Raw genomic sequence first — 45,114 nt, forward strand, 5'->3', positions numbered from 1 at the left:
TTCGCCGCGTCCTACGTCGGCCTGCGCTGGACCGGCGACCGTGACGGCGCCGGCATCCGCCTCGCGGACGGCGACTGGCAGCAGACCGGCACCGGCTGCGCCACCGTGGACGACGGCGGTACGGCCCTGGTCGCGGCCGACGAGGCCACCAGCTACGAGGTGAAGACACCGGCAGGCGCGACGGACGTACACACGGTCGCGATCGACTGCACCCGCGGCCCCGACCGCACCTTCCACGTGCCCTCCGAGGCGACCCGCGTCCGTGGCGTCCGCTACCTCTCGCGCCCGGCCTGGGGCGCCGACGAGTCGAAGCGCTACAAGGACGGCAAGGTCAACACGCCTGAGGCGTACTACCCGTTGCAGTCGATCACGGTCCACCACACGGACACTCCGAACGCCGACCCTGACCCGGCCGCGACCGTCCGCGGGATCTACGAGTACCACGCGGTCACCCTCGACTGGGGCGACATCGGCTACCACTTCCTCATCGACGAGGCGGGCGTTGTCTACGAGGGCCGCTACTCCGGCGACGACCTGATCCCCGCCTTCGACAAGGACGGCAACCTGGTCACCGCCTTCCACACGGCGGGCTTCAACTCCGGCAACCTCGGCATCGCCCTCATCGGCAACCTGGTGTCCCAGGCCCCGACGGAAGCGGCGAAGGCCTCGTTGATCCGCCTGATCAAGGTCATCACCCGCTTCAAGGGCCTCGACCCCCAGGCGAAGATCACCTACACCAACCCGGTGAACGGCGTGAAGAAGGACAACGAGACGATCAGCGGCCACCGGGACTGGCTCCAGACGGACTGCCCCGGCCAGACGATGTACGACCTGCTGAGCGACGTACGGGCAGCGGCGGCCCGCTGAACTGCGCGGGGGCGTCACGCGGCATGAGAGCGACGGGAGTTGGCCCCGACGACCAACACCCGCAGCCGCTCAATACACTCCCATCGTGAACAACATACGGTGCACCCAATGCGGTGCGGTGGGGCTGGAGCCGGGCTTCGTCGAGGACTCCGGACAAGGCGCCCGCGGGTTCGCGCGGTGGATAGCGGGCCCCCTTCAGCGAGGCCCGCTCGGCAATGCCAAGAGGATGGGCCGACCGCACTGGCAGATCGACGCCTATCGCTGCCCCACCTGCGCACACCTGGAACTGTTCGCCGCCCAGCAGGACTAGGGCCTGTCCACGGCGATCTGCTGGGCGAGCAGCAGCGCCAAGGGGCCGCCCTGGAGCAGGAAACGTCCCTGGGCGGCAGCCTGGATCGCATCGTCCATCGGCCACCACATCAGCTTGAAGTCCGCTTCACTCGGCATGAGTTGCTGCGGTCCCAAGGTGAGGCCTTCGGCCAGGAACAGGTGGATGCGGGCGGTGGAGTTCAGGGTGATGGCGTACGAGCCGAGGGGGCGCCAGGTTTCGGCGGCGACTCCGGCTTCCTCGTGCAGCTCGCGTCGCGCGCACTCCTCCGGTGTCTCGTCACCTTCCCGGCGTCCCCCGGGCAGGAACACGTACTCGCCGCCGTGCTCGGGGAATTCGGCGGTCAGAACGGCGACCATGCCGTCCTCGTCCCGGGCCACGATGACGGAGGCGTCGCGCATCGCCCTCCGCTGGGATGAGTCGCTCATGGCCCGGGAGCGTAGCTTCTACGGGGCGAGCACAGCGGCGAACGGCACGTTCAGCACGGTGGGGTGAGCGATGCCACGGCCGTGGTAGCCATCCTCGCCGAAGGCGTCGCCGTGGTCGGCGCACATGATGATCAGCCACCTTTTCTCGCTGGTGAGTCTCTCGACCAGGCGACCGAGGTGTTCGTCCGCGTACGCGAGCGCGGCGGCCTGAGAGCGCCAGGAGTCGCCGCTCTCGCCGGTGTAGTGGCCGTGAGGGACGTGGGTGGCGGAGACGTTGACGAACAGGAACAGCGGACGGTCGGCGTACTGCTCGGCGACGGTCAGAGCGTGGTCGACCTGGTGGCGTGTGGAGTCGGGCTCCGGGGAGCGGAACTCCGGCCGCCAGTGGTCCTCGTGGAACATGTCGGGCAGCACCGACCCGAGCGGTGTCTCCCGCGAGAAGTACGTCACGCCACCGATGCACACGGTGCGATAGCCGTGCCGGGCGAGACCGGTGAGGAGATTCGGCGCCTCGAAGACGAACGTGCCCGTATCGACGGTCTTGAAGGCGGGCGGACGGCACTCCCACAGCCTGGGCGGCTGTACAGGCTGGGGCAACTTGGGCAGGAAGCCGGAGAAGAAGGCGATGTGCGCGGGGAGGGTGAAGGTGCCGGGGGTGCGGCGTTCCTCCCACTGGCCGCCCGGCAGGATCCTCGCCAGTCGCGGTGTCCGACCGGCGTGCAGGGCGGCGCGGGCGACGTCGTAGCGCAGGGAATCGAGGGTGACGAACAGGATGCTGGTCTCGCTGCGGATGACCTCGGCCGCGTCGATCACAGTGCCTCCACCAGATCGCGGCGCTCGGTGATGCTGCCCCTGGCCTGGTCGTTGACCGGGATGGGAATGCGGTCGGAGGCGATCATCTCCCGCACTTTGGCCAGGCCGGTGCCTTCGGCGACCGACTGGCCGTCCGCGTCGTAGAGGCGGATGGTGACGGTCTGCCGCCCGCCGTCGTCGGTCGTGGACAGCCACGCTCCGGGGACGGAGCCGAGTGCCTTCATCGCGTGCAGGAGCTGGGCTTCGTCGGCCGTGCCGAGGCTGGCCACCTGGCAGCCGAAGTGCTGGGCGTTGATGGCCCCGCGGCAGAACCGCTGGTGGAACTCGGCCGTGATGGGGTGCCCGTCGTGTGCCACGGCCAGCTGCCGGGCCCGGCTCACCACGACGAAGCAGGCGGCGACCCACCAGGCCACGCCCTCGTGGATATCGTCCGGAAATGCGCCGGTGACACGGCCGTCGCGGATGACGGTTTCGGCGTCGATGGGGTCAGGCACGCCTGTCCTCCAGGTGCTTGATGATCAGCTCGGTGAGGTCGTCCGGGCTGTGGCCGTCGGTGGGGAGCGTGATGGCGCTGGGGTCCTCGTCGGCCACTGCCCGGAAGTTCTCGCGGAGCCGGGCAAGGCGGCCGGGGACGCTGAACAGGTCGGTGTCGTCCTGCTTCACGTCCGTCTTGGTCCCCATCCGCTCCTTCAGCGAGAGATCGGAGCCGATGAGGTAGAAGGTGGCGTCCGGCGCCACGAGGTACGGCCGGAACGGGGCGATCAGCTCCTTCACCTGGTCCAGGCCGACGCCGTTGACGGCGGCGTGGCAGGCCGCGACCGAGGAGGCGTACCGGTCTGCGACCACCGCCCCCGTGCCTAGGTGCTGTCGTATGGCATCGGAGGCGTGCAGGAGACCGGAGAGGTAGAAGGCGAACTGCGGCAACGGCCGGATCTCCCGGTTGGCCATGTCGGACCAGCCGGTGTGAGGATCGGTGAGGGTGTGGACCTCCGCGGCGCCGAGCCGCTTGGCCAGCAGGCGGCTCAGCGTCGACTTGCCGACCCCTGAGACTCCTTCCAGAACCACGAAAGGCCCCTGGCGTCCTTCGTCCGTCCTGGGTGTGTACGGATCGCGCAGGGGGTTCACAGAGTGCCCTCGGTGAAGGCGGAGACGTGTCGGGCCACGGCTGAGGAGACTTGCTCCGGCTGGTCCAGCAGCGACCGGATGTCCATGCGCAGGTCTTCGCGTAAAAGGCAGGGCTGGACTCCGCCGGCATGGTCCAGACGCAGGGCCCAGAAGCCCTCCACGCACTTGGCCTTCACTGGGCAGGTGCCGCACTGGCCGACATGGTGGCGGCCCAGTTCACGGTGGATGATGTCGATCTCGATGCCGTCGATGCGGAAGATCCGCCGTCCCTGACCGACGCCGGAGACCTCTACTTCCTCCTCGCTGGTCAGTGTCCGCAGGTGGTTGATGAGGCCCTGGGCGCCTATGGCCGAGGACTTCCGGCCGGTGTTGAAGTCGGTGTCGACCAGCTCGATGAACTGCACTGGCAGCCTGCGGTCGAGGGCGAAGGCGAGGATGTCGCGCAGTTCGTGTTCGTTCTCGCGCTGGATGAGCGTGTTCAGCTCCACCCGCTCGAACATCTCGCGGGCGGCCTCGATGCCGTCCAGGACGGCCGCGACGCTGTAGCGGGTCTGGGCGATGGCCCGGAACGACTCGTCGGAGAAGTAGTGCAGGGAGACCTTCACCTTGTCCAGGCCGGTCGTGGCGAGCCAGTCCTGATGCGTGCGTACCAGCAGCCCGTTCGTGACCAGTGTGTAGGACACGTCCGGACCGCGAACGGGGAGCTGGGTGAGGACCGGTTGCGCCAGCTTCGATGCCAGCGGTTCGCCGCCGGTGAAGTACACCCGCCTCAATCCGGCGCCGATCAGCTCGCGCAGGACGTTCACGTAGTCGTCGGCGGTCAGTTTGCGGGCGCGGGGCTTGGCGTCCCGGTGCAGGTGCATGAAGGGCGGCGGGACGTCGCCCTCGTTGTGGCAGAACCAGCACTTCACGTTGCAGATGGGCGTCAGCGAGACCCTGAGCTGTCCGCGCAGTGCGGCGAAGTTCCGCAGCGCCGTCCAGTCTAAGTCGGCGATCGGGAGTGGAACGGTCATGACCTGGTACTCCTTCCGAAGCGTGCACTTGTGGTTCGGTGACTGCCCGTCCGGCATGGTGAGCGGGCTGGCGTGGGGAGGCGGTCCCCCTTCACGCGGGCGGAGCTTGGAACGGCGGGCACGCGGGCTCTCGGGTCACCGCGAACCGCCGGGAACTACAGGGCCACGGCGAGCAGCACGCCGCCGAGGACGAGCACGACGAGTACCAGGGCGACGGCCTCAACCCGGGGCGACCCGCCACGGTGCACGGGCCAGGGGGCCTGAAGGCCGCTCAACGCAGGCCCCCGCAGGTTGGGTTGCAGGCCCACAGGCGGTAGGGCCTTCTGTGGTGGCGACATCGCTCAGGACGCGGCCGGTGATCCGCAAGCGGGTGTTGCACAGGACGCAGTCCATGGCCATCTTGACGGGGCCGGAGGCTGGTCACGTCGAGCAGAGTGGGCATACTGCCGTGCGGGGCGGCGGCCGTTGACTGATAGCCGGTCACGGGGATGCCTCTGCGGTCAGGTGGGCCCACACCCGTTTCCCGCCGTGCACCACCTCGGCTCCCCAATCGTCGGCGACTGCTTCGACCAGTTGCAGACCGCGCCCGCGCTCCTCGTCACCCTTCGGCGTCTCGGCAGTGGGCCGTACGCGGGAGGTGTCGGTGACGGTGATCCGCACCGAGTGCAGGCCGGTCCTGGTGACCGAGGCGCCGACCGTGGTGACGTCGGTGTGATCCACGGCGTTGGTGACCAACTCGCTGACGACTAGTCCGGCCACATCCACCAGACAGGACAGACCCCAGGTCTCCAGAGCGAGGGCGACGTCATGGCGCGCGCGGGGAACGGACTCTTCCTTTGCCGGATAGCGCTCGTGGTAACGCTGCGGTCCTACTGGTGCCGCAGTCAGGGTCATCGTCGCCAGTGCCTTCCGCCGAACCCCGGGGCGCGGCGGAGCCGAATCATGAAGGTGCGAGGGGGCATGCCCCATTTCTTTTCGTTGGTGCGGGTCAGCTGCGGGAAGCCGTAGTGGCTCTCGGTGAGGGGGACCACGCGGACATGCCTCCACAACGGAGTGAGCGGACGGAACGATCTGAGCCTGACGCATCCTCAGTCCGCCGGGAATGAACGGCCGTTGCACCCTTGTGGCACTTCCGCGGCCCCTCGCCCGCCGTCCGTGCTTCCATGGCGACAGGAGGGAGGCGCCCCAAGGTGAGCGTGAGTCGATGGACCGGCCGCGAGGCCGGCTTGCTGCGGCAGGCGCTGCGCATGAGCGTGCGCACCTATGCGGCGCACCTCGGCGTCGGCATCCGCACCGTCTCCAAGTGGGAGAAGTTCGGCACGGCTACCTGTCCCTGGCCCGACACACAGGCCATCCTCGACACAGCCCTCACCCGCGCCGATGCAGCCGCCCGGGCCCGCTTCGAGCAACTTCTCGCCCCGAGCCCGCTGGGCCGACGGCCGAGCGGAACACCGTCCTTCACGAACGCGGACCACGAGACCTGGGCGGAGGATCTGGAGCGGATCGTGGTGTGTCTCGATCGTCAGGACTTCGCCTTCGCCGCCACCCTGCTGGAACGCAGACTCGGTCGGACCCAGCCCAGCGATCTCGACGATCGGGGCCTGTACCTGTACGGGCGCTCGTTGGTCCTGTCCGGCGACCTGCGGCGCCTTCAGGGCACCTTTCAGGACCTGATGACCGCCAAACGGCTCTACTCAGACGCACACGACGTGTTCACCGAACTCGGCATCCCCCGGCGAGCCGCGCAGGTCGAACTCTCCCTCACCGTGATCACCGAAATGGCCGGACGCCTCACCGCCGCGGCCACCCGCTACCAGCAACTCGCCGATGACGAGAGGCTCGTCTCGGCCGACCGCGCCCGAGCCATGCTGTGGATCGGCACCTCCCTGTCCAAGGATGGCCACAACGAGTTAGCCATCCACATCATGGGCCAGGCGGCCAAGTGGTTCGAGGAACTGGACGAACCGGAGGACTGGGCAACCGCGCAGCAGAAGCTCGCGCTGGCCCACCGCGGTGTCGGCGATCTCACCCGGGCCCTGGCCTACATCGATGCCGCCCGCAGCAACGGCCGCTTCGAGACTCCGCTCCAGCGCGTCCAGATCGAAACCGCGCACGCCCACATCCTGCTCACCGACCCGGTCACCCGCAGCGGGGGCACGCCGTGCTCGACAGGGCCTCGGACATCGCCACCCGATACGGACTGAAACACCAACTGCGCAGCATCAAGACCGTTCGCACCAGCGAGGAGTACACGTGACCGACCGTCAGGAGGCCACGATCAGTGACGCGGACCGGGCGGACGCCCGCGCGCTCTGGGATTTCCACCAGATGGGTCACGAACTGCGGCCCTGCTCCGCCGCGATCGCCCTCGGCAGCCTCGATCTCGGTGTGGCCGGCGCCGCCGCCGACCTGTACCACGCCGGTATGTTCCCGGTCGTGGCCTTCACCGGTGACACCAGCGGCGCCACCAAGGAGCGGTTTCCACGGGGCGAGGCCGTCCACTACCGCGAGCACGCGCTCTCCCTCGGAGTGCCGGACGAGGCGATCCTTCTGGAGCCGAAGGCCACCAACACCGGCCAGAACATCGGCTTCTCCCGCGAGGTGCTGGAGAACGCGGGTATCGCGGTGACCACCGTGCTGCTGATCTCCATGCCCTACATGCAGCGCCGCGCCTACGCGACATGCCGCAAGCTGTGGCCCGAGGTTGAGCCGGTCTGCGTCTCCCAGCCGCTGTCGTTCGACGAGTACGTCACGACCCACGCCGACGAGAAGCAGCTCATCGACATGCTCATGGGCGACATGGAGAGGGTGATGGAGTACCCCAAGCGTGGTTTCGCCATCGAGCAGCACGTTCCGGAAAGGGTCCGCGATGCCTTCGACCGTCTCCGCGTCCGCGGCTACGACAGCTGGCTCCTGCCTGCCTGACAGCGCCGCGCGCCCGAGTACGCGGCCGGTGGGCTCGTGCGCGATCCATCAACCCAACCTGCTGCCCCGTCTTTCCACTCTGGCCAAGCTCTACACAGCCAATGTCTGGGTGGTCCTCGACGACGTCCAGTTCGTCCGCCGTGACTACCAACACCGCGCTCGCCTCGCCGCACTCGACGACCCACAACGGCAGCAGTGGCTGTCTGTCGAAACCCATCTCCCGCACGGCCGCGCAACGTTGATCCGCGATGCCCGACTGGCCGACCCGCGGCGCAGTGCCCGCCGCCTCGGTCAACTGCCCGCGCAGCACTATCACGCCAGCCCCCACTGGCAGTTGCTGCATGCCTCACTCGAACCCGCCGTCCGTTCCCTTGCCGAGGGCGTCGGCACAGCGGCCGTCGCCGAAGCCACCACCCGCGCCCTGCTGAACCTCCTGGGCTGGCGCGGCACCATCGTGCGCAGCAGCGACCTCGCCGCTTCCTCGGACCGCTCGGTACGTCTGGCCGACCTCACCACCGCCGTCGGCGCCGACATCTATCTCTGTGGCACCGGCGGTCTGCGCTACCTCGACCACCGCCCCTTCGCGGAGCGACAGCTCAAGGTCCACGCCTTCCGCCCGCCCACGGCCGCCGAGGACCTGTGGACCGGCGCAGCGAGGATCACCGCCCTCTGGGCACTCGCCGCATACGGACCTTCCCGCGTGAGGGCCGCGTTCGAGGGCCTGCGCACAGCCTGACCACCGCCTACGGATCTTCAGCGTGCCACTTCGGCGGCATTCGCCGCACGGGCGTGACCAGCCACGACGGCGCGGCGGACGAACGACGGCACCTTGCTGACCTGCACGGATCGTCAGCCTCTCACCGCGCATTACCCTGGGAGGCTGACCGTCCCCCCTGTCAGGAGAGAAATGGCCGTCAACCTGGTCAATGTCGAGAACGTCAGCAAGGTGTACGGCACCCGTGCCCTGCTCGACGGTGTCTCGCTCGGTGTCTCCGAAGGGGACCGGATCGGGGTCGTGGGCCGCAACGGAGACGGCAAGACCACCCTGATCCGGATGCTCGCCAAGCTGGAGGAGTCCGACACCGGCCGCGTCACCCACTCCGGCGGACTCCGCCTCGGCGTCCTCACCCAGCACGACTCCCTCGACCCGGAGGCGACCGTCCGCCACGAGGTCATCCGGGACATGGCCGACCACGAGTGGGCGGGCAACGCCAAGATCCGCGACGTACTCACCGGACTCTTCGGCGGCCTGGACATGCCGGGCTTCCCGCAGGGACTCGACACCGTCATCGGCCCGCTCTCCGGCGGCGAGCGCCGCCGTATCGCGCTCGCCAAGCTGCTCATCGAGGACCAGGACCTGGTCGTCCTCGACGAGCCCACGAACCACCTCGACGTCGAGGGCATCGCGTGGCTCGCTCAGCACCTGCGCGAGCGCCGTTCCGCGCTCGTCTGCGTGACCCACGACCGCTGGTTCCTGGACCAGGTCTGCACGCAGATGTGGGACGTGCAGAAGGGCGACGTCTTCGAGTACGAGGGCGGCTACACCGACTACGTCTTCGCCCGCGCCGAGCGCGAGCGCATCGCCGCCACCGAGGAGACCAAGCGGCAGAACCTGGTCCGCAAGGAGCTGGCCTGGCTGCGCCGCGGCGCCCCCGCCCGTACGTCCAAGCCGCGCTTCCGCGTTGAGGCCGCCAACGAACTGATCGCGGACGTGCCGCCGCCGCGCGACACCAGCGAGCTGATGAAGTTCGCCTCCTCACGCCTTGGCCGGACCGTGTTCGACCTGGAGGACGTGACCGTCCAGGCCGGACCCAAAGTCCTTCTGAAGCACATCACTTGGCACCTCGGCCCGGGCGACCGCGTCGGTCTGGTCGGTGTCAACGGCGCCGGCAAGACCTCCCTGCTGCGCGCCCTCGCCGACGCCGCCCGCAGCGACGGCGAGACCCAGCCCGCGGCCGGCAAGGTCGTCGTAGGAAAGACCGTGAAGCTCGCCTACCTCTCCCAGGAGGTGGCCGAACTCAAGCCCACGCTGCGGGTGTTGGAGGCCGTGCAGCAGGTGCGGGAGCGCGTCGATCTCGGCAAGGGGCGGGAGATGACCGCTGGGCAGTTGTGCGAGACGTTCGGGTTCAACAAGGAGAAGCAGTGGACGCCGGTCGGGGATCTGTCGGGTGGTGAGCGGCGAAGGCTGCAGTTGCTCCGTCTCCTCATGGACGAGCCGAACGTCCTCTTCCTCGACGAGCCCACCAACGACCTCGACATCGAGACGCTGACCCAGCTGGAGGACGTCCTCGACGGCTGGCCCGGTTCGATGATCGTGATCTCCCACGACCGGTTCTTCGTCGAGCGCACCACCGACAAGGTGTACGCCCTCCTCGGTGACGCGACGCTGCGGATGCTGCCGCGCGGTATCGACGAGTACCTGGAGCGGCGCCACCGTATGGAGGAAGTGGCTGCCGCTGCCGTCCCCGTCGTCGAGAAGGCCGCACCCGCCGTGAGCGCCGCCGACCAGCGGGCCGCGAAGAAGGAACTCCAGAAGATCGAGCGGCAGTTGGACAAGGTCTCCGAGAAGGAGACCAAGCTGCACGCCCAGATCGCCGACAACGCCACGGACTTTGCGAAGGTGGCCGAACTGGACGCGCAGCTGCGGGACTTGGGCGGCGAGCGCGACGAGCTGGAGATGCGGTGGCTGGAACTCGCCGAGGACGCGTGAAGGGTGCGTGAAGGCGCATAACGGGGTCATCACGGGCCGGTCCTCCCTTGGGTACAGGGGTGAACCGGCCCGTTGTTCGTGGACAGCTCAGTGATACAAAGGGCCGTCTGAGACCTGTTTGAATGCGCCTCCGGGTCCTTCGTGTGCTTCGGGGCGTGGCTAAAAATCAGTGAACGAGGGGGAGCCGCTGATGACTCAGCCGCCCGAACAGCCGCCGTCCGGCGGTTACGGAGCGCCGCCGAACCAACCGCCACAGCCACCGTCCGGCGGCTTCGGCGCTCCCGTTCCACCGGCACCCGGCTACGGCTACCCGCAACAACCGCAGCCGCAACCCGGTCAGTACGGCCAGCAGCCGCAGCCGGGCCAGTACGGCGGGCAGCCGGGCCCGTACACCCAACAGCCGGGCCCCTACGGTCAGCCGCAGCAGCCCGGCCCCTACGGTCAGCAGCCCCCCTACGGCGGCTACGGCTACCCGCCGCCCCCGCCACCGCAGTTCACCCCGCCCCAGCCCCCCTCCGGCCGCGGCCCCTTCAAGGGCAGGCCCGCCCTCCTGATCGCGGCGGCGGTCGCCGGTCTGCTGGTCGTCGGCGGCACGGTGTGGGCGGTCACCGGTGGCAGCGACGACAAGAAGCCGGTGGCGGAGAAGAGCGACAGCCCCACGGCCTCCGGCACGAGCACCGCCGACGACCCGGCCAACCCCGGTGACGGCAGCGGTGACGGCGGCAAGGACCCCGAGAACCTCAACGAGGGCCGCAAGTCCGGCGAGGCGAAGGTGCTCTGGTACAAGGAGGCGCCGGACGCGCCCGGTTCCGGCGCCGACGCCCCCGGCATGTGGATCACCGGCAAGACGGCGGTGAAGGCCGCGTACAAGGAAGTCGTCGCCTACAACGTGGGCAACGGCAACCCGACTTGGGCCACGATCACCTTCCCGCAGAAGATCTGCGCGGTCACCCCGCAGAAGTCGGCCGACGACAAGATCGTGGTGGCGTACGAGAGCGGTGTCAGCGACAACGCCAAGTGCAACCACCTCCAGCAGCTCGACCTGAACACCGGGGCGAAGGGCTGGGCCACGACCGTCGCGGACGGCGACCTGTTCGACAGCGCGCTCAGCGTCGGGCTGACCATCACCGGCAAGACCCTGATGGTGGGCCGCTCGCAGTCGGGCGTGGCCTACGACCTCGCCACCGGCAAGCAGCTGTACGAGAAGAAGAAGTACGGCGCGGCCTGCTTCCCGTCCGCGTTCGCGGGCGGCAGCAAGCTGCTCGTGGTCTCGTCCTGCGGGGCGGGCTCCTCCACCGAGCACGACGAGGTGCAGGAACTCGACCCGGCGACCGGCAAGGCCAGGTGGACCAAGTCGATCCCCAAGGGCTGGACGGTGTCCCATGTGTACTCCGTGGACCCGGTCGTCCTCTACATGACCGACTCGGACAACAAGCACTGGAACATCTCGACGCTGAAGAGCGACGGCTCCGTCCGCTCGCAGGTCGACTCCAAGGCCGTCTTCGCGCCCTCCTGCGGTCTGACGATCCTCGACCGGAACCTCCAGGGCTGCCAGGGAGTCGCGGTCGACGCGAACACCCTCTACCTCCCGACCGACGCGACGACCGGCGCCAACCAGATCGTCGCGATCGACCTCGCCACCGGCAAGGAGAAGTGGCGCGTCAAGTCCCCCGCGGACGAGTCGATGCAGCCGGTCCAGGCCGAGGGCGGCAAGCTCATCGCCTATGTGGAGGCCGCCTACGACGCGGGCGGCCAGGTCGTGTCCGTCCCGACGACCGGCTCCTCGCACACCACGACGAAGCTGCTGCAGCTGCCGGCGGGCACCGCGCGGATCGAGTCGAGCTTCTTCTCCCGGGACGTCGACTACGTCGACGGGCGCTTCTACATCTCGACGACCCGGCTGAACGGCAATGACGACACGAAGGAGAAGTTGATGCTCGCCTACGGCAAGTGAGACCCCGACCTCTTCCTGTCTCCGCTTCGTCCCCGAGGTACTCGTCATGACCCAGCCGCCCCCGCCCCCGCCGAACCAGCCCCCACAGCAGGGCGGCTTCGGCCCACCCCAGGACCAGCCCCCGCAGCAGCCACCGCCCCCACCGGGCTACGGCTACCCGCAGGCGCCGCCTCCGCCCCCGCCCCAGCAGCCCGGCTACGGCTACCCCGGGCAGCAGCCCAACCCGTACGCGCAGCCCCCGCAGCAGCCGTACGGCCAGCAGCCCAACCCCTATGGCCAGCAGCCCGGTTACGGCTACCCGGGGCAGGGCCAGCCTGGTCAGCCGACCATGCCGTTGCACCCGCAGCCGGGTCAACCGGGCGGCGGCGGACGGAAGTTCGGGGCGTCGGCAGTGATCATCACGGCCGCGGTGGTGGCGATCGCGCTGATCGTCGGCGGCGGGATCTGGTACTCGTCCTCGTCCGGCAAGGACGACAAGGCCGACGACAAGAAGACCACCGCCGATTCAACTCCCTCCGACAACAAGGGCGGTACCACCTCGGGCGGCAAGGAGAAGGTGCCCGCCGACACCGCCTCCAAGGTCCTCTTCCAGGTTCCGATGCCCAAGGTCACCGACACCATGCAGACCACCGGCTCCTGGCTCACCGACAAGGTGTATGCCAAGAGCGGGGCCGCCGAGGTCGACGGCTACAACCGCGACACCGGCGCCAAGCAGTGGACGATCAAACTCCCCGGCCCGGTCTGCCAGGCCACGAAGAACACCACCACCGACGGCAGAACGGCGATCATCTACGAGCCCGCCATGCCGACCAAGGACAAGCCCTCGCACGGCTGCAGCCAGATCGCGGCGATCGACCTCGACGCGGGCACCAAGCTGTGGACGAAGACCGCCAACTCCGGTGACCAGCCGATCAGTTTCGAGAACGTCACCGTCAGTGCCAACACGGTCGCCGTCGGCAGCACCGACGGCGGCGCCGCCTTCGACATCGCCACCGGCAAGGTCCTGTGGAGCCCGAAGGTCGCCGACTGCTACGACGCCGGCTACGGCGGCGGCGCCAAGCTGGTCGCGGTGCGCAGGTGCGGCACGTACGACTCGCCCACCCTCCACATCCAGACCATCGACCCGGTCTCCGGGAAGGTGCTCTCGGACTACAAGGTGGCCCAGGGCATCGAGTACGCGAGCATCGTGTCGACCGACCCGCTGGTCGTCGCGGCCGACGTCGGCGACAGCGCGGGCGACGGCAGCGGCATCTCCGACTTCTTCTCCATCGACAACAAGACCGGCGCGCTGCGCACCCACATCGCGGCGCCGGGCAAGCAGTACGCGGGCCGCTGCGACGGCATCACCCGTGTCGAGTACTGCACCGAACTCGCCGTAGGGAACGACCGGTTGTACGTGCCGACCGAGGAACACGACGGCTCCGGCGACTCCTACAGCAAGACCAACGAGATCGTCGCCTTCGACCTCGCCACCGGCAAGCAGACCGGCCAGCGCGCCGACGCGGGCGACGGCTACACCATCACCCCGCTGCGCATGGACGGCAGCAACCTGCTCGCCTACAAGTACCCGCCCTACGACAAGGGCGGCCAGATCGTCAGCATCGACGGCAACTCCTTCAAGGAGACGACGCTGCTGGAGAACCCGAGCACCGAGACGGTACGGGACACGGAGACCAGTTTCCTGCCGGACTACGCGGAGATCCTCTACTCGGAGGGGCACCTGTACATGTCGGCGGTCTACGCGGACAAGCCCTCGTCGTCCTCCACCGACGACAAGGACCTGGCGATCGCCTTCGGCACCACAGGCTGAACCAGTCCGTCCCGCACCACCCCCATCACCCGTGAATGCCCCGGAATGCGAAAAAGTCCGTCGATCCGGGGCACTTCTCACCAGTAGGGGCAGCGCAACGTCGAACAAGCGTGTAGCTTCCGGGGGCATGAAGGACGGGGGTGCTGGGGGCCCTCTGTTCTTGGGGACCGGTGGGCATCCATAGTGGGCATCCATTGGGGGGACTGGGGGGTTGCTCGATGGGAGTGCGGCTGATGGTGGTCGACGACCACCGATTGCTCGCAGAGGCGCTGGCCTCGGCACTGAAGCTGCGGGGACACCGGGTGCTGGCCGCGGCAGCACCGGCGGCGGGCGCGGCGGAGTTGGTGATCACCCGCGCCCCCGAGGTGTGCCTGCTGGGCACGGCGACACCGGCCGAGCCGGGCATCTTCGACCCGGTGGTGAAGATCAAGCGGGAGCGCCCGCAGGTCGCGGTGCTGGTACTGGGCCCGGTACCGAGCCCGCGCGGCATCGCGGCCGCCTTCGCGGCGGGCGCCTCGGGCTACGTCCGGCACGACGAGCGCATAGAGGGCGTGGAGCGCGCGATCATGAAGGCGAGGGCGGGCGAGGCAGCCGTAGCCCCACAACTCCTGCAAGGCGCCTTCAGCGAGTTGCTCAACCCGGCGGCCCAGCCCGACGACGAGGGCCAACGGCTCTTGCAGATGCTGACGCCGAGGGAGGTCGAGGTCCTGGTCAGGGTGGCGGACGGCGAGGACACCCGCCTCATCGCGGCCGGCATGGGCATAGCCCCGTCGACGGCCCGCACGCATGTGCAGAGGGTGCTGATGAAACTGGGAGTGGGGTCGAGGCTGGAGGCGGCGGCGCTGGCGGCCCGCACAGGACTGCTGGACAGGGCGGGCCCACTGACCAATGCGGCGGGTCCGGAGGCGTAATGGATCAGCGGTGGGTGCGGGAGGAGTCCCGCATCGCGTGGGAGGCCATGAGCCGGAAGGAACACGCGGCCGTCCTACGGGCCGTCCGCAAGGGCAGACCGACACAGGACCCTGCCACGGCACTGCTGGCGCTGCACTGGGCGTGGGTCGTGATCGGCCCGCCCGGTGCCCGCAGGCGCTACCGCTGGTGGGACGCCCTCCTTGATGTCAGACCCCGGGCTTTCCTCACCGACATCTACGACGGCACCCCGCCGAACGATGTCCGCACATACGTCCGCCGCGACGCCCGGAGGGTCGAGGCGGTGTGTCTGCCGTTGCTGGAGTCCGTCGGCGTGGACAGGGGTCAGCCGTGACGATCGGCACGGCCGGCGCGTATGCCGTGGAGGAGGGCGGCGAGGGCCGTGGGGGTGGTGGTGAGGAAGGTGGCGGGGGTGTCGCTTTCGCGGAGGTGGAAGGCGGTGGGGGTGGTGGCGAGTTCGAGGCAGGCGTTGCCGTCGCCGCCGCCGGAGAAGGACGACTTCTGCCAGTTGGCCGGGGGTGTCATGGTGCGCCTCACAGTTCCTTCGTCAGCCTGTGGATGAAGTCACGCGAGCGTTCGGGGTCGAGTGACACACCCTCCACTCTACGGAAAAGCGTTCGAAAGTTGCTGAGTTGCGCCTCGGAGTCGACGAAGGCAGAACCGTGGGGTGCGTCCCGCACGACCGTGTCCAGCTTGGGCATAGTGCCACCCGCGTACACCATGGCGCTTCCGGCATCGATGAATCCATCCAGGTCGAACGGGATGACACGTACGGTCACGTGGTCCGCTTCCGAGAGTTCCAGGATGCGGGTGAGCTGAGCGCGTGACGCGGGACGGTCGCCGACCCGGATGCGCAGGGCCCCCTCGTGCACTACGGCTTCGTACGGAGTCGGTTGGGCACCCTCGATGATGCGGTGTCGCTTCATCCGGTGTTCGGCCCGCAGTTCGAGGTCTCTCGGGGGAAGCGCGGGCACTCTGTGCGAGAAGACTGCGCGAGCGTAGTCCTTTGTCTGGAGCAGGCCGGGGACATGGAGGAAATCCACGTCCCAGCGGTAGGTGGCGTGGTGCTCCAGCTCGGACAGGTCCAGGAAGGACGTGGGCAGCAGCCCCCGGTACTCCTCCCACCAACCGCGTGTCCGATCCGTGGCCATGGCGATCAGCGCATCGATCAACTCCTCGTCCTCGCAGGAGTAATTAGCGGCGAGGCTGCGTACGCGTTCCTCGCTCACTCCTGCGGTTCCGGACTCCATCTCGGTGATGAGGACGGCGACCCTGATCGCGTCCGACGGCTGGGACGTCGACCTGTTGTTGTGGACGGACGCCGCCGAGTGCGGCCCCTGCCACCCGGGCAACGACTCGCACTGACGGAGTGGTCCGTCGGGCCCCGGCCGACTCCGGCAGGTGCCCGACGTACGAGGGGGTGAGAATCTCCGGAATCGGCACGGTGCCGGACACCGCTCGCCAAGAATGTCCGGGTGACGACCACCTCCTCGGACCTCTGGCACCACTACGGCCGCGGCCGCGCCGAGCGTGACCGTGCGGTCCCCGATGCCTTCCACTGGAACTGGAGCCACGACGGCGGGCCCGGCGCGGAAGTGCTGGGTGATCTGTCCGGACTCGTCGTCGGTGACCTCGGCGCCGGGAGTGCACGGCACGCCGCTCACCTCGCCGTCCATCACCGGCCCGCCCGGATCGACGCCGTCGACGCCTCACCGGCGCAGTACGAGATGGCGCTCGACCTGTTCGGCCACCTCGCGCCGCGCCTGCGCATCGTGCCGTCCGACGCCGTGTTGCAGCTGCGGGCGAAGGTCGGCGCGTACGACGTGTTGTACAGCGTCTTCGGCGCCCTCGACTTCACCGACCCTCGTGAACTGTTGCCGGCGGCTGCCGCTGCTCTCAAGCCGGGCGGACGGCTGGTGTTCTCCACCCTGGCGCACTACCTGAGCGGCGCCCCCGCGCAGGCGGACGTCGTGGCCGCCGCCGTCCCGGCGAAGACGCCGGCGGGGGAAGCCGCCAGGATGCGCCGGTGGGTGCTCCAGGAGCAGGTCTGGGTGAAGGTCTTGGACGAGGCCGGGTTCACCGAAACGGTCGTTGAGACGTTGCCGTCGACCGCCGAAGGACCACGCACCGCCGACACGTTGCTGGTCACCGCAGTGCGTTAGCCCCGGGGGAGATCGCCGTGGTTCGAGTCGGATGAGCTGCGGGACCTCATGTACGGCACTACTCAACACGGCCGGCACGGTTGCCTTAAGGGGCGCGGGGCTGTGACATTCGCGGCTCCGCCACGTGGGCGCGACCAGCCACAGCCCACCCGCCCCCGGCAGCCGCCCTAAGCCCCCTCTTCCTCCTCCGCGACCTCCGCCAGTTCCACCGGAGGTACCGGCCGCAGCTTCAGCCACCCCAGGAAGAAGATCCCGAGCAGCAGCATCGCGATCCCGGTCCAGAGGTTGATGTTGACGCCCTCGGACTTGTCCAGCGACGAGTCCGACGGATTGATCCCCGCGATCGTGACGATCACGCCGTAGACGACGAACAACCCACCGATGATCAGCCGCAGATCGAACAGGCGGGACGCCGTCGTGGACTTGCCTTCCAGCTCGCTGACCTCGCGCTGGAGGTCGTGCTCTGAGTGTCCGGAGTGACCTGATTGTTCAGACATGGTTTCTCAATCCTCCGCGACTAGAACGAGAACGGGATGTAGCAGAGGGCGGCCAGGATCACCGCGCCCCAGCCGAGCAGGGCCGGCCGGCGGTACCACGCGTCGTCGCCCGCGGCGGGCGCCTCGGTCATGCCGGGGGACGTCGTGCCGTAGACCAGGCCCTGGAGCTGTTCGGCCGACTTGGGGCGGGTGAAGAGGGACACGGCGAACATGACCACCGCGCCGGCGACGAACCCGGCGATCGCGGAGACGAAGTTGGCGCCCTGGTCGGAGGGGATGGAGATGATCCCCTGCTTGTAGATCCAGAAGTAGTTGACCATCGCGGTGACCGTGCCCGCGAGCAGCCCCCAGAAGCCGGACTTCGGGGTGGCCTTCTTCCAGAACATGCCGACGATGAAGACGACGAACATCGGTACGTTGAAGAAGGAGAACAGCGTCTGGAGGTAGCTCATGATGTTCGAGAAGGACGAGGCCAGGAAGGCTGTGCCCACTGACGCCGCTACGCCGATCACCGTGATCAGGCGGCCGAAGCGGACGTAGTACGAGTCTTCGCGGTCCTTCACGACGTACTTCGCCCAGATGTCGTTCGTGAAGACCGTGTTGAAGGACGACACGTTGGCCGCCATACCGGCCATGAACGCCGCCAGCAGTCCGGTCACCGCGATGCCGAGGACGCCGTTGGGCAGCAGCTGTTCCATCAGGTACGGGATTGCGTCGTTGTACTGGAGGTCGGAGCCGCTGGTGCCGATCTTCGGGACGAGCGCGGCGGCGACCAGGCCCGGGATCATCACCAGGAAGACGATGAAGACCTTGGGGTACGCGGCGATGAGCGGGGTGCGCTGGGCGGCGGACAGGTTCTTCGCGGACAGCGCGCGCTGCACCTCGGCGAAGTTGGTCGTCCAGTAGCCGAAGGACAGCACGAAGCCGAGGCCGAGCACGATGGTCAGCCAGTTCGCGCCGAGCGGGTTGACGCTGCCGATGCCGGTGCCGCCCCACGCGGTGGTGAAGTTGTGGCCGTGGGCCGCGTCCAGCTTGTGGGTCAGCCCGTCCCAGCCGCCGACCTTCTTCAGGCCGAGGTAGGAGATCGGGATGAGGGCGGCGAGGATCACGAAGAATTGGAGTACTTCGTTGTAGATCGCCGACGACAGCCCGCCGAGGGTGATGTACGCGAGCACGAAGGCGCCGGCGACCACGATCGCCACCCACTGCGGCCAGCCCAGCAGCGCCTCGACGACGATCGCGAGGGCGTACAGGTTCACACCGGCGATCAGGATGGCGGCGAAGGCGAACAGGAACGAACTCAGCAGGTGTGCCCACTTGTCGAAGCGCAGCAGCAGGAACTCGGGGACCGAGCGCACCTTCGAGCCGTAGTAGAAGGGCATCATCACCAGGCCGAGGAAGACCATGGCCGGGATGGCGCCGATCCAGTACCAGTGGACGGTGTAGGCGCCGTACTGCGCGCTGTTGGCGGCCATGCCCAGGATCTCGGTGGCGGCCAGGTTGGCCGAGATGAAGGCGAGACCGGTGATCCACGCGGGCAGGGAACGCCCGGAGAGGAAGAAGTCGAGGCTCGTCTTCACCGATCTGCGGGCGGCCAGACCGATGCCGAGGACGACCACGAAGTAGATCGCCAGGATCGTGTAGTCGAGCCCGTTGGTGGGGAGCCGGAGCTCGGCGGCGAGGGAGGTGGGGGGCTGCAGAGTCTGCATCAAGCGCTCACCTTGTTTGTGTTCTTCGTTTGGTGTTCTTTGTTTGATTTTGATGGTGACGGCTGGGGGGATCGGTGGTTTGATGTGTTTGGTTCTGTGTGAAGCGTGGACGTACGTACGGATGGAGTCCCGGCGTGAAGAAGACCTCGACCCGGTTGGCCGACGGTCGTGAGCTCATCTACTACGACCTGCGCGACGACACCGTGCGCGACGCGGTGGACCGCCGCCCGCTGGAGCGCACGGTCACCACTTCGGAGGTACGGCGGGACGTGCTCCTCGGCGACGCGGTGGCGATCGCCTCGCACCGCCAGGGCCGCATCTACCACCCGCCGGTCGACCAGTGCCCGCTCTGCCCGACGACCGGCGACCGGCTGAGCGAGATCCCGGACTCCTCGTACGACGTCGTCGTGTTCGAGAACCGTTTCCCCTCGCTCGCCGGCGACTCCGGCCGCTGCGAGGTGGTCTGCTTCACCTCCGACCACGACGCGTCCTTCGCCTCGCTGACCGAGGAGCAGGCGGCCCTCGTCCTCGACGCGTGGACGGACCGGACGTCGGAGCTGTCGCATCTTCCCTCCGTCGAGCAGGTCTTCTGCTTCGAGAACCGCGGCGAAGAGATCGGTGTGACCCTCGGTCATCCCCACGGCCAGATCTACGCCTACCCGTTCACCACCCCGCGCACCGCCCTGATGCTGCGTTCACTCGCGACTCATAAGGAGGCGACCGGCGGGGAGAACCTCTTCGACGCCGTCCTGGAGCGTGAACTCGCCGGTGAGCGGGTCGTCCTTGAGGGTGAACACTGGGTCGCCTTCGTGCCGTACGCGGCGCACTGGCCCTACGAGGTCCACCTGTATCCCAAGCGCCGCGTGCCCGATCTGCTCGGTCTGGACGAGGCGGCCCGCACAGAGTTCCCCAAGGTCTATCTGGAACTCTTGAGGCGCTTCGACCGGATCTTCGGTGAGGGCGAGCCTCCGACGCCGTACATCTCCGCCTGGCACCAGGCGCCGTTCGGCACCCTGGAGGAGTTCGAGGGTGTGAGCAGGGACGACTTCGCGCTCCACCTTGAGCTTTTCACCATTCGCCGCACTTCCGGCAAGCTGAAGTTTCTCGCGGGTTCCGAGTCCGGCATGAGCGTGTTCATCAACGACGTGCCGCCGGAGCGCGCGGCCGAGCGACTGCGAGAGGTAGCGAGTTGATGAGCGGTAAGTACCTGGTGACGGGCGGGGCGGGTTACGTGGGCAGCGTGGTCGCCCAGCACCTGCTGGAGGCGGGCCACGAGGTCACCGTCCTGGACAACCTCTCGACGGGTTTCCGTGAAGGGGTGCCGGCGGGTGCGTCGTTCATCGAGGGCGACATCCGCGACGCCGCCAAGTGGCTGGACTCGACGTACGACGCCGTCCTCCATTTCGCCGCGTTCTCCCAGGTCGGAGAGTCCGTCGTCAAGCCCGAGAAGTACTGGGAGAACAACGTCGGCGGCTCGATGGCCCTCCTCGCCGCGATGCGCGAGGCAGGCGTCCGCAAGCTCGTCTTCTCCTCCACGGCGGCCACGTACGGCGAGCCGGAGGAGGTCCCGATCGTCGAGACCGCCCGCACCTCCCCGACCAACCCCTACGGCGCGTCGAAGCTGTCGGTCGACTTCATGATCACGAGCGAGGCGGCGGCCCACGGGCTGGGAGCCGTATCCCTCCGCTACTTCAACGTGGCGGGCGCGTACGGCAGTTGCGGCGAGCGGCACAGCCCCGAGTCGCACCTCATCCCGCTCGTGCTCCAGGTCGCGCAGGGCAAGCGGGACGCGATCTCCGTCTACGGCGACGACTACCCGACGCCGGACGGCACCTGCGTCCGTGACTACATCCACGTGGCGGACCTGGCCGACGCACACCTGCTGGCGCTGAAGGCGGCCACTCCCGGCGAGCACCTGATCTGCAACCTGGGCAACGGCGAGGGCTTCTCGGTCCGCCAGGTCGTCGAGACGGTCCGTCAGGTCACCGGGCACCCGATCCCCGAGGTCGTCGCCCCGCGCCGCGGCGGCGACCCGGCGACCCTGGTCGCCTCGGCGACCCGCGCCAAGGAGCGCCTCGGCTGGAACCCGACCCGCGCGGATCTCGCGGGCATCGTCGCGGACGCGTGGGCGTTCGCGCAGAACGTATCGAAGGGTTAGGAGACAAAAACGTGGGTGTACTTGAGGGCTTCGAGGAGCTGTACGGGACCGCTCCCGAGGGCGTCTGGGCCGCGCCGGGCCGGGTCAACCTGATCGGCGAGTACACCGACTTCAACGAGGGCTTCGTGATGCCGCTCGCCCTGCCGCACACGGCGGTGGCGGCGGTGTCCCGCCGTACGGACGGCATCCTGCGCCTCCACTCGGCGGACATCGAGGGCCCGGTGGTGGAACTGCACGTGGACGAGCTCGCCCCGCGCACGAACACCAGCTGGGCCGCCTACCCGGCGGGCGTGGTCTGGGTGTTGCGCGAGGCGGGACACCAAGTGACCGGCGCGGACATCCACTTGTCCTCCACGGTCCCGACGGGCGCGGGCCTGTCCTCCTCGGCCGCCCTGGAGGTGGTCACGGCCCTGGCTCTGAACGACCTCTTCGAACTGGGCCTGTCCGGACCGGAGTTGGCCCGCTTCTCGCAGCGCGCGGAGAACGACTTCGTGGGCGTCCCCTGCGGCATCATGGACCAGACGGCCTCGGCCTGCGCCGAGGAGGGCCACGCGCTGCACCTCGACTGCCGCGACCTGACGATCCGTCAGATCCCCTTCGACCTGGCGTCGGAGGGCCTGTCGCTCCTGGTGGTCGACAGCCGGGTGAAGCACGCCCTCGGCGACGGTGAGTACGCGGAACGCCGCGAGGGCTGCGAGGAGGGCGCCCGCCAACTCGGCGCCTCCTTCCTGCGGGACGTGGCGTACGAGGACCTGGAGTCGTCGTTGGCCCGGCTGTCCGACGAACGGATCCGGCGCTACGTCCGCCACGTAGTCTCCGACGACCACCGGGTCGACCAGGTGATCTCACTTCTCGACGCGGGCGAGGTCCGGGCGATCGGCCCGGTCCTCACCGAGGGCCACGCATCCCTCCGCGACGATCTCCGCATCTCCTGCCCCGAGTTGGACCTGGTGGTCGACACGGCGGTCGGCGCGGGCGCGCTGGGTGCCCGTATGACGGGGGGCGGCTTCGGCGGCTCGGCGATCGTCCTCGTCGAGGCCACGGACGCGGACACGGTCACTAAGGCGGTCGAGGAGGCCTTCGCGGGGGCCGGCTACACCGCCCCTCGGGTGTTCTTGGCGGTGCCTTCGGCGGGGGCGCGGCGGGTGAGCTGATCCCGGACCGGTCGTCTCCCCGCCCTCTGGGAAAGCGTCGCCGCGAACCTGACACTCTCCTGATGACCCCTGACACACCCACGACCGAACCGGAGACAGCCTCGGCTGAAGATCTCCGGAAGCTGCTGTCCTCGGTTCGATACGTCCTCTGGGACCTCGACGGTCCGATCTGCGAGCTGTTCGCCGGGCACTCCGCGGCCAAGATAGCCAGCGAACTGGTCAGCTTGCTCGGGCCGGGCGAGCAGTTCAAGTTGCTGCCCATGGAGGAACGTTTAAGCAAGGACCCGCACGGCATGCTGGCCGCCATCAGCCGGCGGCGTCCGGAGGCTGACCTGATCGTGAAACTGGAGGAGTGGCTGACCGGGGAGGAACTGAAAGCCGTCGACTCCGCCCTTGAGACCCCCCACGCCGAGGACGTCATCCAGGCGTGGGCGGGTCAGGGCGTCCAGTTGGCCGTCAGTACCAACAACTCGGCCCGGGCGGCCACCGCTTACCTCGCCGCCAAGGGGCTCGACCGCTTCTTCCCACACGTCTACGGACGTACGCGTGACCTCCGCTTGATGAAGCCGCACCCGAACTCCCTGTCGCTGGCGCTCGACGCGATGTCCGCCGACCTGTCGGAGGCGCTGATGCTCGGTGACGCGCCGACGGACTACGAAGCGGCGCGGACCGCCGGCGTCCCCTTTCTGGGATATGCGTGCGACCCCCTCAAGGTTCAGGCATTCCGGAAGGCGGGTGTGGAGCCGTCGCGGATGGTGCGATCCCTGGAGGAGGTCTGGGACGTGCTCAGGTGAGCTGAGCATGAGCCATCAGCAGGCAGAGCAGCAGAAGCACCCACCACGCCCTGGGGAGTTCCTTCCTCTTCGCCTCTTTCGGAGGCTTCTCTTGCTCTGTTGCCTCGGGTGAGGCGAGCAGAAGAACGGAGACCAGGATCAGGAGCGCTGCACCAAGGGCTCCATACGATGTCCGGATCTGTTGCGCGACAACAGTCCGGACTATGAACCACGCAAAATCCCGGGCGATCATGCAGGACCCCCGTCCGATTCAGTGAAGTCGGCCAATTGGACCAAACTGGCTCACTGTTGGTATCCCCGGACTGCTTGATCCCGTAACCACCAGTTCAACTGGTCTGCCAACCTGACCGAAACTGGTTTTCCCCACCGCCCTTGCGCGGTACGGTCGTTGTGTGAGTGACGACGGACGCGACGAAGCGGGCGGAGCGGTCGGAGCGGTCGAGACGGTTCTGACGGAACTGCGTCGCCGCATCCTCGCCCAGGAGTACCCGGAGGGCAGCATGCTGCCGTCCCAGCGAGAACTGGCCACCTCGTTCGTCGTTTCCCGGGACACCGTGCAGCGCGCCCTGGGGGAACTGCGCGAGGAGGGCTGGATCAAGTCCCGCCAGGGCAGCGGTTCACGCGTCGTCATCAAGGTGCCCCAGACCACTTCCGCAGCGGACGACACCGCCCGGATACGAAGGGAAGGGATGAGCTGGTTCGTTGAGCGGGCCTTTGCGAGGGCAGAGGTGCGGCTCGACGTCTTCTGCCTGACGTCCGAATCGCTCGACGCCCATCTCCATATGCAGATGGGACGTATTCTGGCCAGTCCGGCCCTCGTGCCGGAAAAGATCAGACTGCGGATGCTGCTTCCGGACAGGGGGATGTCGCTGCCAGTCCCGCGCAACATCGATGCACGAGATGACAAGAGAGTCGTGGAGCGCCTGTTGGCGATTTCCGACCGCTGTCTGTCATCCCTGGAGAACACGCTCCAGAATCTCCGGGCGAATGGCCCGGTCAAGGAACTCGACTTCCAGGTCAGGCGTGTTCCCGTGGCACCGATGTTCAAGTTGTTCCTGCTCAATGAGACGGAGGCCTTCCAGACCATGTACGTACTGGCCCGGCGGCGCATCCCGCTGGGCGGGACGGAGTTGGTGGAGGCGGTCGACATCCTCAGCGTCGGCGCCACCGGCACCTACTTCGACACAGTCGATGACGTGGACGACGCACAGTCCGCGTGGGTGAAGGACCAGCAGGAATGGTTCGATTCGCTCTGGGAACATCTCGCCGAGTGACGCCCGGGCAGGCGCCCACCCCGCACCGCGGCATGTCTCCCATTGGCATCACGAGTGGCTGAAATGCACTCACGAAGACGCGCTTCACACTATGCTCCAGAGGCCTCCCAAGCGTCGAGCGGCCTGCGGAAGCATCCCCTGCTGCAGGTGTCTCCCAGGAGTGAAGTGTCCAACGCAGTCGATGCCGGCGACGAGTTCGTGCGACTGGCCCAGAAGACCGGCACTGCCAGCGGCGGCCACCACAATCACAACTATGTGCTGCCCCTCACCGAGGACATGGCCCGACTCTGCGGGGGCGAACCCGGTACCCGTGTGCTCGTGCGCGTTCCGCGGCCGGATGCTGTCCAGGTAGTGATCAGAACCTGGTCCGAGATGCGGCTGCTGCGCTCGCTCAGAGATGTGCTGCCTCACGTACCGCAGTGCCTGGCCAGCACAGCGACGGCGACTGTGCTCAGTTACGTGGAGGGCGATCCACTGTCCCGCGTGTGTGCGGACGGGGAACCCGTCGACCACTCGCATATTTCGGACATGGCCCACCTCCTGGCCCAGACAGCCACGGTACGCCGGGAAGTGCTGCCCGCGCTGCCCGGATGGTGGCCGCATGACGACGAGGACAGTCAGGGCTACCTGCGCACTCTGACGTGGTTGGCCGACCGTCGGATCCGTCAGCCCAACTGGTCGGTGTACGGGGGCCTGTTCACTGCGCTGGGCGTTCGGGAGAACGTGCTGGCCCAAATGGTCGCGAACGTGGCGGTCATGGCTCCCCGTCCCTATGGCCTACTGCACGGAGACCTGCACCGCGATAATGTTGTCCTCACGGCCCACGGCGATCCCCCCGTGATCGCCGTCGACTGGGAGCTCGCGACGTACGGCGACCCTCTCTACGACCTGGCCACCCACCTGGTCCGCATGCGCTACCCGGAGACCCAGCACAGAGCCGTGATCACCGCGTGGGCCGAAGCCATGGAGTCGACCGTGCCGGCCGCGGCCAAGGGCATGGACAGGGATCTGCCGCACTACCTCGCCTTCGAGCGGGCCCAGTCGGTCTTCCCCGATGTCATAAGAGCCGCGCGATCGCTGCGGCAGGGTCCGCAGCGGGAACGCACGCCGGCCGACCTCCTGCATGAGGCCGAGTCGGCCGTGTGGCACGCACTCCAAGCCGGCGCGGAGCCTCTTGGCCTGCGGCATCTTCCCAGCCAGGCCAAGGTGCGCGACATTCTTCACCGGTGGCGGACAGCAGGCCCTGAAGGACTGATGGCCGGCCCGGGGAACCATGTCCGCGACCACACCCATCCCGTAGAAGCCGGCCTCGCGCGCTGAGGACATTCCGCTCAGTCTCCTCGGATGCGAGCGTGCGGACGCATGTCGTGGAGGCCGTCATCATGTACGGCGGCGCTGCGCTTGCTGCCTTCCAGGAGGTAGCCGGACTTGGTGGCGACCCGGCATGAGGCGTGGTCGCGGCTGGAGTGGTCCATCTCCAGCCGGTGGAAGCGCCGACCACACACGTCAACCTCTGGAGTCTTCGGCTCACCCCAGCCTCTTCGTCAGCGTGTACTCCGTAACCCCCGGCGGATAGTCCGGGATCACGCACACCACCTCGTAGCCCTGCTTCTTGTAGAAGTCCGGGGCCTGGAAGTCCCACGTCTCCAGGCGGGCCGCCACGCAGGCGCGCTCGTCGCGGGCGATGCGTTCCGCCTCCGCGAGCAGCCGGGAGCCGAGTCCCGATCCCCGGTGGCGGCCGTCCACCCAGAGATAGGTCACGTGGAGCCAGTCCGCCCAGGTGTGGCAGACCGCTCCGCCCGCCAGGGTGCCCGTGGCGTCCAACGCCCAGACCTGAAGCGGAACTTCACGTTCGCGAGGGGTTCCGCGCAGTGCCCGCAGGGCCGGGGACGCGGCCGTGTTGGTTTCGAGCAGCCGGGCGCGGAGCAGATCGCGTCGCTCTCTGTCGACTTCCGTCTCAATACGAAACATGCGGCTCACCATAAACGTGCCGGACAATCAGTTCTGCAAATTAGCTTCCGCTGCTGCGCCCCGGCCGTACCCTGTGAACAGCACCGGTGGGGGCCGGTGCTGATCAGGGGGCGAGACAAGTCGGGTACGACGCCCGATGTGGGGGTAGCAGTTTCTGCACGGCGGCGGCCGTGCGGCTTCGGCCGCTCCTGGGCGTCGTACCCGCAATCATCGCTTCGTCTCCCGACGATGAGGTATCCCCTGCTCCACCAGGAGCCTGGGGAAGGGGGTTTCGTGGTTCGCATCCGAGTCCTGGTCGTCGACGACCATCGCATCTTCGCCGAATCGCTCGCCGCGGCACTGGCGGCCGAGCCCGATGTCGACGTGTCCGCGGCCGGCAGTGGTCCCGCCGCGCTGCGCAGCATGGAGCGCGCCAACGCCGAGGGCCGCAGATTCGACGTCCTGCTCGTGGACGCCGACCTGGGCGGCAATGTGCAGGGCATCCGGCCCGCCGTGCCCGTACAGGCGGGCAACGAGGACGGGCTGGTGGACGGGATCTCCCTGGTCGCCGGGGTCCGTGTCGCCCAGCCGGGCGTACGGATGGTCGTGCTGGCCGAGAAGGACGATCCGCGCCGGGCCGCGCTGGCCCTGCAGGCCGGTGCGTCCGGCTGGGTCGCCAAGGACTGCTCGCTGTCCAGGCTTTTAACCGTCATCCGAGGTGTCCTGCGCGACGAGACGCATCTGCCGCCGGCCCTGCTGACCGGGGTCCTGCGCGAGTTGACGGCCGCGCGCAAGCACCGCACCGAGAGCGAGCGCCTGGTGGAGTCCCTCACGCCGAGGGAGCGCGAGGTGCTGCGCTGCATGGTGGCCGGGCTCGGGCGGAAGGCGGTCGCCGAGCGGCTGTTCCTTTCCCCGCACACGGTCCGGACGCATATGCAAAACGTGCTCGGCAAGTTGGGCGTCCACTCGACGCTGGCCGCCGTGGCTCTCGCCCGGCGTGCGGGGGTGGGTCCCGTCGACCTAGCCGGGGATGTTGTCGAACGGGGCGGTCAACTGGCGTAGCAGTCCGGCCAGTTCGCCCCGCTGGGCGCGGGAGAGTTCCGCGAGGATCGCGCGCTCCTGCGCCAGCAGGCCGGCCAGGGCCTGGTCCGCGCGGTCCTGGCCCTCCTCGGTGAGCCGGACCAGCACGCCCCGGCGGTCGCTGGGGTCGGGAAGCCGCTCGACCAGGCCCTTCTGCGCCAGGCGGTCGATACGGTTCGTCATCGTGCCGGACGTGACCAGGGTCTGCGTCAACAGCTGGCCGGGGGAGAGCTGGTAGGGGCTGCCCGCGCGCCTGAGTGCCGTCAGCACGTCGAACTCCCAGGGTTCGAGGCTGTGCTCGGCGAAGGCCAGCCGGCGGGCCCGGTCCAGGTGCCGGGCCAGTCTGCTCACCCGGCTGAGCACCTCAAGTGGCTCCACGTCGAGGTCGGGGCGCTCCCGGCGCCACGCTGCGACAAGCCGATCGACCTCGTCCTCCATGACGATCAGTGTAATGGTTGTGTCGACATGAAGTCTCTTGATATCGACTAACTCGATTCCAAGTCTCTTGACATCAAGATAAGCGGGCGGGGAGAGTGAGAAGCATGACGACTTGGGACCCCGCCCAGTACCTGCGGCACGCCGGCCACCGCGCCCGCCCGTTCATCGACCTCCTCGCCCGCGTCACCGACGTCCCCGGCACCCCGCCCCGCATCGCCGACCTCGGCTGCGGCCCCGGCAACGTGACCGCCGTCCTCGCCGACCGCTGGCCCACCGCGCACATCACCGGCTACGACAACTCACCCGAGATGCTCGCGAAGACCGAGCCCTACGCCGGCCCCACGGCGGGCGGCGGCCGGCTCGACTTCGCCCACGCGGACGCGACGAGCTGGGTGCCGGCGGAGCCGTACGACCTGATCGTGTCGAACGCGGCGCTGCAGTGGGTGCCGGGGCATCTGGACCGCTTCGGCGACTGGGTGACCGCGCTGGCCCCCGGCGGCACCTTCGCCTTCCAGGTGCCGGACAACATCGACGCACCCCTGCACGTCCTGATGCGCGAACTGGCGGGCAGTGCCAGCTGGAAGGGGCGCCTGGGCGAGGTCCTGCGCCGGGAGGACTCGGTGCACGCGCCCGGCGTCTACCTCGACCGCCTGGCCCGCCTCGGCTGCTCGGCGGACGTCTGGCAGACGACGTACCAGCACATCCTGCCCGGCCCCGACCCCGTCCTCGACTGGGTCAAGGGCACCGGCCTGCGCCCCGTCCTGACGGCCCTGGCGGACGACCCGGAGGCGCGGGACGCCTTCGTGACGGAGTACCGCGACCTGCTCCGCGAGGCGTACCCGACGGCGGAGTACGGCACGGTCCTCCCCTTCCGGCGTCTGTTCGCGGTGGCCCGCAGGGAGGCGTGAGGGATGCTCACGGCCGTGGATCATGTGCAGTTGGCGGCCCCGGCGGGGTCGGAGGACGCGCTGCGGGCGTACTACGTCGACACCCTCGGGATGGTCGAGATCCCCAAGCCGCCTGTGCTGGCGGCGCGGGGCGGGTGCTGGTTCGGGGCGGGGGCGGTCCAGCTTCACCTGGGGATCGAGGCCGACTTCCGCCCGGCGAAGAAGGCCCACCCCGGACTCCGGGTCACCGACATCGAGGCGTACGCGGCCCGGCTGAAGTCCCTTGGAGCGTCCGTCACTTGGGACGAGGACCTGCCTGGGTACCGGCGCTTCTACTCCGAGGATCCGGTGGGGAACCGGCTGGAGTTCCTGGAGGCGGTGGTCACGGTGTCCGGCCCAGGTGGGTAACGAGGATGTGGATCATGGGGTTGGGCGGCCAGGACGTCTACGGCTTCGTAGGCGGCGGGCATCCTCGGCGGGGTTGGCCTTGAGGAATCGCCGGGCCCAGGTGATGGCGCGCGGTTCTCAGGTTGTCCCGCAGGTCACTTACCGCAGCCCTAGAATCCGGCGGACCTCGTCGTGGGGGATCCCCGGTTCGAGAGTCCCCTCGGCCTTGCGCCGCTGGTAGTCCGCGACGGCCAGGGAGTCTTCGAGATCCTCTATGGCCTGCGGGGAGACGAGGAGCGCGACCACGTTTCCACCGTCGGTCAGGGCGATGGGCTCCCGGTTGCGGGCGACGCGGTGAACAAGGTCGTCGAACTGGGCGGCGGCCTCACCGACCGGGATCTTCGTCATGCCCCTACGGTTCCACAGAGCCGAGCTCACGAGCACTTGATTCAGCTCTTCCGGTGCCCTATCAACCGCGGCTTCGCCTCCAGCCCGTCCAGCCCGTGCCACGCCAGGTTCACCAGATGCGCCGCCACCTCCGCCTTCTTCGGGCGGCGGACGTCCAGCCACCACTGGCCGGTCAGGGCGACCATGCCGACCAGGGCCTGGGCGTAGAGGGGGGCGAGCTTCGCGTCGAAGCCGCGGCTCTTGAACTCGCGGCCCAGGATGTCCTCGACCTGCGTCGCGATGTCCGAGATGAGGGACGCGAAGGAGCCCGTCGACTGGGGGATGGGGGAGTCGCGGACCAGGATGCGGAAGCCGTCCGTGTACTCCTCGATGTAGTCGAGGAGGGCGAAGGCCGCCTGTTCGCAGAGTTCGCGGGGGTGGCCGGCCGTCAGAGAGCTGGTCACCATGTCCAGGAGGCGGCGCATCTCGCGGTCCACGACCACCGCGTACAGGCCCTCCTTGCCGCCGAAGTGCTCGTAGACCACCGGCTTGGAGACTCCGGCCTTCGCCGCGATCTCCTCCACCGACGTGGCCTCGAAACCCTTCGCCGCGAAGAGCGTGCGACCGACTTCCAGCAGCTGGGCCCGGCGTTCTGCTCCCGTCATCCGGGTGCGGCGCGCGCGTCGGGGCTTCTCGTTGCTCGGGGTGCTGCTGGGATCGGTCGCCACGGCGTCAATCATGCCGCCTCCGCCGACTCCTTCCGGGGCTGAGAGCCTTCCGTACCGGAGATACGGCGCGAATCGATACGCGAGCGTGACGGCCAGCGCACGTCGTAGGCCCAGCCGAGCTGCTCGCACCAGCGGATGATCCGCGCCGAGGAGTCGAGCTGGCCGCGCTCCACACCGTGCCGCGCGGACGTCGGGTCGGCATGGTGCAGGTTGTGCCAGGACTCGCCGCAGGACAGGATCGCCAGCCACCACACGTTGCCCGAGCGGTCACGGGACTTGAAGGGGCGCTTGCCGACCGCGTGGCAGATCGAGTTGATCGACCAGGTGACGTGGTGCAGCAGCGCGACCCGGACGAGCGAGCCCCAGAAGAAGCCGGTGAACGCGCCCCACCAGGACATCGTGGCCAGTCCGCCGATCAGCGCCGGCAGCGCGAGCGACAGCATCGTCCAGTAGATGAAGTGGCGGGAGATCGTCCGGATCGCCTTGTCCCTGATCAGATCCGGCGCGTACTTGTCCTGCGGGGTGCGCTCCTCGTCGAACATCCAGGCGATGTGCGCCCACCACAGGCCCTTGATCAGGGCCGGCACGGTCTCGCCGTAGCGCCACGGCGAATGCGGGTCGCCCTCGGCGTCGGAGAACTTGTGGTGCTTGCGGTGGTCGGCCACCCAGCGCACCAGCGGGCCCTCGACCGCCATCGACCCGGCGATCGCGATGGCGATCCGCAGCGGGCGCTTCGCCTTGAAGGAGCCGTGCGTGAAGTAACGGTGGTAGCCGATCGTCACGCCGTGGCAGCCGAGGTAGTAGAAGAACACCAGCAGGCCGAGGTCCAGCCAGCTCACCCCGCCCCAGCTCCACGCCAGCGGCACCGCCGCGAGCAGTGCCAGGAACGGGACGGTGATGAAGAGGAGGAGCGTGAGTTGTTCCAGCGACCCCTTTTTCTCGCCGCCCAGTGTGGCGGCGGGCAGCGGAGTGCCGTCGTCGTTCGCCCGCGGGGCGTCGTCGATCACATCGGAGCTCGTGGTCATGGGCGTCCCCTGTGGGGTTCGGAGGTGGAGGCGGAGCGTCGGACGGCGGAAGCCGGGCAGCAACAGTTCAGCATGGACTTCCCTACGGTTCCGTAACCTACGGCAACGTAAGTATGGCAGCGCGCCGACCGGTGGACGAAGCCCGTGAGACCGCGCGTCAGAGTGGACACCTATCCTTGGTGTCGGTCGGACAGCGCGGTCCGCTCTGTTTTCTTCCCGGATGTCCGTCCTGTATGCGGCAGCCGCCGCGGGACCGTCGTCCGGGTTCCCTCCAGACGAGCTTCAAACACTGCAAGGAGCCGCACCTGTGAGCAGTGCCGACGACCAGGCCACCACGACCAACAATGAGCTGCGCGCCGACATCCGGCGACTGGGCGACCTGCTCGGCGAGACCCTCGTCCGCCAGGAGGGCCCCGAACTGCTCGAACTGGTCGAGAAGGTCCGCCGCCTCACCCGGGAGGACGGCGAGGCCGCCGCCGAGCTGCTGCGCGGCACCGAGCTGGAGACCGCCGCCAAGCTGGTCCGCGCCTTCTCCACCTACTTCCACCTGGCCAACGTCACCGAGCAGGTGCACCGCGGCCGTGAGCTGCGCGCCCGCCGTGCCGCCGAGGGCGGACTCCTCGCCCGTACAGCCGACCGCCTCAAGGACGCCGACCCCGACCACCTGCGCGAGACGGTCAAGAACCTGAACGTCCGCCCGGTCTTCACCGCGCACCCCACCGAGGCAGCGCGCCGGTCCGTCCTCAACAAGCTCCGGCGCATCGCCACGCTCCTGGAGACCCCGGTCATCGAGTCCGACCGCCGCCGCCACGACACCCGGCTGGCCGAGAACATCGACCTGGTCTGGCAGACCGACGAGCTCCGGGTCGTACGCCCGGAGCCGGCCGACGAAGCCCGTAACGCCATCTACTACCTCGACGAGCTGCACGCCGGCGCCGTAGGGGATGTCCTGGAGGACCTCACCGCCGAGCTGGAGCGCGTCGGCGTCAAGCTGCCCGACGACACCCGCCCGCTGACCTTCGGCACCTGGATCGGCGGCGACCGCGACGGCAACCCGAACGTCACGCCCCAGGTCACCTGGGACGTCCTGATCCTCCAGCACGAGCACGGCATCAACGACGCCCTGGAGACGATCGACGAGCTGCGCGGCTTCCTCTCCAACTCCATCCGCTACACGGGCGCGACGGACGAGCTGCTGGAGTCCCTCCAGGCCGACCTGGAGCTGCTGCCCGAGATCAGCCCCCGCTACAAGCGGCTCAACGCCGAGGAGCCCTACCGGCTCAAGGCCACCTGCATCCGGCAGAAGCTGGAGAACACCAAGAGCCGCCTCGCCAAGGGCACCCCGCACCAGGCAGGCCGCGACTACCTCGGCACCGCCGAGCTGCTGCACGACCTCACCCTGATCCAGACCTCGCTGCGCGCCCACCGCGGCGGCCTCTTCGCCGACGGCCGCATGGACCGTACGATCCGCACGCTCGGCGCGTTCGGCCTCCAGCTCGCCACCATGGACGTACGCGAGCACGCGGACGCCCACCACCACGCGCTGGGCCAGCTCTTCGACCGGCTCGGCGAGGAGTCCTGGCGCTACTCCGACATGCCCCGCGAGTACCGCGCCAAGCTGCTCGCCAAGGAGCTGCGGTCCAGGCGGCCGTTGGCCCCGACGCCCGCGCCCGTCGACGCGGCCGGTGAGAAGACCCTCGGCGTGTTCGAGACCGTCAAGAAGGCCCTCGCGGTCTTCGGGCCCGAGGTCATCGAGTCGTACATCATCTCGATGTGCCAGGGCGCCGACGACGTGTTCGCCGCCGCAGTCCTCGCCCGCGAGGCCGGGCTGATCGACCTGCACGCCGGGTGGGCCAAGGTCGGCATCGTGCCGCTCCTGGAGACCACGGACGAGCTGAAGGCCGCCGACACGATCCTTGAGGACATGCTCTCCGACCCGTCCTACCGGCGGCTCGTGGCGCTGCGCGGGGATGTGCAGGAGGTCATGCTCGGGTACTCCGACTCCTCCAAGTTCGGTGGTATTACGACGAGTCAGTGGGAGATCCACCGGGCGCAGCGGCGCCTGCGTGACGTGGCCCACCGGTACGGGGTGCGGCTGAGGCTGTTCCACGGTCGCGGCGGAACCGTCGGCCGCGGTGGCGGCCCGTCCCACGACGCGATCCTCGCCCAGCCCTGGGGCACCCTGGAGGGCGAGATCAAGGTGACCGAGCAGGGCGAGGTCATCTCCGACAAGTACCTGGTGCCGTCGCTGGCCCGGGAGAACCTGGAACTGACGGTCGCCGCCACCCTCCAGGCCTCCGCCCTGCACACCTCACCCCGTCAGTCCGACGAGGCTCTCGCCCGCTGGGACGCGGCCATGGACGTGGTCAGCGACGCCGCCCACGCCGCCTACCGCAGGCTGGTCGAGGACCCGGACCTTCCGACGTACTTCCTCGCCTCCACCCCGGTGGACCAGCTCGCCGATCTGCACCTGGGCTCGCGGCCCTCCCGCCGCCCCGGCTCGGGCGTCTCGCTCGACGGACTGCGCGCGATCCCGTGGGTGTTCGGCTGGACCCAGTCCCGGCAGATCGTGCCCGGCTGGTACGGCGTGGGTTCAGGGTTGAAGGCGCTGCGCGAAGCCGGTCTCGACACCGTGCTCGACGAGATGCACGAACAGTGGCACTTCTTCCGCAACTTCATCTCCAACGTCGAGATGACCCTCGCCAAGACGGACCTGCGGATCGCCCAGCACTACGTCGACACCCTCGTCCCGGACGAGCTGAAGCACGTCTTCGACACGATCAGGGCCGAGCACGACCTGACCGTCGCAGAGGTGCTCCGCGTCACCGGTGAGGCCGAACTCCTCGACGCCACCCCGGTGTTGAAGCAGACCTTCACCATCCGCGACGCCTACCTCGACCCGATCTCCTACCTCCAGGTCACCCTCCTCAAGCGCCAGCGCGACGAGGCGGCAGCGGGTGCGGAACCCGACCCGCTGCTGAGCCGCGCCCTGCTCCTCACCGTCAACGGTGTGGCGGCGGGCCTGCGCAACACCGGCTGAGCAAGACGAAAGAGGGTGCCCCCGAGCTGTCGTAGAAGCTCGGGGGCACCCTCATGTCCTGCGAACGTTCAGAGTGCTACGAACGCTGCCGTCAGCAAGGCGATCCCTGTCCCCGCCAGCACCCACGCCGCCCGGGTCAGCCGCAGGCCGCCCGCGACCACCACCGAGGCCAGCAGGAGGGCGCCGCCGAGGGGGACCCAGGCGTAGAGGATGCCGGCGGGGCCCGAGCGCATCACCTCGTCGGTGCCGGGGTTCACGACCACCGCGTACGTCTTGCCCTTCTTCACCGCGACCGTGTGCTCGATGACGACCTCGGCGCGGGCCCTGGACCCCTCGGAGACCGGTGTGTACGGCCCGGTGCAGGTGTCGTCGGCGCACGCGGTGACCTGGATCGTGCCGCTCTCGCGGCCCTTGGTCAGCATCACGTTGTGCGCGGTGGGCCAGGAACCCCAGACTCCGGCGATCAGGATCAGCACGGTGACCGTGCCCATCGCCGCGAGCCGTCCGAAGTTCAGTGCGGCGAAGGCGCCGGGGGAGGCGGAAGCGGCGGGAGACATGGCGGGGATCATTGGCCATACCCGCACGCGCGGTCAACTCCCGCCGGCGACAAGCCGGATGAGCCGGACAAGCCGGGCAGGCCGGACGGCTCAGGAGTTGTACGCGCTCTGCGCCCGCTCCAGGCCCTCGCTCACCAGACACTCCACCGAGTCCGTCGCCCGGTCCACCAGGAAGTCCAGTTCCTTGCGCTCCGTCGACGAGAAGTCCTTCAGCACGAAGTCCGCCACCTGCATACGGCCCGGCGGGCGCCCGATCCCGAACCGCACCCGGTGGTAGTCCGGGCCCATCGCCTTCGTCATCGACTTCAGTCCGTTGTGGCCGTTGTCGCCGCCGCCGAGCTTGAGGCGGAGGGTGCCGTAGTCGATGTCCAGCTCGTCGTGCACGGCGACGATGTTCGCGAGCGGCACCTTGTAGAAGTCGCGCAGCGCGTTGACCGGGCCGCCCGACAGGTTCATGTACGACGTCGGCTTCACCAGCACGACCCGGCGGCTCGCCGGACCCGGTGCGCCGATCCGGCCCTCCAGGACCTGCGCCTGTGCCTTGCCGGCCCGCTTGAACTTGCCGCCGATCCGCTCCGCGAGCAGGTCGGCCACCATGAAGCCCACGTTGTGCCGGTTGTTGGCGTACTCGGGGCCGGGATTGCCGAGGCCGACGATCAGCCAGGGAGCATTGGCGTCGGTCGTCATGTCCATCTCTCCTTCTCTCCTTCGATACGCGCCAGCCGCTGCTCCCGGCGGGAACAGCGGCTGACAGCAGTGGTGAAGGTGAGGATCAGGCCTCGGTGCCCTCGGCCTCGGCGTCGGCTGACGCCTCCTCCGCCTGCGCGGCCAGGACCTGGAGGACGACTGCCTCCTCGTCGATGGCCAGCGTGGTGCCCTTGGGCAGCGGGATGTCCTTGGCGGCGATGGAGGCACCGGCCTCCAGGCCCGCGATGGACACGGTGACCGACTCGGGGATGTGCGTGGCCTCGGCCTCGACGGTGATCGTGCTCAGCACGTGCTCCAGCAGGAAGGAGCCCGGGGCCAGCTCGCCCTCGGTGTGGACGTAGACCTCGACGGTGACCTTCTCGCCGCTCTTCACGGTGAGCAGGTCGACGTGCTCAAGGAAGCCCTTGATGGCGTCACGCTGGACGGCCTTCGGGATCGCGAGCTGGGTCTTGCCCTCGATGTCCAGGGTCAGCAGGACGTTCGGGGTACGCAGGGCGAGCTGCAGCTCGTGGCCCGGCAGCGTGACGTGCAGCGGGTCCACACCGTGGCCGTAGACCACGGCTGGAACCTTCTTGTCACGGCGGATACGGCGGGCGGCACCCTTGCCGAACTCGGTGCGGGTCTCGGCGGTGAGCTTGACGTCGGCCATGGTCACTCCTCGTAGAACAGTTGGGGAAGGTGGTCACCCGGCCGAACATCGGCCTGCTACGAAGAGCGCGTCGATAACGGACCGCCGTACGAACTTCTTGCGAAGCGGTACGGCCTCCCTCGCCGAGCAACTTGGGCAGCTTACTCGGCGGGAAGGCCGTAACTGAAATCGATCTTCTAGAAGCGCCGGTTCATCAGCGCCCCTGAAGGGGCGCGGGGAACTGCGCGACCGGCCACGACGGCGCCGCAGACAATCGACTGCACATCGCGGCCCTTCCCGCGGAGCGCCTAGTGCTCGTCGAAGAGGCTCGTCACCGAACCGTCCTCGAAGACTTCACGGACCGCGCTGGCGATGGTCGGGGCGATCGACAGGACCGTGATCTTGTCGAGGTCGGCGCCCACCTCGCCCGGCGTGGGGAGAGTGTCGGTGAGGACGAACTCGCTGACGCGGGAGTTCTTGAGGCGGTCGGCCGCGGGGCCGGAGAGCACACCGTGCGTGGCCGTCACGATGACGTCCTCCGCACCGTGCGCGAACAGCGCGTCCGCCGCGGCGCAGATCGTGCCGCCGGTGTCGATCATGTCGTCGACCAGGACGCAGACGCGGCCCTTGACCTCGCCGACGACCTCGTGGACGGTCACCTGGTTCGCCACGTCCTTGTCGCGCCGCTTGTGCACGATGGCGAGGGGCGCGCCGAGGCGGTCGCACCAGCGGTCGGCGACGCGCACGCGGCCGGCGTCCGGGGAGACGACGGTCAGCTTGCTGCGGTCGACCTTGGAGCCCACGTAGTCCGCGAGGAGCGGGAGGGCGAAGAGGTGGTCCACGGGTCCGTCGAAGAAGCCCTGGATCTGGTCGGTGTGCAGGTCGACGGTGAGGATGCGGTGGGCGCCCGCCGTCTTCATCAGGTCCGCGATGAGGCGGGCCGAGATCGGCTCACGGCCGCGGTGCTTCTTGTCCTGCCGGGCGTAGCCGTAGAACGGCACGATGACGGTGATGGAGCGGGCCGACGCGCGCTTGAGCGCGTCGATCATGATGAGCTGCTCCATGACCCACTGGTTGATGGGAGCCGTGTGGCTCTGGATCACGAAACAGTCCGCGCCGCGCACCGACTCCTCGAAGCGGACGTAGATCTCGCCGTTCGCGAAGTCGAAGGCCTTGGTCGGGACGACCCCGACACCCAGCTGCTGGGCGACCTCCTTGGCAAGCTCGGGGTGGGCGCGGCCGGAGAAGAACATCATCTTCTTCTCGCCGGTCGTCTTGATCCCGGTCACAGCACTGTCTCCTCAGAGGTCATTCAACTGGGTGTGCGTTTATCACGGTACGCCGTCCTGAACGCACCCGTTTCCGGTCAGTCTTCGTTCTCGTCCTGGCGGGAAGCGGTTTCCGCGGCCTTCGCCGCCGCGCTTCCCGGACGCTTGCGGGCCACCCAGCCCTCGATATTCCGCTGCTGGCCACGGGCCACGGCCAGCGAACCGGGCGGTACGTCCTTCGTGATCACGGAGCCGGCGGCGGTGTAGGCGCCGTCCCCGACCGTGACAGGTGCCACAAACATATTGTCCGACCCTGTCCGGCAGTGCGACCCGACGGTGGTGTGATGTTTGGCCTGTCCGTCGTAGTTCACGAAGACGCTGGCGGCACCGATGTTGCTGTACTCGCCGATCGTCGCGTCCCCGACATAGGAGAGATGCGGGATCTTCGTGCCCTCCCCGATCGTCGCGTTCTTCGTCTCGACGTACGTCCCGATCTTGCCCTTCGCGCCCAGCCGGGTGCCCGGGCGGAGATAGGCGTACGGCCCGACGGACGCCCCCGGGCCGATGTGCGAGCTGTAGGCGACGGTGTTGTCGACCCGGGCGCCGGCCTCGACGACGGTGTCCGTCAGGCGGCTGTTGGGGCCGACCTCGGCACCCTCGCCGATGTGTGTGGCGCCGTGCAGCTGGGTGCCCGGCTGGACGATCGCGTCCTGGCCGAAGGTGACATTGACGTCGATCCAGGTCGTCGCCGGGTCGATGACGGTGACCCCGCCGAGCATGGCCTCGGTCAGCAGCCGGTCGTTGAGGATGCGGCGCGCCTCGGAGAGCTGCACACGGTTGTTGATGCCGGCGATCTCGCGGTGGTCGCCCGCGACGGAGGCGCCGACCCGGTGCCCGGCCTCGCGCAGGATGCCGAGGACGTCGGTGAGGTACTCCTCGCCCTGGCTGTTGTCCGTCCGCACCTTGCCGAGGGCGTCGGCGAGCAACTGCCCGTCGAACGCGAAGACTCCGGAGTTGATCTCCCGGATCGCCCGCTGCGACTCGGAGGCGTCCTTGTGCTCGACAATCGCGGTCACCGCACCGGAGGCGCCGTCGCGCACGATCCGGCCGTAGCCCGTGGAGTCCGGCACCTCGGCGCTGAGCACGGTCACGGCGTTGCCGTCGGCGGTGTGGTTGGCGGTGAGTTCGCGCAGGGTCGCACCACGGAGGAGGGGGGTGTCACTGCAGACGACGACAACGGTCCCGTCGACGCTTCCGAGCTCCTCCAGCGCCATCCGTACGGCGTGACCCGTGCCGTTCTGCTCGGCCTGGACCGCGGTCCGCACACCGGGGTCGGTCTCGCCGAGGTGGGCGGTCACCTTCTCGCGGGCGTGGCCCACGACGACGACCAGGTTCTCCGGCTCCAACTCGCGGGCGGCGGCCAGCACATGACCGACCAGGGTGCGGCCACAGATCTCGTGCAGGACCTTGGGTGTGGCCGACTTCATACGGGTGCCCTCACCCGCTGCGAGTACGACGACGGCTGCCGGGCGAATGGCGCTCACGGGTATGCCCTTCGGCTTCGGAATGCTGGGGGGTGGACATTCGCAGGATACCGGGGCGTTTCATGGGGGACATGAGAGTGGGCCCTGACAGTGCTGTCAGGGCCCGAAGAGGGTTGCTGGGAGAGGGGGTTGCTCCGTTGTTGCTCAGTTTTTGCTCCCCCGCCAGGACTCGAACCCGGACAAATGGCACCAAAAGCCACGGTGCTGCCAATTACACCACGGGGGATCAAACTCGTGAGAACCGGACATTTAGCCTGGTCGCCGAGTGGGCACAGAACACTATGCCGTACGTGATGCCCTCCGTGCGACGGGACTTGTCCCGGGTGATCGGTTTCGTCATTGTTCGATTACGCGCAGTGGTGTAGGCAAGTCGTCGAAACTCGACGGAAAAGCGAGCCCCGGCGCCCGTAGGCTGGAGGCATGACCACGACGGGGGAAGAGCACGCCACGGGCCGGGGAGGGCCGTGGTGGTGGACCAGGTGGCGTAGTGCGGTACTCGACGTGGGGCTTGCCGTCGGCTCCGCGGCGGAGTGCGGGGCGGAGGGGATCCGGTTCGCGCACGACGCGGGGGTTCCGGCGGCTGTGGGCGTCGTCTTCGGGGTGCTGGCCGGATCTACGTTGGTCGTGCGGCGGAAGTGGCCGATCGCTGTTGTTCTGGTGTCCATTGCCATTACTCCGGCCCAGATGGGCTACCTGATGGGCATCGTGGGCCTCTACACCCTGGCCGCGTCCGAGCTGCCGCGCCGGATCATCGGGTCGCTGGCCGGGATGTCGTTCCTCGGCATGCTGATCGTCATGTTCGTGCGGGTACGGCAGGACACACAGCGCGGGACCTGGGAACTCGGGGACTGGTTCGTGCCGTTCGCCTCGATCACCATCGCGGTCGGGATGACCGCGCCGCCCGTGCTGCTCGGCATGTACGTCGGGGCCCGGCGGCGCCTGATGGAGAGCCTCCGGGAGCGGGCCGACAGCCTGGAGCGGGAGTTGCAGCTCCTCGCGGAGCGGGCCGAGGAGCGGGCCGAGTGGGCGCGGGGTGAGGAGCGGACCCGGATCGCGCGGGAGATGCACGACGTCGTGGCGCACCGGGTGAGCCTGATGGTGGTGCACGCGGCTGCCTTGCAGGCGGTCGCGCGGAAGGATCCGGAGAAGGCCGTCAAGAACGCGGCCCTTGTGGGGGACATGGGGCGGCAGGCGCTCACCGAGTTGCGGGAGATGCTCGGGGTGCTGCGGAGCGGGGACGGGGCGGGGGCCGGTGTGCGGGAGCGGGCCGCCGTGCCGTTGGTCGCGGTGGGGGTGGCCGCCGCCGCGGCGGCCTCGCGGGCCGTGGACGACGAGGGTGGGGCCGACGGGCCGTGTCTGTCGGACGTGGACGAGCTGCTCGGGCAGTCCGCGGCGGCCGGGATGGCTGTGGACCTGTCGGTGGAGGGGGAGACCCGGTCGTACGCGGCGGAGATCGAGCAGACCGCGTACCGGGTTGTCCAGGAGGCGTTGACGAACGTCCACAAGCACGCGGCCGGCGCGAAGACGCACGTACGGCTCGCGCACCGGGTGTCGGAGATCGCTATGCAGGTCGAGAACGAACCGCCTCCCGAGCTCGCGTCCGCTTCGGCGGCGCGGCTGCCGTCCGGGGGGAACGGGCTGGTGGGGATGCGGGAGCGGGTGCTCGCGTTGGGCGGGGTGTTCGTTTCGGGGCCGACGGATGCGGGTGGGTTTCGGGTTTCGGCGGTTATTCCGGCGGTTTGAGGGTGGGGCTTTCGCCGGGCTGTCGTTGTGGGTCGGTGCCGCGTCGGGGGGTGTCCGTCCTCGGAACGGCGCGGAATCGGTCTCTCAAGAACGGGGGCGCGTTGACGCGCCAACCGCTGCGGGCGGACACCCCCCGACACGACACCTTCTCGCCGTACGCGGCTGGCGGCCGTCCCAGGGTATTCACCGGTTGCCTGCCTGCCTGCCTGCCTGCCTGCCGCTCGGCTCAGCCCGCCGTGAGCCGTACCGGCTCTATGCCCGCGACTAGGGCGGTCAGGGCCTGGTCGATGTCGGGGCCCAGGTACCAGTCGCCGGTGTGGTCGAGGGCGTAGACGCGGCCCTCGGCGTCGATGGCCAGCAGGGACTGGGTGTCGGGTTCCTCGCCGAGGGGGCTGACGTCGGTGTCGAGGGCGCGGCCGAGGTCGCCGAGGGTACGGGCCATGTGGAGGCCGTGCAGCGGGTCCAGGTGGAGTGCGGCGGGGGCGATCTGGCGGCCGGGGCCGGTGGGTGCGATGCGCAGGCCGCCGAACTCGGCCCAGGCCTCGACCGCCGCCGGGAACACGGCGTGCTGGTGGCCGGCGGGCGAGGTGTGTTCGCGCAGGGTGTCCGCCCAGATCTCGGCCTGTTTTATGTCCCAGCGGCCGGGCTGCCAGCCGGCGGCGCGCAGGGCGGCGTCCACAGGTACGGAGAAGCGCGTGGAGGAGTGGCGGTCGGCGTGCATCTGCCCTTCGATCGTCGGCGTCAGGGACGGTGGTGCGGTGGTGCGGTGGTGATGAGGGACGGTGGTCCGGTGGTCCGGTGGTGCGGTGGTGCGGTGGTGCCAGGTGTGGCGGGGGTGGGTGTCAGCTGTTCTCCGTCGCGGGGTCCACGACTCGGACGCCGAAGTGGGCGCTGAGGGCTGCGCAGGCCCGGCAGGGGGCGGCGAAGCTGCCGTGCAGGGGGTCGCCGTCCTCGCGGATGCGGCGGGCGGTGAGCTTGGCCAGCTTGAGGGTCTTGCGGGCCTCGCCGTTGGTCATCGGCTTGCGCGCGGCGCGCCTGCTGCGCTCGGCGTCGGCGGCGGCGATGTGGCGGGAGATCAAGATCGCCTCGGCGCAGCGGCCGGTGAAACGGTCGCGCTGGGCGCTGGTGAGGGTGTCGAGGAAGTCCTGTACCAGTGGGTGCAGGGCGGGCGGCTGGTCGCCTCGCGCGGCGGTGCCGGTGAGGGTGGTGGCGCCGCGTACGGAGAGGGCGGCGGCGACGGTCGGAAGTATGCCGTCGCGGCGGTGGTTGAGGGTCGGCGCGTGCCGTCCCTCGGTGGCGCTCCAGCCGACCCTGGGGTCGCCTGACGGCCCGGTGTGCGCCCCGGTGTGCGGTCCCGTCTGCGTCGCGTTCATGATCGTCATCCCCTCCCGAGCATCCCCCGGCGGGTCTCAGAGTGCCAAATGCCGTGGCTGGTGCGGAAGCTGGGGCGGTGCGACACGCCAGGGCTTCGGCGGGCTGTCACGGCGGGGTGACGGCAGGTCACGGAAGTGAAGGTCCGGTGGCGGGCGCCGAGGACCGCTGCCGGTGACCGGTGCCGCCGTACCGCATAGGCTGTCCGCACCGCGATCCACGCGGTCGAACGCGTGGAGACAGTCGAACGAAGACGTCAAGAAGACGAGACAGTCGATACGGGGCACAGTGGGGCGAGTTGGACATTCGCCTGCTGTGAATCGTACTGAATGCCGCAGGGGGCAACCGCCATGACGACAGGTCGGCTCGGGCAACAAGCCGCGCCACCGAACGCGGCCTACGCCGGGCAGGTCGTGCACTTCCCGGACCCGGTCCGGGCGGCCCGTCACCCCAGAGGGGTGCGGATGGACGAGCACGGCTACCCCGACTTCTCGCCGTACGCGCGCGCGGCGGCGGAGATCGCCGAGCCCCCGGAGGGCTTCGGGGTCGACGAACTGCGCCTGACGGACTACGTGTCGGCGAACGCGGCACTGGCGGCGGCCCGGCACGAACTGTGGGACACGGTGCCCGCGGTGGCCACCCCGCACGGCTGGACCTGGCACCACGTGGTCGGCACCCGGCGCCTCGAACTCGTCCCCGTCGAGGTCAAGGCGCTGCTGCGGCACCACGGCGGGATCGCCACGGCGGCCGTCGACCACAACAAGCGCGGCACCCGCCCGCTCCAGGAGACCCGCCCCGCGCACTTCGGCCTGCCGAAGTCGTCGCTCGCGGTGACCGAGGCACAGGTGCAGGGCGTCGAGGAGGACCTCGGCTACCGACTCCCGGGCGCCTACCGGTCGTTCCTCAAGGCGGCCGGCGGCAGCGCGCCCATCGGCACCGCGCTGGACGCCGAGTTGGGACTCCTGATCGACCAGCCGTTCTTCACGGTCCGCGACGAGGCGGCCGTCAACGATCTCGTCTACGTCAACAAATGCCTGCGCGACCACCTCACCAAGGACTACCTGGCCGTCGGCTTCGTCCAGGGCGGACTGCTCGCGGTGAAGGTGAAGGGCCAGGCGCTCGGTTCGGTGTGGTTCTGCGCCTACGACGACGCCCGCGACCTCGACCCGTCCTGGGCGCCGGCCGCCCGGGTGGAGCGGCTGCTGCTGTCCGTCGGGGGCGACTTCGACCAGTTCCTGGGCCGACTCGCGGGAAATCCACCGGAGTTGGAGACGGTGGCGAACCTGATGGTGGACGGCGGGTTCGCGCGATCGGTACCGGTGCCCTCGACGGCCGCGGTGGGGGAGTGAGCTGAACAATGGTGACCTTCGCACAGGCGCAGGAGCGCGCCGAGGAATGGATCAACGGGGACGTGCCCTCGTACCAGCACCGCGAGGTGCGGGTGCGGGAGTTCGAACTCGGCTTCGTGGCCTGGGCCGAGGACCGCGCCGACGGCCCGCGGTCGGACGGCGGCGGGCAGCGGCTGGTACTCGCCCGCGACAGCGGCGAGGCCACCCTGTGGCCCGCGCTGCCGGTGGGTGAGGTGATCCGCCGCTACGAGGAGGAGTACGGCCGCCCCGAGGAGGTCGCCGACGCGGTACCGGCGGCTCCCGCGCGGGTGGACCTCAACCAGACGTCGTTCCTGCTGAGTCCGCCGGAGTGGTTGCAGGAGGCGGCCGACAAGCTTGGGATGCAGGAGCCGCGGGGGGCGGGGGCGGGAACTCCGGGTGCGGGGGCGGGTGTTGGGGGTTCGGGCCCGGCCTCGGCTGCGCCTTCTCCTGCGCCGTCAGGGCCGTCGTCGGGTTCGCGTTCGCTTCCGGAGACGCAGGCCGGGGTGCCGGCCGCTTCGGCCTGGCCGGATGCCGGTGGGGGCGCCGAGGTGCCGGGTGCGCCTGGTGTGCCGGCCGGGGCTACGCCGTGGGCCGGGACCGACACCAACGCGGATGTCGGCGAGGACCGTTCGGTACCGCTGCCCGCGACCGTGTTCGCACCTCCGTTGAATGAGCGTGACGACGAGACCCCGGCCGACGCCGAGACCGCGTTGATGTCCGGCGGCAGCCAACTCCCGCCCACTGCAGTTGCGCGGGCGCTGGACGACGCCAACGCCCGTGGGGGAGTGGGGAGTTCACGGGGGCAGGGTGGTGGACCCGGCGCCGGTGGCGCTGGTGGCCTTGGTGGTACGCCCGGTGCGCCGCAGGGCAGCACACCGGCGCCGTACGGCTATCCGCACGGCCAGGGTTCCGAGGCGCAGGGTGTGTCGCCGGGTGGGCCCGGTCCGCAGGGGGCGTCCGCTCCGCCGTCGTACGGGTATCCCCAGGGGCCGGGTGCTCCGGGTGCTCCGGGTGCTCCGGGTGGTCCGGGTGGTCCCGGTACGCCGCCTTCCGGTGGTCCGCAGGGTGGGCCTGCGGTGGGTCCGTCTGCCTACGGGTATCCGCAGGGTCCGGGTGGGCCGGGTGGGCCTGGTGCGTCGCCTTCCGGTGCTCCGCAGGGTGGACCCGGGGCGGACCCGTCTGCTTACGGGTATCCCCAGGGGCCGGACGGTGCCGCCAACGTGCCGCACGCTCCTGGGAGTCCCGGTGCGCCGGGGCGGGTGCTCGCGCCCAACGCCGGGGACGTCGCCGATGCGGCCACCAGCAAGGCAGCGCCTCCGCCGCGCCGGGCGAGGAGCGGTGGTTCGAACCCG

The 45,114-nt window shown here is 69.1% G+C and carries 45 protein-coding genes, 1 tRNA gene and 2 pseudogenes; 24 read left to right on the forward strand and 24 right to left on the reverse strand.

The window, feature by feature from the left end:
* The coding region (locus R6V09_RS02905; RefSeq protein ID WP_317879737.1) for a peptidoglycan recognition family protein at positions 1–867 on the forward strand (867 nt) is incomplete at its 5' end.
* A 118-nt stretch (positions 868–985) separates the two neighbouring features.
* Complete coding sequence (locus R6V09_RS02910) at positions 986–1,177, forward strand: hypothetical protein (protein ID WP_382692849.1); 192 nt, start codon at positions 986–988, stop codon at positions 1,175–1,177.
* On the opposite strand, the gene R6V09_RS02915 is transcribed toward R6V09_RS02910, so the two are convergent.
* The 6 genes from R6V09_RS02915 to R6V09_RS02940 form a co-directional block, all read right to left on the reverse strand.
* Positions 1,174–1,623: an NUDIX hydrolase gene (locus R6V09_RS02915; protein WP_317879739.1), complete on the reverse strand. Its 450-nt coding sequence runs from the start codon at positions 1,621–1,623 to the stop codon at positions 1,174–1,176. The two genes, R6V09_RS02910 and R6V09_RS02915, sit on opposite strands and share 4 nt — an antisense overlap.
* Before the next feature lie 18 nt (positions 1,624–1,641).
* Positions 1,642–2,436: an STM4013/SEN3800 family hydrolase gene (locus R6V09_RS02920; protein WP_317879740.1), complete on the reverse strand. Its 795-nt coding sequence runs from the start codon at positions 2,434–2,436 to the stop codon at positions 1,642–1,644.
* Positions 2,433–2,930 (reverse strand): hypothetical protein, encoded by a 498-nt coding sequence (locus R6V09_RS02925; protein ID WP_317879741.1) that lies wholly within the window; start codon positions 2,928–2,930, stop codon positions 2,433–2,435. Before R6V09_RS02925 ends, R6V09_RS02920 begins: the two co-directional genes overlap by 4 nt.
* A complete protein-coding gene (locus R6V09_RS02930) occupies positions 2,923–3,501 on the reverse strand; it encodes a dTMP kinase (RefSeq protein WP_317879742.1) in 579 nt (192 codons plus the stop codon). The genes R6V09_RS02925 and R6V09_RS02930 overlap by 8 nt, the downstream gene beginning before the upstream one ends.
* Before the next feature lie 56 nt (positions 3,502–3,557).
* The gene (locus R6V09_RS02935; RefSeq protein WP_317879743.1) at positions 3,558–4,574 is read right to left on the reverse strand and encodes a radical SAM protein; all 1,017 of its coding nucleotides are present in this window, start codon (positions 4,572–4,574) and stop codon (positions 3,558–3,560) included.
* Between the two features lie 480 nt (positions 4,575–5,054).
* Entirely contained in the window at positions 5,055–5,468 is a 414-nt protein-coding gene (locus tag R6V09_RS02940; protein ID WP_317879744.1) for an ATP-binding protein, read from the reverse strand.
* 296 nt (positions 5,469–5,764) lie between these two features.
* Between R6V09_RS02940 and R6V09_RS02945 the strand changes: the two genes are divergently transcribed.
* The 8 genes from R6V09_RS02945 (at position 5,765) to R6V09_RS02980 (ending at position 15,237) form a co-directional block, all read left to right on the forward strand.
* Positions 5,765–6,778, forward strand: coding sequence for a helix-turn-helix domain-containing protein (locus R6V09_RS02945; RefSeq protein ID WP_317879745.1), 1,014 nt, complete (start codon positions 5,765–5,767; stop codon positions 6,776–6,778).
* Positions 6,779–6,827: 49 nt separating this feature from the next.
* Entirely contained in the window at positions 6,828–7,499 is a 672-nt protein-coding gene (locus tag R6V09_RS02950) for a YdcF family protein (RefSeq protein WP_317879746.1), read from the forward strand.
* A gap of 28 nt (positions 7,500–7,527) precedes the next feature.
* Entirely contained in the window at positions 7,528–8,235 is a 708-nt protein-coding gene (locus tag R6V09_RS02955) for a WbqC family protein (RefSeq protein WP_317879747.1), read from the forward strand.
* A gap of 171 nt (positions 8,236–8,406) precedes the next feature.
* Positions 8,407–10,209, forward strand: a complete 1,803-nt coding sequence (locus tag R6V09_RS02960) for an ABC-F family ATP-binding cassette domain-containing protein (protein WP_317879748.1) — start codon at positions 8,407–8,409, stop codon at positions 10,207–10,209.
* A 190-nt stretch (positions 10,210–10,399) separates the two neighbouring features.
* Positions 10,400–12,163 (forward strand): outer membrane protein assembly factor BamB family protein, encoded by a 1,764-nt coding sequence (locus tag R6V09_RS02965; RefSeq protein ID WP_317879749.1) that lies wholly within the window; start codon positions 10,400–10,402, stop codon positions 12,161–12,163.
* A gap of 46 nt (positions 12,164–12,209) precedes the next feature.
* Positions 12,210–13,973: an outer membrane protein assembly factor BamB family protein gene (locus R6V09_RS02970; RefSeq protein WP_317879750.1), complete on the forward strand. Its 1,764-nt coding sequence runs from the start codon at positions 12,210–12,212 to the stop codon at positions 13,971–13,973.
* 233 nt (positions 13,974–14,206) lie between these two features.
* Positions 14,207–14,884 (forward strand): helix-turn-helix transcriptional regulator, encoded by a 678-nt coding sequence (locus R6V09_RS02975; RefSeq protein ID WP_317879751.1) that lies wholly within the window; start codon positions 14,207–14,209, stop codon positions 14,882–14,884.
* Positions 14,884–15,237: a hypothetical protein gene (locus R6V09_RS02980; RefSeq protein WP_317879752.1), complete on the forward strand. Its 354-nt coding sequence runs from the start codon at positions 14,884–14,886 to the stop codon at positions 15,235–15,237. Before R6V09_RS02975 ends, R6V09_RS02980 begins: the two co-directional genes overlap by 1 nt.
* Here R6V09_RS02980 and R6V09_RS02985 read toward each other — a convergent pair.
* Together R6V09_RS02985 and R6V09_RS02990 are read right to left on the reverse strand one after the other, a co-directional pair.
* Entirely contained in the window at positions 15,228–15,428 is a 201-nt protein-coding gene (locus tag R6V09_RS02985; RefSeq protein ID WP_317879753.1) for a DUF397 domain-containing protein, read from the reverse strand. The two genes, R6V09_RS02980 and R6V09_RS02985, sit on opposite strands and share 10 nt — an antisense overlap.
* Before the next feature lie 8 nt (positions 15,429–15,436).
* The gene (locus R6V09_RS02990) at positions 15,437–16,153 is read right to left on the reverse strand and encodes a DUF5753 domain-containing protein (protein WP_317879754.1); all 717 of its coding nucleotides are present in this window, start codon (positions 16,151–16,153) and stop codon (positions 15,437–15,439) included.
* A gap of 225 nt (positions 16,154–16,378) precedes the next feature.
* On the opposite strand from R6V09_RS02990, the gene R6V09_RS02995 reads away from it, so the two are divergent.
* Entirely contained in the window at positions 16,379–17,065 is a 687-nt protein-coding gene (locus tag R6V09_RS02995; RefSeq protein WP_317879755.1) for a class I SAM-dependent methyltransferase, read from the forward strand.
* Positions 17,066–17,232: 167 nt separating this feature from the next.
* Here the strand turns inward: R6V09_RS02995 and R6V09_RS03000 are convergent, their stop codons facing one another.
* Together R6V09_RS03000 and R6V09_RS03005 are read right to left on the reverse strand one after the other, a co-directional pair.
* On the reverse strand, positions 17,233–17,562 hold the full coding sequence (locus R6V09_RS03000) for a hypothetical protein (RefSeq protein WP_317879756.1): 330 nt from the start codon (positions 17,560–17,562) through the stop codon (positions 17,233–17,235).
* Positions 17,563–17,582: 20 nt separating this feature from the next.
* Positions 17,583–19,271 (reverse strand): sodium:solute symporter family protein, encoded by a 1,689-nt coding sequence (locus R6V09_RS03005; protein ID WP_317879757.1) that lies wholly within the window; start codon positions 19,269–19,271, stop codon positions 17,583–17,585.
* A gap of 134 nt (positions 19,272–19,405) precedes the next feature.
* Between R6V09_RS03005 and galT the strand changes: the two genes are divergently transcribed.
* From galT to R6V09_RS03035, 6 genes are all read left to right on the forward strand, one after another.
* Positions 19,406–20,464, forward strand: coding sequence for a galactose-1-phosphate uridylyltransferase (gene galT, locus R6V09_RS03010; RefSeq protein ID WP_317879758.1), 1,059 nt, complete (start codon positions 19,406–19,408; stop codon positions 20,462–20,464).
* The gene (gene galE, locus R6V09_RS03015) at positions 20,464–21,429 is read left to right on the forward strand and encodes a UDP-glucose 4-epimerase GalE (protein ID WP_317879759.1); all 966 of its coding nucleotides are present in this window, start codon (positions 20,464–20,466) and stop codon (positions 21,427–21,429) included. The genes galT and galE overlap by 1 nt, the downstream gene beginning before the upstream one ends.
* Positions 21,430–21,440: 11 nt before the next feature.
* The gene (galK, locus tag R6V09_RS03020) at positions 21,441–22,583 is read left to right on the forward strand and encodes a galactokinase (protein ID WP_317879760.1); all 1,143 of its coding nucleotides are present in this window, start codon (positions 21,441–21,443) and stop codon (positions 22,581–22,583) included.
* Positions 22,584–22,645: 62 nt separating this feature from the next.
* Complete coding sequence (locus tag R6V09_RS03025) at positions 22,646–23,377, forward strand: HAD family hydrolase (protein ID WP_317879761.1); 732 nt, start codon at positions 22,646–22,648, stop codon at positions 23,375–23,377.
* A gap of 392 nt (positions 23,378–23,769) precedes the next feature.
* Positions 23,770–24,651, forward strand: a complete 882-nt coding sequence (locus R6V09_RS03030) for a GntR family transcriptional regulator (protein ID WP_317879762.1) — start codon at positions 23,770–23,772, stop codon at positions 24,649–24,651.
* A 165-nt stretch (positions 24,652–24,816) separates the two neighbouring features.
* Entirely contained in the window at positions 24,817–25,971 is a 1,155-nt protein-coding gene (locus tag R6V09_RS03035) for a phosphotransferase family protein (RefSeq protein ID WP_317879763.1), read from the forward strand.
* An 11-nt stretch (positions 25,972–25,982) separates the two neighbouring features.
* Here the strand turns inward: R6V09_RS03035 and R6V09_RS03040 are convergent.
* Together R6V09_RS03040 and R6V09_RS03045 are read right to left on the reverse strand one after the other, a co-directional pair.
* Positions 25,983–26,141, reverse strand: a pseudogene (locus R6V09_RS03040) (GNAT family N-acetyltransferase); the annotation flags it as partial.
* Positions 26,142–26,178: 37 nt separating this feature from the next.
* Entirely contained in the window at positions 26,179–26,634 is a 456-nt protein-coding gene (locus R6V09_RS03045) for a GNAT family N-acetyltransferase (protein ID WP_317879764.1), read from the reverse strand.
* 261 nt (positions 26,635–26,895) lie between these two features.
* Between R6V09_RS03045 and R6V09_RS03050 the strand changes: the two genes are divergently transcribed.
* Entirely contained in the window at positions 26,896–27,663 is a 768-nt protein-coding gene (locus R6V09_RS03050) for a response regulator transcription factor (protein WP_317879765.1), read from the forward strand.
* Here R6V09_RS03050 and R6V09_RS03055 read toward each other — a convergent pair.
* A complete protein-coding gene (locus tag R6V09_RS03055) occupies positions 27,622–28,119 on the reverse strand; it encodes a MarR family winged helix-turn-helix transcriptional regulator (protein ID WP_019064646.1) in 498 nt (165 codons plus the stop codon). The genes R6V09_RS03050 and R6V09_RS03055 overlap by 42 nt on opposite strands.
* 104 nt (positions 28,120–28,223) lie before the next feature.
* Here R6V09_RS03055 and R6V09_RS03060 point away from each other — a divergent pair, with 104 nt between their 5' ends.
* Both R6V09_RS03060 and R6V09_RS03065 read left to right on the forward strand, forming a co-directional pair.
* Positions 28,224–29,027 (forward strand): trans-aconitate 2-methyltransferase, encoded by an 804-nt coding sequence (locus R6V09_RS03060; RefSeq protein ID WP_317879766.1) that lies wholly within the window; start codon positions 28,224–28,226, stop codon positions 29,025–29,027.
* A 3-nt stretch (positions 29,028–29,030) separates the two neighbouring features.
* The gene (locus tag R6V09_RS03065) at positions 29,031–29,414 is read left to right on the forward strand and encodes a VOC family protein (RefSeq protein ID WP_317879767.1); all 384 of its coding nucleotides are present in this window, start codon (positions 29,031–29,033) and stop codon (positions 29,412–29,414) included.
* Positions 29,415–29,552: 138 nt separating this feature from the next.
* Here R6V09_RS03065 and R6V09_RS03070 read toward each other — a convergent pair whose 3' ends face one another.
* The 3 genes from R6V09_RS03070 to R6V09_RS03080 are packed head-to-tail and all read right to left on the reverse strand — an operon-like array spanning position 29,553 to position 31,533.
* Positions 29,553–29,801 (reverse strand): type II toxin-antitoxin system Phd/YefM family antitoxin, encoded by a 249-nt coding sequence (locus tag R6V09_RS03070; RefSeq protein WP_317879768.1) that lies wholly within the window; start codon positions 29,799–29,801, stop codon positions 29,553–29,555.
* A gap of 41 nt (positions 29,802–29,842) precedes the next feature.
* Positions 29,843–30,520, reverse strand: coding sequence for a TetR/AcrR family transcriptional regulator (locus R6V09_RS03075; RefSeq protein WP_019066628.1), 678 nt, complete (start codon positions 30,518–30,520; stop codon positions 29,843–29,845).
* Positions 30,517–31,533: an acyl-CoA desaturase gene (locus tag R6V09_RS03080; RefSeq protein ID WP_317879769.1), complete on the reverse strand. Its 1,017-nt coding sequence runs from the start codon at positions 31,531–31,533 to the stop codon at positions 30,517–30,519. The genes R6V09_RS03075 and R6V09_RS03080 overlap by 4 nt, the downstream gene beginning before the upstream one ends.
* A 307-nt stretch (positions 31,534–31,840) precedes the next feature.
* On the opposite strand from R6V09_RS03080, the gene ppc reads away from it, so the two are divergent.
* The gene (gene ppc, locus R6V09_RS03085) at positions 31,841–34,573 is read left to right on the forward strand and encodes a phosphoenolpyruvate carboxylase (protein ID WP_317879770.1); all 2,733 of its coding nucleotides are present in this window, start codon (positions 31,841–31,843) and stop codon (positions 34,571–34,573) included.
* Positions 34,574–34,641: 68 nt separating this feature from the next.
* Here the strand turns inward: ppc and R6V09_RS03090 are convergent, their stop codons facing one another.
* The 6 genes from R6V09_RS03090 to R6V09_RS03115 form a co-directional block, all read right to left on the reverse strand.
* Complete coding sequence (locus R6V09_RS03090; RefSeq protein ID WP_317879778.1) at positions 34,642–35,142, reverse strand: hypothetical protein; 501 nt, start codon at positions 35,140–35,142, stop codon at positions 34,642–34,644.
* Positions 35,143–35,220: 78 nt separating this feature from the next.
* Positions 35,221–35,823, reverse strand: a complete 603-nt coding sequence (gene pth, locus R6V09_RS03095) for an aminoacyl-tRNA hydrolase (RefSeq protein ID WP_317879771.1) — start codon at positions 35,821–35,823, stop codon at positions 35,221–35,223.
* A 79-nt stretch (positions 35,824–35,902) separates the two neighbouring features.
* The gene (locus R6V09_RS03100; RefSeq protein ID WP_317879772.1) at positions 35,903–36,487 is read right to left on the reverse strand and encodes a 50S ribosomal protein L25/general stress protein Ctc; all 585 of its coding nucleotides are present in this window, start codon (positions 36,485–36,487) and stop codon (positions 35,903–35,905) included.
* Positions 36,488–36,774: 287 nt separating this feature from the next.
* Positions 36,775–37,755: a ribose-phosphate diphosphokinase gene (locus R6V09_RS03105; RefSeq protein WP_019064636.1), complete on the reverse strand. Its 981-nt coding sequence runs from the start codon at positions 37,753–37,755 to the stop codon at positions 36,775–36,777.
* 77 nt (positions 37,756–37,832) lie between these two features.
* Positions 37,833–39,278 carry a bifunctional UDP-N-acetylglucosamine diphosphorylase/glucosamine-1-phosphate N-acetyltransferase GlmU gene (gene glmU, locus R6V09_RS03110; protein WP_317879773.1) on the reverse strand — a complete coding sequence of 482 codons (1,446 nt, stop codon included), beginning with the start codon at positions 39,276–39,278 and terminating at the stop codon, positions 37,833–37,835.
* Between the two features lie 154 nt (positions 39,279–39,432).
* Positions 39,433–39,504 (reverse strand) — tRNA-Gln (locus tag R6V09_RS03115).
* Between the two features lie 194 nt (positions 39,505–39,698).
* Between R6V09_RS03115 and R6V09_RS03120 the strand changes: the two genes are divergently transcribed.
* Positions 39,699–41,021 carry a sensor histidine kinase gene (locus tag R6V09_RS03120; protein ID WP_317879774.1) on the forward strand — a complete coding sequence of 441 codons (1,323 nt, stop codon included), beginning with the start codon at positions 39,699–39,701 and terminating at the stop codon, positions 41,019–41,021.
* A 226-nt stretch (positions 41,022–41,247) separates the two neighbouring features.
* Here R6V09_RS03120 and R6V09_RS03125 read toward each other — a convergent pair whose 3' ends face one another.
* Positions 41,248–41,742: an SUKH-3 domain-containing protein gene (locus R6V09_RS03125; RefSeq protein ID WP_317879775.1), complete on the reverse strand. Its 495-nt coding sequence runs from the start codon at positions 41,740–41,742 to the stop codon at positions 41,248–41,250.
* 121 nt (positions 41,743–41,863) lie between these two features.
* Positions 41,864–42,403, reverse strand: a complete 540-nt coding sequence (locus R6V09_RS03130) for a YwqJ-related putative deaminase (RefSeq protein WP_317879776.1) — start codon at positions 42,401–42,403, stop codon at positions 41,864–41,866.
* Between the two features lie 339 nt (positions 42,404–42,742).
* Here R6V09_RS03130 and R6V09_RS03135 point away from each other — a divergent pair, with 339 nt between their 5' ends.
* Both R6V09_RS03135 and R6V09_RS03140 read left to right on the forward strand, forming a co-directional pair.
* Positions 42,743–43,741 (forward strand): SMI1/KNR4 family protein, encoded by a 999-nt coding sequence (locus tag R6V09_RS03135; protein ID WP_317879777.1) that lies wholly within the window; start codon positions 42,743–42,745, stop codon positions 43,739–43,741.
* 8 nt (positions 43,742–43,749) lie between these two features.
* A pseudogene (locus tag R6V09_RS03140) lies at positions 43,750–45,114 on the forward strand (SUKH-4 family immunity protein); the annotation flags it as partial.

The organism is Streptomyces sp. W16 (genome assembly GCF_033194735.1).
Lineage (GTDB): Bacteria > Actinomycetota > Actinomycetes > Streptomycetales > Streptomycetaceae > Streptomyces.

Bases quoted from the DNA above. Each gene is read 5' to 3' on its own strand.
- R6V09_RS02915 (WP_317879739.1), bottom strand. From the start codon at position 1,623: ATGAGCGACTCATCCCAGCGGAGGGCGATGCGCGACGCCTCCGTCATC.
- R6V09_RS02935 (WP_317879743.1), bottom strand. From the start codon at position 4,574: ATGACCGTTCCACTCCCGATCGCCGACTTAGACTGGACGGCGCTGCGG.
- R6V09_RS02940 (WP_317879744.1), bottom strand. From the start codon at position 5,468: ATGACCCTGACTGCGGCACCAGTAGGACCGCAGCGTTACCACGAGCGC.
- R6V09_RS02960 (WP_317879748.1), top strand. From the start codon at position 8,407: ATGGCCGTCAACCTGGTCAATGTCGAGAACGTCAGCAAGGTGTACGGC.
- R6V09_RS02965 (WP_317879749.1), top strand. From the start codon at position 10,400: ATGACTCAGCCGCCCGAACAGCCGCCGTCCGGCGGTTACGGAGCGCCG.
- R6V09_RS02970 (WP_317879750.1), top strand. From the start codon at position 12,210: ATGACCCAGCCGCCCCCGCCCCCGCCGAACCAGCCCCCACAGCAGGGC.
- R6V09_RS02975 (WP_317879751.1), top strand. From the start codon at position 14,207: ATGGTGGTCGACGACCACCGATTGCTCGCAGAGGCGCTGGCCTCGGCA.
- R6V09_RS02980 (WP_317879752.1), top strand. From the start codon at position 14,884: ATGGATCAGCGGTGGGTGCGGGAGGAGTCCCGCATCGCGTGGGAGGCC.
- R6V09_RS02985 (WP_317879753.1), bottom strand. From the start codon at position 15,428: ATGACACCCCCGGCCAACTGGCAGAAGTCGTCCTTCTCCGGCGGCGGC.
- R6V09_RS02990 (WP_317879754.1), bottom strand. From the start codon at position 16,153: ATGGAGTCCGGAACCGCAGGAGTGAGCGAGGAACGCGTACGCAGCCTC.
- R6V09_RS03000 (WP_317879756.1), bottom strand. From the start codon at position 17,562: ATGTCTGAACAATCAGGTCACTCCGGACACTCAGAGCACGACCTCCAG.
- R6V09_RS03005 (WP_317879757.1), bottom strand. From the start codon at position 19,271: ATGCAGACTCTGCAGCCCCCCACCTCCCTCGCCGCCGAGCTCCGGCTC.
- galE (WP_317879759.1), top strand. From the start codon at position 20,464: ATGAGCGGTAAGTACCTGGTGACGGGCGGGGCGGGTTACGTGGGCAGC.
- R6V09_RS03025 (WP_317879761.1), top strand. From the start codon at position 22,646: ATGACCCCTGACACACCCACGACCGAACCGGAGACAGCCTCGGCTGAA.
- R6V09_RS03045 (WP_317879764.1), bottom strand. From the start codon at position 26,634: ATGGTGAGCCGCATGTTTCGTATTGAGACGGAAGTCGACAGAGAGCGA.
- R6V09_RS03055 (WP_019064646.1), bottom strand. From the start codon at position 28,119: ATGGAGGACGAGGTCGATCGGCTTGTCGCAGCGTGGCGCCGGGAGCGC.
- R6V09_RS03060 (WP_317879766.1), top strand. From the start codon at position 28,224: ATGACGACTTGGGACCCCGCCCAGTACCTGCGGCACGCCGGCCACCGC.
- R6V09_RS03065 (WP_317879767.1), top strand. From the start codon at position 29,031: ATGCTCACGGCCGTGGATCATGTGCAGTTGGCGGCCCCGGCGGGGTCG.
- R6V09_RS03070 (WP_317879768.1), bottom strand. From the start codon at position 29,801: ATGACGAAGATCCCGGTCGGTGAGGCCGCCGCCCAGTTCGACGACCTT.
- R6V09_RS03075 (WP_019066628.1), bottom strand. From the start codon at position 30,520: ATGATTGACGCCGTGGCGACCGATCCCAGCAGCACCCCGAGCAACGAG.
- R6V09_RS03080 (WP_317879769.1), bottom strand. From the start codon at position 31,533: ATGACCACGAGCTCCGATGTGATCGACGACGCCCCGCGGGCGAACGAC.
- R6V09_RS03090 (WP_317879778.1), bottom strand. From the start codon at position 35,142: ATGATCCCCGCCATGTCTCCCGCCGCTTCCGCCTCCCCCGGCGCCTTC.
- pth (WP_317879771.1), bottom strand. From the start codon at position 35,823: ATGGACATGACGACCGACGCCAATGCTCCCTGGCTGATCGTCGGCCTC.
- R6V09_RS03100 (WP_317879772.1), bottom strand. From the start codon at position 36,487: ATGGCCGACGTCAAGCTCACCGCCGAGACCCGCACCGAGTTCGGCAAG.
- R6V09_RS03120 (WP_317879774.1), top strand. From the start codon at position 39,699: ATGACCACGACGGGGGAAGAGCACGCCACGGGCCGGGGAGGGCCGTGG.
- R6V09_RS03125 (WP_317879775.1), bottom strand. From the start codon at position 41,742: ATGCACGCCGACCGCCACTCCTCCACGCGCTTCTCCGTACCTGTGGAC.
- R6V09_RS03130 (WP_317879776.1), bottom strand. From the start codon at position 42,403: ATGACGATCATGAACGCGACGCAGACGGGACCGCACACCGGGGCGCAC.
- R6V09_RS03135 (WP_317879777.1), top strand. From the start codon at position 42,743: ATGACGACAGGTCGGCTCGGGCAACAAGCCGCGCCACCGAACGCGGCC.